Annotated in this window: 58 protein-coding genes and 1 tRNA gene (1 of these 59 cut by a window edge); 49 read left to right on the top strand and 10 right to left on the bottom strand. The window is 69.0% G+C overall.

Annotation, left to right across the window (positions count from 1 at the left end):
• Window positions 1–233, bottom strand: the 5' end (the start) of a protein-coding gene (locus IRT45_RS03735; protein WP_194804477.1) for a zinc-binding dehydrogenase. The gene continues 763 nt to the left of window position 1, outside the view; the window shows 233 of its 996 coding nt (coding positions 1–233); its start codon is at window positions 231–233; its stop codon lies off the left edge, out of view.
• A gap of 54 nt (window positions 234–287) precedes the next feature.
• Here IRT45_RS03735 and IRT45_RS03730 point away from each other — a divergent pair, with 54 nt between their 5' ends.
• The 10 genes from IRT45_RS03730 to IRT45_RS03685 all read left to right on the top strand — a co-directional run bounded on the left by IRT45_RS03730 (window position 288) and on the right by IRT45_RS03685 (window position 9309).
• Window positions 288–1097, top strand: coding sequence for a helix-turn-helix domain-containing protein (locus IRT45_RS03730; RefSeq protein WP_194804476.1), 810 nt, complete (start codon window positions 288–290; stop codon window positions 1095–1097).
• 45 nt (window positions 1098–1142) lie between these two features.
• Window positions 1143–2345, top strand: a complete 1203-nt coding sequence (hemW, locus tag IRT45_RS03725) for a radical SAM family heme chaperone HemW (RefSeq protein WP_194804475.1) — start codon at window positions 1143–1145, stop codon at window positions 2343–2345.
• A 194-nt stretch (window positions 2346–2539) separates the two neighbouring features.
• On the top strand, window positions 2540–3106 hold the full coding sequence (locus tag IRT45_RS03720) for a DUF3558 domain-containing protein (RefSeq protein WP_194804474.1): 567 nt from the start codon (window positions 2540–2542) through the stop codon (window positions 3104–3106).
• 52 nt (window positions 3107–3158) lie between these two features.
• The gene (locus IRT45_RS03715; protein ID WP_194804473.1) at window positions 3159–3677 is read left to right on the top strand and encodes a hypothetical protein; all 519 of its coding nucleotides are present in this window, start codon (window positions 3159–3161) and stop codon (window positions 3675–3677) included.
• The gene (locus IRT45_RS37630) at window positions 3677–4843 is read left to right on the top strand and encodes a WXG100 family type VII secretion target (RefSeq protein ID WP_194804472.1); all 1167 of its coding nucleotides are present in this window, start codon (window positions 3677–3679) and stop codon (window positions 4841–4843) included. Before IRT45_RS03715 ends, IRT45_RS37630 begins: the two co-directional genes overlap by 1 nt.
• A gap of 111 nt (window positions 4844–4954) precedes the next feature.
• Window positions 4955–5710 carry an ESX secretion-associated protein EspG gene (locus IRT45_RS03705; protein WP_194804471.1) on the top strand — a complete coding sequence of 252 codons (756 nt, stop codon included), beginning with the start codon at window positions 4955–4957 and terminating at the stop codon, window positions 5708–5710.
• A 96-nt stretch (window positions 5711–5806) separates the two neighbouring features.
• Complete coding sequence (locus tag IRT45_RS03700) at window positions 5807–6016, top strand: hypothetical protein (protein ID WP_039777824.1); 210 nt, start codon at window positions 5807–5809, stop codon at window positions 6014–6016.
• Window positions 6017–6249: 233 nt separating this feature from the next.
• Window positions 6250–7281 carry a heat-inducible transcriptional repressor HrcA gene (gene hrcA, locus IRT45_RS03695; RefSeq protein ID WP_194804470.1) on the top strand — a complete coding sequence of 344 codons (1032 nt, stop codon included), beginning with the start codon at window positions 6250–6252 and terminating at the stop codon, window positions 7279–7281.
• 131 nt (window positions 7282–7412) lie between these two features.
• Window positions 7413–8561 carry a molecular chaperone DnaJ gene (dnaJ, locus tag IRT45_RS03690; protein WP_036499695.1) on the top strand — a complete coding sequence of 383 codons (1149 nt, stop codon included), beginning with the start codon at window positions 7413–7415 and terminating at the stop codon, window positions 8559–8561.
• Between the two features lie 7 nt (window positions 8562–8568).
• Window positions 8569–9309 carry a 16S rRNA (uracil(1498)-N(3))-methyltransferase gene (locus tag IRT45_RS03685; protein WP_194804469.1) on the top strand — a complete coding sequence of 247 codons (741 nt, stop codon included), beginning with the start codon at window positions 8569–8571 and terminating at the stop codon, window positions 9307–9309.
• Between the two features lie 68 nt (window positions 9310–9377).
• Here IRT45_RS03685 and IRT45_RS03680 read toward each other — a convergent pair whose 3' ends face one another.
• Complete coding sequence (locus IRT45_RS03680) at window positions 9378–10637, bottom strand: MFS transporter (RefSeq protein WP_194804468.1); 1260 nt, start codon at window positions 10635–10637, stop codon at window positions 9378–9380.
• 101 nt (window positions 10638–10738) lie between these two features.
• Between IRT45_RS03680 and IRT45_RS03675 the strand changes: the two genes are divergently transcribed.
• From IRT45_RS03675 to recO, 8 genes are all read left to right on the top strand, one after another.
• Window positions 10739–11635 (top strand): LysR family transcriptional regulator, encoded by an 897-nt coding sequence (locus IRT45_RS03675; RefSeq protein ID WP_194804467.1) that lies wholly within the window; start codon window positions 10739–10741, stop codon window positions 11633–11635.
• A 196-nt stretch (window positions 11636–11831) separates the two neighbouring features.
• Entirely contained in the window at window positions 11832–12908 is a 1077-nt protein-coding gene (locus IRT45_RS03670) for a PhoH family protein (protein ID WP_039777863.1), read from the top strand.
• A gap of 116 nt (window positions 12909–13024) precedes the next feature.
• Window positions 13025–13579 carry an rRNA maturation RNase YbeY gene (gene ybeY / locus IRT45_RS03665; RefSeq protein ID WP_030512859.1) on the top strand — a complete coding sequence of 185 codons (555 nt, stop codon included), beginning with the start codon at window positions 13025–13027 and terminating at the stop codon, window positions 13577–13579.
• Between the two features lie 70 nt (window positions 13580–13649).
• Window positions 13650–15008 carry a hemolysin family protein gene (locus IRT45_RS03660; RefSeq protein WP_194804466.1) on the top strand — a complete coding sequence of 453 codons (1359 nt, stop codon included), beginning with the start codon at window positions 13650–13652 and terminating at the stop codon, window positions 15006–15008.
• On the top strand, window positions 14989–15360 hold the full coding sequence (locus tag IRT45_RS03655) for a cytidine deaminase (protein ID WP_194804465.1): 372 nt from the start codon (window positions 14989–14991) through the stop codon (window positions 15358–15360). The genes IRT45_RS03660 and IRT45_RS03655 overlap by 20 nt, the downstream gene beginning before the upstream one ends.
• The gene (gene era / locus IRT45_RS03650; protein ID WP_194804464.1) at window positions 15357–16277 is read left to right on the top strand and encodes a GTPase Era; all 921 of its coding nucleotides are present in this window, start codon (window positions 15357–15359) and stop codon (window positions 16275–16277) included. The genes IRT45_RS03655 and era overlap by 4 nt, the downstream gene beginning before the upstream one ends.
• A gap of 200 nt (window positions 16278–16477) precedes the next feature.
• Window positions 16478–16891, top strand: a complete 414-nt coding sequence (locus tag IRT45_RS03645; protein WP_194804463.1) for a hypothetical protein — start codon at window positions 16478–16480, stop codon at window positions 16889–16891.
• A gap of 128 nt (window positions 16892–17019) precedes the next feature.
• The gene (gene recO / locus IRT45_RS03640) at window positions 17020–17793 is read left to right on the top strand and encodes a DNA repair protein RecO (protein ID WP_194804462.1); all 774 of its coding nucleotides are present in this window, start codon (window positions 17020–17022) and stop codon (window positions 17791–17793) included.
• A gap of 9 nt (window positions 17794–17802) precedes the next feature.
• On the opposite strand, the gene IRT45_RS03635 is transcribed toward recO, so the two are convergent.
• The gene (locus IRT45_RS03635; protein WP_194804461.1) at window positions 17803–18678 is read right to left on the bottom strand and encodes an LLM class F420-dependent oxidoreductase; all 876 of its coding nucleotides are present in this window, start codon (window positions 18676–18678) and stop codon (window positions 17803–17805) included.
• Between the two features lie 155 nt (window positions 18679–18833).
• Here IRT45_RS03635 and IRT45_RS03630 point away from each other — a divergent pair, with 155 nt between their 5' ends.
• The 3 genes from IRT45_RS03630 to IRT45_RS03620 are packed head-to-tail and all read left to right on the top strand — an operon-like array spanning window position 18834 to window position 20899.
• On the top strand, window positions 18834–19652 hold the full coding sequence (locus IRT45_RS03630; protein ID WP_194804460.1) for an SAM-dependent methyltransferase: 819 nt from the start codon (window positions 18834–18836) through the stop codon (window positions 19650–19652).
• 51 nt (window positions 19653–19703) lie between these two features.
• Window positions 19704–20492, top strand: a complete 789-nt coding sequence (locus IRT45_RS03625; RefSeq protein WP_375540056.1) for an isoprenyl transferase — start codon at window positions 19704–19706, stop codon at window positions 20490–20492.
• Window positions 20493–20500: 8 nt separating this feature from the next.
• On the top strand, window positions 20501–20899 hold the full coding sequence (locus IRT45_RS03620) for a hypothetical protein (protein WP_036499762.1): 399 nt from the start codon (window positions 20501–20503) through the stop codon (window positions 20897–20899).
• A gap of 25 nt (window positions 20900–20924) precedes the next feature.
• On the opposite strand, the gene IRT45_RS03615 is transcribed toward IRT45_RS03620, so the two are convergent.
• Entirely contained in the window at window positions 20925–21356 is a 432-nt protein-coding gene (locus IRT45_RS03615) for a Fur family transcriptional regulator (RefSeq protein ID WP_194804458.1), read from the bottom strand.
• Window positions 21353–21748, bottom strand: coding sequence for a helix-turn-helix transcriptional regulator (locus tag IRT45_RS03610; protein ID WP_228533522.1), 396 nt, complete (start codon window positions 21746–21748; stop codon window positions 21353–21355). The genes IRT45_RS03615 and IRT45_RS03610 overlap by 4 nt, the downstream gene beginning before the upstream one ends.
• A gap of 286 nt (window positions 21749–22034) precedes the next feature.
• On the opposite strand from IRT45_RS03610, the gene IRT45_RS03605 reads away from it, so the two are divergent.
• From IRT45_RS03605 to IRT45_RS03575, 7 genes are all read left to right on the top strand, one after another.
• On the top strand, window positions 22035–23426 hold the full coding sequence (locus tag IRT45_RS03605; protein WP_194804457.1) for a glycine--tRNA ligase: 1392 nt from the start codon (window positions 22035–22037) through the stop codon (window positions 23424–23426).
• A gap of 203 nt (window positions 23427–23629) precedes the next feature.
• Window positions 23630–24550 carry an NADP-dependent oxidoreductase gene (locus IRT45_RS03600; protein ID WP_194804456.1) on the top strand — a complete coding sequence of 307 codons (921 nt, stop codon included), beginning with the start codon at window positions 23630–23632 and terminating at the stop codon, window positions 24548–24550.
• 68 nt (window positions 24551–24618) lie between these two features.
• Window positions 24619–25554: an ABC transporter ATP-binding protein gene (locus IRT45_RS03595; protein WP_194804455.1), complete on the top strand. Its 936-nt coding sequence runs from the start codon at window positions 24619–24621 to the stop codon at window positions 25552–25554.
• Between the two features lies 1 nt (window position 25555).
• A complete protein-coding gene (locus IRT45_RS03590) occupies window positions 25556–26332 on the top strand; it encodes an ABC transporter permease (RefSeq protein WP_194804454.1) in 777 nt (258 codons plus the stop codon).
• Window positions 26316–27611 (top strand): sensor histidine kinase, encoded by a 1296-nt coding sequence (locus IRT45_RS03585; protein WP_309240783.1) that lies wholly within the window; start codon window positions 26316–26318, stop codon window positions 27609–27611. Before IRT45_RS03590 ends, IRT45_RS03585 begins: the two co-directional genes overlap by 17 nt.
• A gap of 211 nt (window positions 27612–27822) precedes the next feature.
• Window positions 27823–28428 (top strand): response regulator transcription factor, encoded by a 606-nt coding sequence (locus IRT45_RS03580; protein ID WP_194804453.1) that lies wholly within the window; start codon window positions 27823–27825, stop codon window positions 28426–28428.
• Between the two features lie 35 nt (window positions 28429–28463).
• Window positions 28464–28922, top strand: coding sequence for a VOC family protein (locus IRT45_RS03575; protein WP_194804452.1), 459 nt, complete (start codon window positions 28464–28466; stop codon window positions 28920–28922).
• A 10-nt stretch (window positions 28923–28932) separates the two neighbouring features.
• Here the strand turns inward: IRT45_RS03575 and IRT45_RS03570 are convergent, their stop codons facing one another.
• Complete coding sequence (locus IRT45_RS03570; RefSeq protein WP_228533521.1) at window positions 28933–30930, bottom strand: TPM domain-containing protein; 1998 nt, start codon at window positions 30928–30930, stop codon at window positions 28933–28935.
• A 64-nt stretch (window positions 30931–30994) separates the two neighbouring features.
• Between IRT45_RS03570 and IRT45_RS03565 the strand changes: the two genes are divergently transcribed.
• The 5 genes from IRT45_RS03565 to IRT45_RS03545 all read left to right on the top strand — a co-directional run bounded on the left by IRT45_RS03565 (window position 30995) and on the right by IRT45_RS03545 (window position 36545).
• Window positions 30995–31690, top strand: coding sequence for an MBL fold metallo-hydrolase (locus IRT45_RS03565; protein WP_194804451.1), 696 nt, complete (start codon window positions 30995–30997; stop codon window positions 31688–31690).
• 78 nt (window positions 31691–31768) lie between these two features.
• The gene (locus IRT45_RS03560; protein ID WP_194804450.1) at window positions 31769–32461 is read left to right on the top strand and encodes a YdcF family protein; all 693 of its coding nucleotides are present in this window, start codon (window positions 31769–31771) and stop codon (window positions 32459–32461) included.
• A gap of 24 nt (window positions 32462–32485) precedes the next feature.
• Window positions 32486–33748, top strand: coding sequence for a deoxyguanosinetriphosphate triphosphohydrolase (locus IRT45_RS03555; RefSeq protein WP_228533519.1), 1263 nt, complete (start codon window positions 32486–32488; stop codon window positions 33746–33748).
• Window positions 33749–33795: 47 nt separating this feature from the next.
• A complete protein-coding gene (dnaG, locus tag IRT45_RS03550; RefSeq protein WP_194804449.1) occupies window positions 33796–35706 on the top strand; it encodes a DNA primase in 1911 nt (636 codons plus the stop codon).
• 14 nt (window positions 35707–35720) lie between these two features.
• A complete protein-coding gene (locus IRT45_RS03545; protein WP_194804448.1) occupies window positions 35721–36545 on the top strand; it encodes an alpha/beta fold hydrolase in 825 nt (274 codons plus the stop codon).
• Here the strand turns inward: IRT45_RS03545 and IRT45_RS03540 are convergent.
• The 3 genes from IRT45_RS03540 to IRT45_RS03530 form a co-directional block, all read right to left on the bottom strand.
• Window positions 36530–36775 (bottom strand): hypothetical protein, encoded by a 246-nt coding sequence (locus tag IRT45_RS03540; RefSeq protein WP_036499775.1) that lies wholly within the window; start codon window positions 36773–36775, stop codon window positions 36530–36532. The genes IRT45_RS03545 and IRT45_RS03540 overlap by 16 nt on opposite strands.
• Window positions 36776–37002: 227 nt before the next feature.
• Window positions 37003–37075 (bottom strand) — tRNA-Asn (locus IRT45_RS03535).
• A 296-nt stretch (window positions 37076–37371) separates the two neighbouring features.
• Entirely contained in the window at window positions 37372–38040 is a 669-nt protein-coding gene (locus IRT45_RS03530) for a hypothetical protein (RefSeq protein WP_194804447.1), read from the bottom strand.
• A gap of 159 nt (window positions 38041–38199) precedes the next feature.
• Here IRT45_RS03530 and IRT45_RS03525 point away from each other — a divergent pair, with 159 nt between their 5' ends.
• The 10 genes from IRT45_RS03525 to rfaE2 all read left to right on the top strand — a co-directional run bounded on the left by IRT45_RS03525 (window position 38200) and on the right by rfaE2 (window position 49117).
• Window positions 38200–38445, top strand: coding sequence for a hypothetical protein (locus IRT45_RS03525; protein ID WP_036508828.1), 246 nt, complete (start codon window positions 38200–38202; stop codon window positions 38443–38445).
• 228 nt (window positions 38446–38673) lie between these two features.
• Window positions 38674–40743 (top strand): catalase, encoded by a 2070-nt coding sequence (locus IRT45_RS03520; RefSeq protein WP_194804446.1) that lies wholly within the window; start codon window positions 38674–38676, stop codon window positions 40741–40743.
• 2 nt (window positions 40744–40745) lie between these two features.
• The gene (locus IRT45_RS03515; RefSeq protein WP_194804445.1) at window positions 40746–41729 is read left to right on the top strand and encodes an NAD-dependent epimerase/dehydratase family protein; all 984 of its coding nucleotides are present in this window, start codon (window positions 40746–40748) and stop codon (window positions 41727–41729) included.
• Window positions 41730–41770: 41 nt separating this feature from the next.
• A complete protein-coding gene (locus IRT45_RS03510; RefSeq protein WP_194804444.1) occupies window positions 41771–43405 on the top strand; it encodes a carbamoyltransferase C-terminal domain-containing protein in 1635 nt (544 codons plus the stop codon).
• Window positions 43406–43410: 5 nt separating this feature from the next.
• The gene (locus IRT45_RS03505; RefSeq protein ID WP_309240782.1) at window positions 43411–44469 is read left to right on the top strand and encodes a glycosyltransferase; all 1059 of its coding nucleotides are present in this window, start codon (window positions 43411–43413) and stop codon (window positions 44467–44469) included.
• A complete protein-coding gene (locus IRT45_RS03500) occupies window positions 44462–45763 on the top strand; it encodes a UDP-glucose/GDP-mannose dehydrogenase family protein (protein ID WP_194804442.1) in 1302 nt (433 codons plus the stop codon). Before IRT45_RS03505 ends, IRT45_RS03500 begins: the two co-directional genes overlap by 8 nt.
• Window positions 45760–46635, top strand: coding sequence for a glycosyltransferase family 2 protein (locus IRT45_RS03495; RefSeq protein WP_194804441.1), 876 nt, complete (start codon window positions 45760–45762; stop codon window positions 46633–46635). The genes IRT45_RS03500 and IRT45_RS03495 overlap by 4 nt, the downstream gene beginning before the upstream one ends.
• 86 nt (window positions 46636–46721) lie before the next feature.
• Window positions 46722–47138: a ChaB family protein gene (locus IRT45_RS03490; RefSeq protein WP_194804440.1), complete on the top strand. Its 417-nt coding sequence runs from the start codon at window positions 46722–46724 to the stop codon at window positions 47136–47138.
• 29 nt (window positions 47139–47167) lie between these two features.
• On the top strand, window positions 47168–47590 hold the full coding sequence (locus IRT45_RS03485) for a four-helix bundle copper-binding protein (RefSeq protein ID WP_194804439.1): 423 nt from the start codon (window positions 47168–47170) through the stop codon (window positions 47588–47590).
• 33 nt (window positions 47591–47623) lie between these two features.
• Entirely contained in the window at window positions 47624–49117 is a 1494-nt protein-coding gene (gene rfaE2, locus IRT45_RS03480) for a D-glycero-beta-D-manno-heptose 1-phosphate adenylyltransferase (RefSeq protein WP_194804438.1), read from the top strand.
• 63 nt (window positions 49118–49180) lie between these two features.
• On the opposite strand, the gene IRT45_RS03475 is transcribed toward rfaE2, so the two are convergent.
• On the bottom strand, window positions 49181–50344 hold the full coding sequence (locus IRT45_RS03475; protein ID WP_194804437.1) for a glycosyltransferase family 9 protein: 1164 nt from the start codon (window positions 50342–50344) through the stop codon (window positions 49181–49183).
• 236 nt (window positions 50345–50580) lie between these two features.
• On the opposite strand from IRT45_RS03475, the gene IRT45_RS03470 reads away from it, so the two are divergent.
• Genes IRT45_RS03470 through IRT45_RS03440 form a run of 6 tightly spaced genes read left to right on the top strand, consistent with a single transcriptional unit; the run spans window position 50581 to window position 56724 of the window.
• Window positions 50581–51792 carry a glycosyltransferase gene (locus IRT45_RS03470; protein ID WP_194804436.1) on the top strand — a complete coding sequence of 404 codons (1212 nt, stop codon included), beginning with the start codon at window positions 50581–50583 and terminating at the stop codon, window positions 51790–51792.
• Between the two features lie 19 nt (window positions 51793–51811).
• The gene (locus tag IRT45_RS03465) at window positions 51812–52513 is read left to right on the top strand and encodes an SDR family oxidoreductase (RefSeq protein ID WP_194804435.1); all 702 of its coding nucleotides are present in this window, start codon (window positions 51812–51814) and stop codon (window positions 52511–52513) included.
• Complete coding sequence (locus tag IRT45_RS03460) at window positions 52510–53529, top strand: glycosyltransferase family 4 protein (RefSeq protein ID WP_228533517.1); 1020 nt, start codon at window positions 52510–52512, stop codon at window positions 53527–53529. Before IRT45_RS03465 ends, IRT45_RS03460 begins: the two co-directional genes overlap by 4 nt.
• On the top strand, window positions 53526–55106 hold the full coding sequence (locus IRT45_RS37685; protein ID WP_309240781.1) for an HAD-IIIA family hydrolase: 1581 nt from the start codon (window positions 53526–53528) through the stop codon (window positions 55104–55106). Before IRT45_RS03460 ends, IRT45_RS37685 begins: the two co-directional genes overlap by 4 nt.
• On the top strand, window positions 55103–55723 hold the full coding sequence (locus IRT45_RS03445; RefSeq protein WP_194804434.1) for an SIS domain-containing protein: 621 nt from the start codon (window positions 55103–55105) through the stop codon (window positions 55721–55723). Before IRT45_RS37685 ends, IRT45_RS03445 begins: the two co-directional genes overlap by 4 nt.
• Window positions 55720–56724: a PfkB family carbohydrate kinase gene (locus IRT45_RS03440; RefSeq protein ID WP_194804433.1), complete on the top strand. Its 1005-nt coding sequence runs from the start codon at window positions 55720–55722 to the stop codon at window positions 56722–56724. The genes IRT45_RS03445 and IRT45_RS03440 overlap by 4 nt, the downstream gene beginning before the upstream one ends.
• Window positions 56725–56872: the final 148 nt, after the last annotated feature.

Genomic DNA, 56872 nt, shown 5'->3' with positions numbered 1-56872 from the left:
TCGGTCGAGGCCACCACGTCGCCCACGCATTCGATACCGAGTACGCGCGGGAACCCGACCGCCGGGGAATGGCCCTGCCGGGTCCGCAGTTCCGAGCGGTTCACCCCCGCTCCGCGCACCCGCACCAGGCTCCATCCCGGCCTGACCTGGGGAATCGGGCGCTCTGCGATCTCCAGCACCTCAGGTCCGCCGGCTCGCACACAAACCACCGCACGCATCGTCGTCTCGCTCATGCGTTCACTGTCGTGGACCAGGGGGGCGGCCGACCACCGATAGAATGCCACGTTATGCCCGTTCGCCGCCACGTCGCCGAAACGGGTCCGACGTCGCGTCTGTGGCCGTCCGGGGGCGTGCACCAGTGGGCTTCGGGAGCGTCGAGTTCGGTCCACGCCCATGCGCGCGGGCATCTGGTGTACGCCGCCCGCGGTGTGCTCTCGGTGCACACCGATCGCGGGACGTCGATCGTGCCGGCCAACCGAATCGGCTGGACCCCAGCCGGATTCACGCATCAGCATCGCGCGCACGGACGCACCGACATGCGGATCGTCTTTCTCCCCGCGGCGCCGGCCCGGCGGCTACCGGATCGCCCCGCGGTATTCGGGGCCACCGATCTGGCCCGCGAGGTCTTCCTCAGTCTCACCGGGCCCCGCGACCACGACCGCGGCGCGCGCGCCCGGCTGCACCGCGTCCTCGTCGACGAACTCCGCGAAGCGCACGAGCAGCCGCTGCAACTGCCGCAACCCCGCGACGACCGGTTGCAGGCCGTCGCGCGGATCCTGTACGACAACCCCGCCGACACCACCCCGCTGGCCGAACTCGGGCGGGCGGTCGGCGCGGGCGCGCGCACGCTGAGCCGGCTCTTCCACGACGAGCTCGGCATGACCTTCTACGAATGGCGCACCCAGCTGCGCATCTCGCACGCCCTCGTGCTGCTCGCCGAGGGCCACGACGCGACATATGCCGCGCACGCCTGCGGGTGGGCGAACCCGAGCGGTTTCATCGCGGCCTTCACCGAGATCGTCGGCACCACCCCCGGCAGATACGCCCGCTCGCATCGGACCGATCGCGGGCAACCGGCGCCGGAAGCGGTCGACTAACCGGTGTGCCGCCGGTCACTGCGCCGCACCGGGCACACTGGTGGGGTGACCGCATCCGCTCCCGAACAGACCGCCGACGCGCCGACGCTGCGCGATTTCGGCGGCGGGCCGTTCGGGATCTACGTGCACGTCCCGTTCTGTGCGACGCGCTGCGGTTACTGCGATTTCAACACCTATACGGCGGGCGAGCTGGGGTCCAGCGCCTCGCCGGAGTCGTGGCTCGAGGCGCTGCGCGGGGAAGTGGCCGCGGCGGCAGCGGCTTTCGCGGAACTGCCGAGCCCGCAACCGCCGGTCTCGACGGTGTTCGTCGGCGGCGGCACCCCGTCGCTGCTGGGCGGTGACGGCCTGGCCGACGTCCTCGCCGCCATCCGCGCCGAATTCTCCCTCGCCGCCGATGCGGAGGTGACCACGGAATCCAACCCGGAGTCCACCTCGCCGCAATTCTTCGAGCACATCCGAACCGCCGGGTACACCCGCGTCTCGCTCGGCATGCAATCGGCCGCGAGCCACGTCCTGCGCATCCTGGACCGCACTCACACGCCCGGCCGCGCCGTGGCCGCCGCTCGCGAGGCGCGAGCCGCCGGTTTCGACCACGTCAATCTCGACCTGATCTACGGCACGCCCGGTGAATCCGATGCCGACCTCGACGCCAGCCTCGACGCGGTCCTCTCCGCCGGGGTCGACCACGTCTCCGCCTATTCCCTGATCGTCGAGGACGGCACCGCCATGGCCCGCAAGGTCCGCCGCGGCGAACTCCCCGCACCCGACGAAGACACCCTCGCCGCCCGCTACGAACGCATAGATGCCCGCCTCACCGCCGCCGGCTTCGGCTGGTACGAGGTATCCAACTGGGCCACAACATCTTCCGCCCGCTGCCGGCACAACCTGGGCTACTGGGACGGCGGCGATTGGCTCGGCGCCGGCCCCGGCGCGCACAGCCACCTCGGCGGGGTGCGCTGGTGGAATGTCAAGCATCCGGGCCGCTACGCCGAGCGCATCGCCTCCGGCGCCGGACTACCCGCCGCCGGATGGGAGGCACTGACCGACGCCGAGCAGTACACCGAACGGGTGATGCTGCGCGTGCGCTTGCGGTCCGGACTTCCGGTCGAGGAATTGGACGCCGGCGGGCGTGCGGCGCTCGAGAATGTGGTCGCCGAAGGATTGGCCCGGGTGGCCGATGACCGGCTCGTCCTGACCGATCGAGGACGCCTGCTCGCCGATGGAGTGGTTCGCGATCTGCTGAGCTGACGGTTGCCGTCTCCCGGGGCGATGCGACGGTATGCGCGCAGTGTTTCCGAATATCCCTGCGATGCTTCGCAGTTCCGGCAAGTCGTTACCTTTGCACACCACTGGTTCGGCCGGTACCGTCTAACGAGCTTGACGGGGGCGGGTGAGCCGGTCCGGCCCCGAGCGATGCGGCACCGGCAGACGTGAGGGGCGAGATGGCCAGCTGGGGGAAGGTGACGCGGGGGATCGCGCTCGGTCTGGGCGTCGTTGCGTTTGCAGCTGGGTGCAACTCGGGCGGGGAATCGCCGAACGTAACGAAGAGCGTATCGGCAACTGCCACTGTGGCCGCGGATGTACCGGCTGGATTCGACGCATGCAACATTCCGCAGTCGGTCGTTCAGTCGGAGCAGCTGAAGAACAAGGGCGTTGATTCCCAGGATGGCGCAGGGGGCATCAAATGGCGCGGCTGTCGGTGGATTCAGCCCGATGGCTACAGCGCGACGATCGACACGACGAACATCACACTGGCCATGGTTCGTTCGAACAAAGACTTCTCCGTCGATGAAGAGGTCACCGTGGCTGGTCGTCCCGCGCTCACTTCGCATGTGGCTGGGCAAGACCCCCACGCCGACTGCGTAATCAACGTCGAGATAAAGGGTGGGAGCATCGAGATCAGCATCGATAACCCGCCGACAAGGCGAAAGTCGGGCGACCAAAACTCATGCGAGATCGCGAAGCGGCTGGCGGGTGAAATTGCCCCGGCAATTCCGGCAAGCCTGTAGTTTCGAATGATCGACATCGGTTGTCACCGAATGTCAATGGGGAGGAATCGCGATGACTGACCGCGCTACCGCACCACAGGGCCCGCTGGCGAGTTCACTGACCGACGCGAACGATGGCAAGCTCACTGTCGCTTTCAGTGACAAGATTCGGGTGAATGCCGACGAGTTCGTCTATATTGAGCGCGATTGCCAGGCCTTCAAGGAAGAGATTCAAGATCTCCAGCAGATGGCGCAGACTATCTCTCGACGCGAGCATTGGGGGCTGGGTGAAACAACCGAGGGTCTGGAATCGGCCAAAGTCTTGGTAGGTTGGTTCCGCGGTAAGGCTAAAATCGTCGACTCTACCCGCGATACCTCTAATAACGTATATGACATTCTGCAACAGCATTACGACATAGTTGACCAAATCCAGCAACTCCATCGCACAATCGCCCAGAAGTACGTCGAAACCGATCAAGAATTCGCCGCCGAATACAACGCGCTGATGGCGAACACTCCCGCGAGCCCCATCGGGAAGGTGCAGATACAACCCGGCATCGTTCCCCAGAGCCCCGCGGTGGGGGCCCCGTAATGGCCACGGGTAACGAAAACCCCAGGATCACCAATGGCGGTGAGAACCCCGACAGTTGGACCCATCAGAAGATCTATGACTCCTTCGTCGGGTTGAACACGACCGAGGCGAATCACGGGTGCGGTGAATACGAGGAGATCGCCCGGCGGTGGAATTCGGCGGCGGAGCTGTTCGCGGCCCGCATTCACAACTCCAGTTCGGCGGCCTGGGAGGGGCCGGCGGCGACGTCGACGCGCGACGCGATCAATAGATATGCGCAACGGGCGTTGGATCTGGTAACTCCGTTGAATCAACTCGCGCAACGGGTTTCGTCGACGGTCGACGGTGTGGACAAGACGAGGACCATCGTCGACAAACCGCCGGCGCACGCGTCGGGGTGGAATCCGACCAGTTGGCAGATGCTCGGTATGCACGGTCCCAGTTCGCCGTCGGTCCGGGGCGATTGCGAGAACGCTGCCCGGGAGGCCATGCGGGATCACTATGTGAAGCAGTTCGTCGCCGCCGACGGGCAGATCCCGGTGCTGCCGGTACCGGACAATCCGGCCGATCCGTTGTACAAGCCGCCGGGGACGTCTGTCGCTCCGCCTCCGACCGGGCCCGGCCCTGGCCCCGGCCCGGGACCCGCGACTCCCGGTCCCGGGCAGCCGGGGAGCCCGACCGACAACACCCCGTCGACGAATCCGTCGTCCACCGCTCCGTTGTCGACGACGCCCTCCGGTCTCGGTTCGCCGGCGAATTCTCCGACCACCCCCAGTGCCGTGGACCCGTCCGGATTGGGTGCGTCCACGATGCCCAGCGGCTTGTCGGCTGGAGCGGGCGGCCTGTCCGGTGGCGGTTATCCCGGTGGCGGTCTCGGCGGCCTGCCCGGCGGGTCGACACCGGGCGGTCCGGGGCGCAGCGTCCCGGGTGGCCCGGCCGGCACCGCGGCGAACGCGGCCGCCACCGGCGGCGCGCTCGGCGGCAAGACGGGGACTTCGGGTATGCCCGGTATGGGTGGTCTGGGTGGTGGCAAAGGGAAGTCCGAGGGTGAGGAGAAGACCCACGACCTGCCCGAGTGGCTGCGGAACATGGAGAACACCGAGGAGTTGCTCGGTCCCGCACCGCGGACCATTCCGGGCGGAGTGATCGGCGGCGACTATGCCGAGCCGCCGGCCGGGTCCGGCTGATCGCACCGGGCTCGGCTCGCCCCTGTCAATCGAATCCTTCCGTCTCGCTGCCGTTCTCGTGCTCATCGAGTCCGGCGGTGTCGACTCGCATGATCGGAGCGTTTCACCACCATGGCCGAATGGAGTTGGGACCCGGACGATTTCGCGGTCCTGTGGTACAGCGATGCCAACGACCGGATACCGGTTCCGCTGCGCTACACCAGCAAGCTGGCCACCAACGACGAGGTCACCGCACACCGGGCCGCCGTGCGCGCCCGATACGGCACCGACGAGTTCGAGCAGATGAAACTGGCACTGCACACGCTCACCGCGTCCGAACTCCGCATCGAAATCCACGGCGAATCCGCGGTTCTCGGCAAGGGCAGGCCGCGCGAGTACCGCGTGATCGGCGCGCGCACCCCCTACCACGCCGTGATGCTCACCCAGACCGCCGACGGCGACGTCGACGGTCCCATCCGCTGCCGACTGTTCCCCACCGACCAGCTCGCCGGCCGCCTGGCCGCCATCGTGCCCGGATTCCCGCCGGGGAACGGGAAGCCGGACACCTTCCACATCGAGGACCTGCGCGCCCCGGACGACGGCTATACCCGTAATTCCGCGCGCGACCGTTTCCACCGCCTCACCGCCCGGCCCCTCGACGGCACCGGTATGGCGGGCCTGCTGGCCGGTTATCTGCACAGCCGCCCCGAGCCCTGGAACATCCTGGGATGGTTCGACGTCACCGGCGACGGGCGCTATCTGCGAGAGCAGTCCCGCGAGCACATCGGCATTCGCCCGGCGGCGAGCCGAGATCTGGCCGCGCACTTCGAGACCTGGATCGACCGAGCCGTCCGCCGCCTGCGCGAGGAGCAGCCCGCCACCTGGTAGCGATCCGGTGGATCGGCCGATTTCGCCCCGAATTCGGCGCTGCCGCCCGGACGTGGGCCCGGACAGCGTAGGGTTCGAGACAACTTGAGGAGATCCATGTCACAGGCACGCCACATCACACTTGTCCACGAGCAGAGCGAGTTCGCCGAAACGCGTGCCGCGGAGAAAGCCGAGGCCGCACGGCGCAGCGCGCTCGCCGCGCGAGCGGTGGCCAGTCATTCGACCGGAGTCGACGACTGCCAGGCGCTGCTGACGATGCTCGGATTGGATGCGGCGGCAGGCAAACTCGTCGCCGAATCGGACTGAGTTCGCGCATCGGGCGAAGATCGGACGTCGTCGCCCGCGCCTCCTGTGATTCCACCTCGTTCCGCCGCGCGATCGGGTGCCCGGCGCCGGTCCGGTATCACTGTGCGACCTCACACGCGGGAACTTGTCCGCACAGGAACTAAACTGGTGTCGGATCAACCGGGAATCCGCGTGGTCGATGCTGCCCGTGTGCGGCCGTGTGGACCCCGAAGGCGAGCGAGGAGGTGGGGCCGATGTCGAGCACCGAGAAGCGGCGGCTGGAGGTCCTGCGCGCGATCGTCGCGGACTACATCGCGACCAAGGAGCCGATCGGGTCGAAAACGCTGGTGGACAAGCACAATCTGGGTGTCTCCAGCGCGACCGTGCGCAACGATATGGCGGTCCTCGAGGCCGAGGGCTACATCACCCAGCCGCACACGAGTTCCGGTCGCATTCCGACCGACAAGGGCTATCGCCAGTTCGTGGACAACATCGCCGAAGTCAAGCCGCTGTCGAATGCCGAGCGCCGCGCGATCATGGAGTTCCTCGAAAGCGGCGTGGACCTCGACGACGTCCTGCGCCGCGGGGTGCGGTTGCTGGCGCAGCTGACCCGGCAGGTCGCGATGGTGCAGTACCCGACGGTCTCGGCGTCGACGGTGCGCCACCTGGAGGTCGTGGCCCTCAATCCGGCCCGGCTGCTGCTGGTCGTGATCACCGACACCGGGCGGGTCGATCAGCGGCTCGTCGACCTGGGGGCGGTGATCGACGACGAGGATCTCGCCGCCTTGCGCGGCATGCTCGGTAAGGCGATGGACGGTAAGCGTCTGTCCGCTGCCTCGAGCGCTGTCGCGGCGTTGCCGGAGAACGCACCCGCCCGGCTGCGCGATGTGCTGGTCCGGGTGTCGACCGTGCTGGTCGAAACCCTGGTGGAACATCCGGAGGAACGGCTGGTGCTGGGCGGCACGGCCAACCTCACCCGCAACGTCGGCGATTTCGGTTTCCCGGGCTCGCTGCGGGCCGTACTCGAGGCGCTCGAGGAGCAGGTGGTGGTGTTGAAGCTGCTGGCCGCCGCGCAGCAGCCCGGCACGGTGACGGTGCAGATCGGCGAGGAGACCCGGGTCGAGCAGATGCGTGGCACCTCCGTGGTATCCACCGGGTACGGTATGCCGGGTACCGTGCTGGGAGGTATGGGAGTGGTCGGCCCGACCCGGATGGACTATCCCGGCACGATCGCCTCGGTCGCCGCGGTCGCCCGTTATATCGGTGAGGTGCTCGCGGAACGATGAGCCCGCCCCGGTAACCGGGATCCGCGCCGACCGGCAACCGCGTTCGCCGGTCGGCCACAGTGAACATGGCAGCATCGGCTGTGAGCAGGGATGCTGGACGACACCCATTCGGAACAGGACTAGAGACTCAAGTGGCACGGGACTACTACGGAATCCTCGGCGTCGGGCGCAATGCGTCCGACCAGGAGATCAAACGCGCCTACCGCAAGCTGGCCCGGGAACTGCACCCCGACGTCAACCCGGATCCGGACGCGCAGGAGCGGTTCCGCGAGGTATCCACCGCTTACGAGGTTCTCACCGACTCCGAGAAGCGCCGCATCGTCGATATGGGCGGCGACCCGATGGAATCGGCGGGTGCGGGCGGTGGCTTCTCCGGCGCCGGCTTCGGTGGTCTGGGCGATGTGTTCGAGGCCTTCTTCGGCGGTATGAACGCGACCAGTTCGCGCAAACCGCGCGGACGGGTGCAACCGGGCGCGGATTCGCTGCTGCGGACCCGGCTGTCGCTGGCCGAATGCGCGGTCGGCGTCACCAAGCACCTCACCGTCGACACCGCGGTGCTCTGCGATCTGTGCCAGGGCTCGGGCACCAACGGCAATTCCAAGCCGGTGCGCTGTGAGACCTGTGGCGGCGCGGGGGAGGTACAGACCGTCCAGCGTTCTTTCCTGGGGCAGGTGATGACCTCGCGGCCGTGTCCGACCTGTCGCGGCACCGGCGAGACCATCCCCGATCCCTGCCGCAAGTGCGGTGGCGACGGCCGGGTGCGTGCCCGCCGCGAGATCGCCGCGCCGATTCCGGCCGGTGTGGCCAACGGCATGCGGGTGCGACTGGCCGCGCAGGGCGAGATCGGCCCCGGCGGCGGACCGGCCGGCGACCTCTACGTCGAGATCGTGGAGCAGCCGCACGACACCTTCGTCCGCGACGGCGACGATCTGCACTGCACGATCCGGGTGCCGATGGTCGATGCCGCACTCGGCACCACGGTCGTCATCGACACCATCCTGGACGGGCCCACCGAACTGACCATCCCGCCGGGCACCCAGCCGGGTGAGGTGTCGGTGCTGCGCGCCCACGGCATGCCGAAGCTGCGCTCCAGCTCGCGTGGCGATCTGGTCGCGCACCTGGATATCGTGATCCCGACCAAACTGGACAACAAGCAGTTCGATCTGCTGCGCAAGTATCAGGCGATGCGCAACGGCGAACACACCGAGGTGCTCTCGGCCCAGTCCGAACACAACAGCGGATTGTTCGCGCGGTTGCGCGCCTCGTTCAGCGGCCGCTGAAAACGCCGTGGCCGCAACGGTTTTCTACCTCGACGAGATACCGCCGGTCGGCGCGGTCGCGGTGCTCGACGGCCCCGAGGGACGGCACGCCGCGACCGTGCGCCGTATCCGGGTCGGCGAGCCGATCACGCTTTCCGACGGTGCGGGACTGCTCGCCGAATCCGAGGTCGTGGCCACCGGGCGGGACCGACTGGACCTGAAGGTGCTCGACCGGATGGTCGCCCCGCCCGTGTCGCCCGCGGTGACGGTGGTGCAGGCGCTGCCCAAATCGGATCGCTCGGAACTCGCGGTCGAATTGATGACCGAGGCGGGCGCCGACGTGATCGTGCCGTGGCAGGCCGCCCGGAGTGTCGCGAACTGGGAAGCCAAGGCGCGCAAGGGCGTCGACAAATGGCGCGCGGCGGCCCGGGCAGCGGCCCGGCAGTCGAGGCGCGCCTACATTCCCGAGGTCGCCGATCTGCACCGCACCGCGGATGTGGCCGAGCTGGTCCGGAAAACGGTCGCGGACAACGGGACAGCGATCGCGCTGCACGAATCCGCGACCGCACGATTCGCCGAGCTGCCGTTCCCGCAGACCGCGCCCATCGTGTTGATCGTGGGCCCCGAGGGCGGTCTGGACGACTCGGAGCTGGATGCGCTCACCGCGGCGGGGGCCACCGTCGCGCTCCTGGGGCCGACGGTGCTGCGCACCTCCACCGCCGCGGCGGTCGCGCTCGGTGCGCTGGGAGCATTGACTCCGCGCTGGTAGTTCGCGGAGCCGGCCCACATCCAACGTGCGCCGGTCACTTCGGCGCCGCCGAGAAGGTGGCGACGCGGTCACTCCGGTGTCGGTGAGCCCGAGGTGGCCCCGGGCAGGGAGCGGGAGTTCTCGGATCGCCGCTGGATTCCGAGGGCGGCCACCAGGCCCGCCGCCACGACGATCAGCACGCCCACGTACAGCGCCAATCCGGCCCAGCCGTGCCAGCTGTAGGCCAGCCCGGCCGACGCGCCGACGATCGAACTGCCCACGTAGTAGGCGAACAGATACAGCGAGGACGCGGCCGCGCGATTACCGGTCGCGGTGGCACCGACCCACGCGCTGGCCACCGCATGTGCGCCGAAGAAGCCCGCGGTGAACAACAGCAGACCCGGCAACAGGATCGCCAGATGATCCGGAATGGTCAGCAGCAGGCCGACGCCCATCGTCGCGATGGAGATCGCCACCACCGGGAAACGGCCGAGCCGATCGGCGAGCCGGCCCGCCGCGGTGGACGAGACCGTGCCCGACAGATACATCAGGAAGACCGCACCCGCGGTGGCCGCGGACAAACCGAACGGCGACTGGATCAGTCGGTAGCCGAGGAAGTTGTACACCGAGACGAATCCGCCCATCAGCAGGAAGGCCAACCCGAACAGCGGCAGCAGCGCGCGGTTGCGCAGATGTGCGGTGAGGTCGCTCAGCAGCGCGCCGACGCCGAGAGGCCGTGCGACGAAGTAGCGCGAGGGTGGCAGCATCCGCACGAACCACACCGTGCACAGCGCGGCGCCCACCGCGAAAATCGTTGCGCCCCAACGCCAAGATGCCACCTCCAGGGTGAAGGCGGGAATCAGCCGGCCGGCCAGACCGCCGATGGTGGTGCCCGAGACATAGATGCCCATCGCCGCGCCCAATCCGGCCGAACCGATCTCCTCCGCGAGATAGGCCATCGCCACCGCGGGGACGCCGGCGACGGCGATGCCCTGCACCGCCCGCCCTGCCAGCATCACGTCCAGATTCGGGCTGAACGGCAGCAGCAGGCCGATGACGCTGGTCGCCACCGCGGACGCGATCATCACGCGGGTGCGGCCGAACCGCCCCGACAGCACGCTCACCGGCACGATCGCCACCGCGAGCAGGCCCGTCGTCAGCGAGACCGCCAGTGCGGCGTGCGCGGGCGTCGCGCCGAAGGCCGTCGACAGGCTCGGCAGCAGCGCCTGCGCGCTGTACATCGACCCGAAGGTGGTGAGTCCGGCCGCGAAGAGTGCGAGGGTGATGCGTCGTTCGTGACGCGCGTCCTCGGCCGTCCGGGCGGGAGTGGTCACGGTCGCGCTGGTCATTCCTCCACCGTGACTCCGCGCGGCTGGAAAAGGAAATGCATAATGATCGGTAAGTTGATGCAATTGCCGCATTAGGTGAGCTGAGCGCGGGGAGCCTTCCGATGGCGAGTGACGATTTGCACTGGTTTCTGACCCTCGCCGAACTCGAGCGCGTGGGCGCGGCGGCCGACCGGCTGCATCTGGCCCAGCCCACACTGTCGCGCATGCTCGCCCGGCTCGAACAGCGCCTCGGCACGCAATTGTTCGACCGGCACGGTAAGCGGCTGACGCTCAACGAATCCGGGCGCATCTTCTACGAACACGCCCGCCGCGCCCAGGCCGAATTGGACGCGGCGGGCCGGGCGCTCGCGGATCTGGCGAATCCGGCGCGCGGATCGGTGCGGCTGGCATTCGTTCATTCCTTCGGCGGCCGGGTGGTGCCGGAGTTGATCGCCGGCTTCCGGCGGGTGTCGGGGCGGATCACATTCCGGCTCGACCAGGGGCCCGCGAACGTGGTGGCCGCCGAGGTCCTCGACGGCACGGCGGACCTGGGCCTGACCTCGCCCGAACCCGCGCTGCGGGGACTGGGCTGGCGCACGCTGTTCCGGCAGCGCCTCGCCCTGGGCGTGCCGGTCGACCACCGGCTGGCGGGACGGCGGCAGATCCGGCTGGCGGAGGCCGCCGAGGCCGAATTCATCGCCATGCCGACCGGATACGGAATGCGCAGAATTCTCGACGAGCTTTGTGCCGCAGCGGATTTCCGCCCGCGGATCGCATTGGAATCCAGTGATCTGGTGACCGTGTCGGGTCTGGTGGCGGCGGGACTCGGCGTGGCGTTGCTGCCGTGGGAGGAGCCGACGATGCGGGGCCCGCAGCCCGGGCCGGTGCTGGTTCCGCTGGCGGATCCGGGCGCCGCCCGCGCGGTCGGGCTGATCTGGTCGGCCGACGCGGTGCCCGGCGAGGCGGTGCGCACCTTCCGTGACTTCGCCGTCGAATGGGCGCACCGCAGCGGTCGGTGAACGGACGGTGACGATCGCTCATCTTCCGGGTGAGCGGCCTCTGAGCTGGGGCTGGAGATCAAATAAGTGGGCGGTGTCGGTGCCGCGCGATAGACTTTGAGGAAAGGAGAGGATCCGTTCGAGACCGGAAAGCAGGCCATAGCCCCTTTTGCGAACATCAGGCGATATCGGCGACCCGACAACACCCACGACCGGCATCGGAGCCGGTGCCCCCGGCAATGGTAACGGTTCGGGTCCAGCGGCCCGGACGGTGCGTTCCAGCATCGAACTGGCCCCCGAGTCCGTGTTCGGATTCCTCGGTTCCGCCGACGCGAACCTGCGTGAACTCGAAGGTTTGCTCGACGCCGACATCCACGTGCGCGGGAATTCGGTCACCCTCACCGGTAAGGCCGCCGATGTGGCGCTGGCCGAGCGGGTGGTCGAGCAGCTCGTGGCGCTGACGGCGCACAATCGCGTCGTCACCCCGGAAGCGGTCCGGCATACGGTCTCCATGCTGACCGAGGGATCCTCCGATTCTCCGGCCGAGGTGCTGAGTCTGGACATCATCGCCCGGCGCGGCAAGACCATCCGCCCGAAGACGCTGAACCAGAAGCGCTACGTCGACGCCATCGACGAGCACACCATCGTCTTCGGCATCGGCCCGGCCGGTACCGGTAAGACCTATCTGGCGGTCGCCAAGGCCGTGCAGGCGCTGCAGAGCAAGCAGGTCACCCGCATCATCCTCACCCGTCCGGCGGTGGAGGCCGGGGAGCGGCTGGGCTTCCTGCCGGGCACGCTGAACGAGAAGATCGACCCGTATCTGCGCCCGCTCTACGACGCCCTGCACGACATGATGGACCCCGAGGCGATTCCGAAGCTGATGGCCTCCGGCGTGATCGAGGTCGCGCCGCTGGCGTACATGCGCGGACGCAGCCTCAACGATTCGTTCATCATCCTGGACGAGGCGCAGAACACCACGCCGGAACAGATGAAGATGTTTTTGACCCGGCTCGGCTTCGGCTCGAAGATCGTCGTCACCGGCGACGTCACCCAGGTCGACCTGCCCGGCGGGACCAGGTCCGGGCTGCGGGTGGTCAGCGACATCCTCACCGATGTGGACGACATCCATTTCGCGGAGCTCACCTCCAGTGACGTGGTGCGCCACCGGCTGGTTTCGGAGATCGTCGACGCCTACGAGCGCTACGAGTCCGATGCCCGCCCGCAGGTGGCGCGGCACTACCCGGGCGGCAACCGCGCCCAGCGCCGCGCGGCCGACAAGGCGGCTCGCCGCTGAGTCTGCCCGAGCGGCTCGCCGCTGAGTCTGCCTGAGCGGCTCGCCGCTGAGTTACCGCAGCGGCTCGCCGCTGATGTGGTGGTGAGCCGCTGCACGGCCCCCATTAGGCTGGCAGGGTGAGTATCGAGATCGCCAACGAGTCGGGCATCGACGTATCGGAACCGGATCTGGTCAGCGTCGCGCGGTTCGCGATCGAACGGATGGACGTACATCCGGCGGCCGAATTGTCGATGGTGCTCGTCGATCTCGATACCATGGCCGACCTGCACATGCGGTGGATGGATCTACCGGGTCCCACCGATGTGATGTCGTTCCCGATGGACGAACTCGAACCCGGTGGCCGCCCCGACGGCGCCGAACCGGGCCCCTCGATGCTCGGCGATATCGTGCTCTGCCCGGAATTCGCCGCCGCCCAGGCCGGTAAGGCCGGCCATTCCCTCGACCACGAACTCGCGCTGCTCACCGTTCATGGAGTGCTGCATCTGCTCGGCTACGACCACGCCGAGCCGGAGGAGGAGAAGGTGATGTTCGGCCTGCAGAACCGTCTGCTCGCCGAATGGTACGAAAGCCTGCGCGAGGCCGCCCGCCGCGCCGAATTGGCCGAGCGCGACCGCCGCCTGCTGGGCAAGACCGGATTCACCGCCCCGGGCGACCCCCTGGATCCGGCATGAGCGGTCAGGGCCGGAGGCGGCAGCGCAGCCTCACCACGCGGGCCCGAGCTCATGCGGCCGAGGGCAGAGCGTGAATGCGCTGATCCCGCTGCTGCTGGCGATTCTGCTGGTGCCCGTCGGCGGTATCTTCGCGGCGATCGATTCCGCGCTGATGACGGTCTCGGCGGCGCGGGTGGAGGATCTGGTCCGCGCCGACCGGCCGGGCGCTCGCCGGCTGGCCCGGATCACGATCGACCGGCCGCGCTATGTGAACCTCATGGTGTTGCTGCGCCTGACCTGCGAGATCGCGGCGACGGTTCTGCTGGTGGCGGCTCTCGGCGAGGTACTCAGCTGGGGGTGGGCGCTGGCCGTGACCGCGGTGATCATGGTCGTGATCGATTATGTCGTCATCGGTGTCGGCCCGCGCACGCTGGGACGCCAGCACGCGTATTCGATCTCGCTGGCGGCCGCGCTGCCGGTGCAGGCGATCGGAGCGCTGCTCGGACCGGTGAGCCGGTTGCTGATCATGATCGGTAACGCGATCACCCCGGGTCGCGGATTTCGCAACGGCCCCTTCGCTTCCGAAGTGGAACTGCGCGAGATCGTCGACATGGCGCAGCAGAGCGGTGTGGTGGACTCCGAGGAGCGCCGCATGATCCAGTCGGTGTTCGAACTCGGCGACACCGCGGCCCGCGCGGTGATGGTGCCGCGCACCGAGATGGTGTGGATCGAGGCGGACAAGGCGGTGGCGCAGGCGATGTCGCTGGCCGTGCGGTCCGGGCATTCGCGCATTCCCGTGGTCGGCGAGAACGTCGACGACATCCTCGGCGTGGTCTATTTGAAAGATCTTGTGCCATATGCGGATCGGGGCCGCAGTGTGCAGGTGCGGGCGGTGATGCGGCCGGCCGTGTTCGTGCCCGACTCGAAACCGCTCGACGCTCTGCTCGACGAGATGCAGCGTCGCCGCAACCATATGGCGCTGCTGGTGGACGAATACGGCGGGATCGCCGGGCTGGTCACCATCGAGGATGTGCTCGAGGAGATCGTCGGCGAGATCGCCGACGAATACGACACCGACGAGATCGCGCCGGTGGAGGAGCTGGGCGAGGGGGTCTACCGCGTCTCCACCCGGTTGCCGGTCGGGGATCTGGGCGAGCTGTTCGGCCTGGAGATCGAGGAGGAGGACGTCGACACGGTCGGCGGCATGCTGGCCCATACGCTGGGCCGGGTGCCGCTACCGGGGTCGGAGGTCGTCGCGCACGGGCTGCTGCTGCAGGGCGAGGGCGGCGCTGATACCAGGGGGCGGGTGCGCGTGCACACCGTCGTCGCGCGCCGGGCGGGGGAGCCGGGCGAACTGTCGGGCGCGCTCGCGGATGCGGTGCGCGCCGACCGTCAGGGGCGGGAAGAGACGTCGAGATACGAGAACGGAGATGGCGATGACCGAGGGTGAAACCGCCGAATTGAGCGCCGAGGACGGCAAACTGCTGGTGCTGGCCCGCGGTGCGATGGGACGCACCGGCGGGGTGGCGGGCGCGGCGATCCGCGATACGGACGGCCGCACCTACGCGGCCGGCACGGTGGACCTGAACGCGTTGTCGCTGTCGGCGCTGCAGGCGGCGGTCGCGGCGGCGATCTCCAGCGGTGCGGAGGGGTTCGAGGCGGCGGTGCTGGTCGGCGGGCAGGATGGCGACCCGGGTGTGGCCGCGGTGCGCGAGGTGAGCGCGTCGGCCGCGGTCATCGTCACCGATCGCAAGGGTGCGACCTACCGCACCGTCGAGGCCGGAACCGAGACGGCACGATGAGCGTCGAGCAGCCCGGTGAGGGCGAATTCCGTTCCGGCTTCGTCTGTTTCGTCGGCCGGCCGAATACGGGTAAATCCACGTTGACCAATGCCATGGTCGGCCAGAAGATCGCGATCACGTCCTCGCGGCCGCAGACCACCCGCCACACCATCCGCGGCATCGTGCATCGCGACCACGCTCAACTGATCCTGGTCGACACTCCGGGACTGCACCGGCCGCGCACGCTGCTGGGGCAGCGCCTCAACGATCTGGTGCGCGACACCTACTCCGAGGTCGACGTGATCGCGCTGTGCATTCCGGCCGACGAGAAGATCGGACCGGGTGACCGCTGGATCGTGCAGCAGGTCAAGCAGATGGCGCCGAAGACGACCCTGATCGGCGTGGTCACCAAGATCGACAAGGTGGACAAGCCGCAGGTCGCCGAGCAACTGCTCGCGGTCTCGCAACTGCTGGGTCCCGAGGCCGAGGTGGTTCCGGTCTCGGCGGCCAAGGGCGAACAGGTCGAAGTGCTCGTCGATGTGATCGCGTCCAAGATGCCGGAGGGCCCGGCGTTCTACCCCGATGGTGAGCTGACCGACGAGCCGGAGGAAACCCTCATGGCCGAGCTCATCCGCGAGGCGGCGCTGGAGGGGGTGCGCGACGAACTGCCGCATTCGCTGGCGGTGGTGATCGAGGAGATCATGCCGCGCGAGGAACACGAGGACATGCTCGACGTGCACGCCCTGCTGTACGTGGAGCGGCCGAGTCAGAAGGCGATCATCATCGGCAGACGCGGAGCCCGGCTCAAGGAGGTCGGCACCGCGGCGCGCAAGCAGATCGAGCACATCCTGGGCACCCGCATCTATCTGCATCTGCACGTGAAGGTGGCCAAGGACTGGCAGCGCGATCCCAAGCAGCTGCGCAAGCTGGGCTTCTGACCGGGTCTCGTCTCGATGCCGTCGTCAACTGTGATCTCCGTCTCGGGCCGCGAGTGAATCGCGGCGCGAATCCGGTCACCCGTTCATATCGGAGTCGCAGGTTGGCCGTAGTCGAATTGTGATGTGCGATTCCGGCATTTCCGCAGGAGCGCGCGAACTGTGTGCGCACGCACATTGTGAGACGGGCCTACGATCCTGGCGTGAAGTGGATGTCCCGGGCGTTCGGCTCGAAAGAGCTGCCGCCACAAGTGCGTTCGGATCTGGAATCGGAAGGGATCGTCGTATTCGGCCCGGTGAGTGGATCGCTGGCCAGACGCAATTATCGGACGCCACTGCACTACGGTTCCTCCAGTTGGGAGAACATCGTCGGCGGAACCATCGGGATGAGCAGAAAACGCCTGGTCATCTGGGGTAATCAGGAGGCGTTGGTCGACGTCTGGCTGGGTCATCCCGCCGTCACCATGGAACTGCAGGGACCCGAACGCATGCTCGTCGAGGCCGACCGCGGCGCGATCGACCCGATCCGCACCGGCTGGACCACGTTGCTGCTGCGCACAATTCACGCACCCCGCATCGCGCAGCTGTATGCCGAGGGACTGCCGCGCAGCGTGTAGAGGCCACGAAGGCCCGGCGCACCCGAGGGAGCGGAGGTCCGGCGACTCGGTGGCCGGGTCGAGTACGTGACGCCCGATCAGTGGCGTGGGGTCGCGGGCACGTCGGGGTGGCGTGGGAGACTGTGAACGTGTTGTTGTATCGGGACCAGGCGATTGTGCTGCGCCAGCACAAGCTGGGGGAGGCCGATCGCATCGTCACGCTGCTCACCCGTCAGCACGGGCTGGTGCGGGCGGTGGCGAAAGGGGTGCGCCGCACCCGGTCGAAATTCGGCGCGCGGCTGGAACCGTTCGCCTATATCGACGTGCAGCTGTATCCCGGACGCAACCTCGACACCGTGACACAGGTATCGACCGTGGAGGCGTTCGCCGCCGATATCGTCGCCGACTACGGTCGCTACACCACCGCCTGCGCGGTGCTGGAGACCGCCGAACGTCTCGCCGGTGAGGAGCGCGCCCCGGCGCCCCGCCTGCACACCCTGACCGCCGGCGCCCTGCGCGCGATCGCCGCCGGCCGGCGCCCGCACGAACTGATCCTCGACGCATTCCTGTTGCGCGCCATGGGTTTCGCGGGCTGGGCGCCCGCTCTGGACGAATGTGCCCGGTGTGCCACCCCCGGCCCGCACCGCGCCTTCCACGTGGCCGCCGGGGGAGCGGTCTGCGTGCACTGCCGCCCGCCCGGCGCGGCCACGCCCGCGGTGGGGGTCCTGGAATTGATGAGTGCGCTCAATCGCGGAGACTGGACCGGACTCGACGTGGTTGCCGAGTCCGTCCGCCGCCAGGCCAGCGGGCTCACCGCCGCCCATCTGCAATGGCATCTGGAACGGCAGTTGCGGACGTTGCCGTTGATCGAGCGCTCTCGTCCGCACGAGGCGGCGGAGTCGCCGGCGTCGCGGGTGGGATAGACCCGCCGGCTACCCGAGGTCGGCCAGCTGCGGGACCGCCGGCGCCATGCCCTCGATCCACGCGGCGGGTGAGCCCGTGGTCGGGGTGATCAGCACCGCGTCGATGCCCAATTTCGCGTAATCGGCCATGCTGCGGACGAATTCGTCGCGGACGTCCGGATTCGGGCGCGGATTGTTGGCCATGATCGTGGTGCGGATGGTGTCGAAATCGCGACCGACGTCGTCGCAGTGGCGGCGCAGCACGTCCAGTTTGTGGGCGACGTCCTCCGGCGACGTGCCGAACAGATTGCAGGCGTCGCCGTACTGTGCGACCAGCCGCAGCGTCTTCTTCTCGCCGCCGCCGCCGATCAGGACGTTCGGCCGATGGATCGGCTGCGGTGAGCACAGCGTCTCGGCCAGCTGGTAGTACTTGCCCTCGAACGGCCCGTTGTTCTGCGGATCCCACATCTGCGCGCAGATCCGCAGCGTCTCCTCCAGCCGCTCGAACCGCTCGGCCAGTGGCGGGAACTCGACCCCGAGCCCGCGATGCTCGCGCTCGAACCAGGCGGCCCCGATCCCCAGCGTGGCCCGTCCGCCCGACAGCACGTCGAGGGTGGTGACGATCTTGGCGAGCAGGCCCGGATGCCGATAGGTCACGCCGGTGACCAGCAGCCCGAGATCGATCGAGGTGGTATGTGCCGCAAGGTATCCCAGCGTGGTGTATCCCTCCAGCATATTCGCCTCGGCCGGTAGCCCGGTCGGCTCGATCTGGAAGTAGTGATCCATGAACGACAACCAGGTGGCGCCCGCCGCCTCGGCGGCCTGTCCCACGCGCGCCAGCTCTCCCGCGATCGCGGGGGTGCCGCCGTCGATATCGAAGATAGGAATGTGAAATCCGAGCTCCATGGAGTTCTCCTCGTCAGTGACTGACTTCCCGGTGAGAACGCTATGCCCTGGAGCGCACTCCAGGTCAAGAGGTTTCCGGGAATGCGGGCCCTGCGTGCGGCTCGGGCGGGGTACTTTCACTTGAAGGTCCCACCAACCTTACGGAGAAAGCTTCGATGTCTCACGAGCTTGTCGAGTTCGATACGGAGAAGGCGCATTCGGCGCGGATGTACGACTACTACCTCGGCGGCAAGGACAACTATCCGGCCGATCGCGAGGCCGCGTCGAAGGTGATGGAGGCGTTTCCCGAGACGGCGCAGGCCGCGCGGGCGAATCGCGAATTCGTCCATCGGGCGGCACGCTTCGCGGCGCGCAACGGAGTGCGGCAGTTTCTCGACATCGGCACCGGAATTCCGACCGAACCGAATCTGCACAACGCCGTGCAGGCCGTCGATCCGCACTGCCGCGTGGTGTACGTCGACCACGACCCCCTGGTGCTGGCGCATGCCCGCGCGCTGATGATCGGCTCGGAGGAGGGGCGTACCGAATACATTCCCTCGGATGTGCGCGATCCGGACGTGATCCTGGGCTCCGAGCAGTTCCGCGCGGTGATCGATCTGTCCCGGCCGGTGGCGCTCAATTTGGCCGCGATCATGCATTTCGTTACCGACGAAGAGGGCGCCTACGACATCGTGCGCACCTATATGGACGCGTTCGCGCCCGGGTCGTACCTCAGCATCACCCATGCCTCCAGCGATGTGAATCCGGTACGGCTCGCGAAGGTGGCAGCGGTCTACGCCCAGGCCGGAATGACGGTCGCGCTGCGCAACAAGGCCGAGGTCACCCGCTTCTTCGACGGGCTGGAGATCGTCGAGCCCGGCGTGGTTCCGATGCACCGCTGGCACCCGAATCCGGACTTCTACATCCCGGAGGAGCGGCTCGCGTGGGCCGACGAGGCGTTCGGCATCTGGGCCGCGGTCGGCGTCAAGCGCTGAATTCCCACGGCCCCGGTCACGGGCGGCGCGCGGTGATGCAGGATAGGTGGCGTGATCGGTAACCGCTCCCAGACCACCCGCACGATTCGTCCGCCGTCACCGCACCCGTCGGGCGCCACCCCGCCCGCGCTGCCGCAGGAATTCGTGCCCAGGCATGTGGCGCTGGTGATGGACGGCAACGGCCGGTGGGCCCAGGATCGGGGGCTGCCGCGCACCGCCGGGCACGAGCGCGGCGAAGCGGTGCTGATGGACACCGTCGAGGGGTGCATCGAGATCGGCGTGAAATGGCTTTCCGCCTATGCCTTTTCGACCGAGAACTGGCGGCGCAGCCCGGACGAGGTCAAATTCCTCATGGGCTTCAACCGCGACGTGATCCGGCGCCGCCGCGACGAGATGCACGAGATGGGCGTGCGGGTGCGCTGGGCGGGCCGGCGACCGCGCCTGTGGCGCAGTGTGATCAAGGAATTGGAGATCGCCGAGGAGCTCACCAAGGACAACACCGTGATGACGCTGACCATGTGCGTCAACTACGGAGGCCGCGCCGAAATCGCCGACGCGGCACGGGAAATCGCACGGAGGGTGGCGGCCGGACAGCTGGATCCGGAGAAGGTCACCGAATCGACCTTCGCGAAGTATCTCGACGAACCGGATATGCCGGATGTGGACCTGTTCCTGCGCCCCTCCGGTGAGTTGCGCAGTTCGAACTTCCTGATCTGGCAGTCCGCCTATGCGGAGTTCGTCTTCCAGCACACCTTGTTCCCCGATTTCGACCGTCGCGACCTGTGGGAGGCCTGTGTGGAGTACGCCAAGCGCGATCGCCGGTTCGGTGGCGTGAAGTGAGCAACGAGCTGACCGTCGCCCGGGAACTGCAGGCCCAAGCCGCCGCCTGCCTGCGTAGATGCGATATCGCCGTGCGGGAGGAGGACGGTGACGCCCTCGGCTTCGAATACGAGGGCGCGCTGTGCTCGCTGCGCGGCGTCACGCTCGCGCCCGGCCTGGACGTTCTCACGCTGACCTGCGTGCTCGCCTGGGATCGTCCCTTGAAGCCGCAACTGCACAAGCGGGTCGCCGATCGCAACAACGCCCTGCAGTTCGGCTCGTTGACGATCATCGCCCACGAAAAGCTGGCCGACGTCCTGCTGCGCTACACCTTCCCGGCGGCGGGCCTCGACGACGACGCCCTGGCGACGATGTTGCTGCTCGTCCTGTCCGGCGCGGGCCGCGCCCGCCAGGGACTGGTGCCCTGACCGGAACGCTGTGCGGCTGATCGAATCAGCCGCCGATGTGGGCGCAGTCGCGGCAGGTGCCGAACACCTCCATGGTGTGGCTGATGTCGGTGAAGCCGTGCTCGCCGGCGATCGCTGCCGCCCAGGCCTCGACGGTGGGGCCCTCGACCTCGACGGTGCGTCCGCACTGGCGGCAGACCAGGTGGTGATGGTGGCCCTTGGAGCACTGCCGGTACACGGATTCGCCTGTGTCCGTGCGCAAGACGTCGACCTTGCCGGCGTCGGCGAGGGACTGCAGGGTGCGGTAGACGGTGGTCAGGCCGATGCCCTCACCGCGGCGGCGTAGTTCGTCGTGCAACTCCTGGGCCGAACGGAATTCCTCGATATCGCCCAGCAGCGCGGTGATCGCGCTGCGCTGGCGGGTGCTGCGAATTCCGACAGTCTTCTCGGCGGTGCCCGTATTCTCCGGCACGGTCATCCTTCCTCGGCGTGTGCGACGGCGTCGACGACGATGCGTGCCAGATGGTCGTCGACCAATTCGTAGATCACCTCACGGCCGGTGCGTTCACCGCGCACCACGCCCGCTGACTTGAGAATGCGCAGGTGCTGGCTGACCAGGGGCTGCGTGACGCCCAGCGTATCGACCAATTCGTGCACGCAGCGCGGCGATTCGCGCAGTTGCAGCACGATCGCGATGCGTACCGGCGCGGCCAGCGCGCGCAGCAGTTCGCCCGCGTTGTCGAGCGTGGTGCGAGCGGGGACCGCGGGGGCGGACGGAGCGCGATAGGGATACGGGTCGTGCGGGATCGGCGTGGGCGCCTCGACGGCGACGCGGCTTCGACGCGCGGGGACACCGCTGTCGGCGGTCATCGAACCAACTCCTTATTGGAAACCGATGCCATTATTGATATGCACACGTGCGCATGTCAAGGAAGCTGTGCCGCCTCTCCGCGTCTTCAGCGTGTCGTGGGTGCTCCAAGATTTTCGTGTCGGGCCGGCGGTATGTGTCGGGCCGGGTTTTGGGCGTGCCCGATGAGTTACCCATGTGCGCGCGAAATCAGTCGTTGCGGGCCGATACTGCCTCGCGGTGTTCTATCTGGTGTCGCTAGGCTGGGGCGAATCGTTCCACCCATCATCCAGAGGGAGAGCTCGTACCGTGGCACCCAAGTCGAAGATCGACACCGTCGCGAATCTCGCCAAGCGCCGGGGTCTGGTATACCCCAGCGGCGAGATCTACGGAGGGACCCGGTCGGCGTGGGATTACGGTCCGCTGGGTGTGGAGCTCAAGGAGAACATCAAGAAGCAGTGGTGGCGGGCCATGGTCACCAGCCGCGACGATGTGGTCGGCCTGGATTCCGCGATCATCCTGCCGCGGCCGGTGTGGGTGGCCTCGGGGCACGTCAGCGTCTTCAACGACCCGCTGGTCGAATGCCTGAACTGCCACAAGCGGCACCGGCAGGACCATTTGCAGGAGGCGTACGCCGAGAAGCACAAGATCGACGATCCGGACAGCGTGTCCATGGAGCTGATCGGCTGCCCGGACTGCGGCACCGTCGGTAAGTGGACCGAACCGCGCGATTTCAACATGATGCTCAAGACCTACCTCGGGCCGATCGAGTCCGAGGAGGGCCTGCACTATCTGCGCCCGGAGACCGCGCAGGGCATCTTCGTGAACTTCGCGAACGTCATGACCACCGCGCGCAAGAAGCCGCCGTTCGGTATCGCGCAGATCGGCAAGAGCTTCCGCAACGAGATCACCCCCGGCAACTTCATTTTCCGCACCCGTGAATTCGAGCAGATGGAGATGGAGTTCTTCGTCAAGCCGGGTGAGGACGAGCAGTGGCACCAGTACTGGATCGACACCCGCCTGGCCTGGTACACCGACCTCGGCATCGACCCGGAGAATCTGCGGCTCTACGAGCACCCGAAGGAGAAGCTCTCGCACTATTCGACCCGCACGGTCGATATCGAGTACCGCTTCCACTTCCAGGGCAGCGAATGGGGTGAGCTCGAAGGTGTCGCCAACCGCACCGATTTCGACCTGTCGACCCACTCCAAGCATTCCGGCACCGATCTGAGCTTCTTCGACCAGAACACCAACGAGCGCTACACGCCGTACGTGATCGAGCCCGCGGCCGGCCTGACCCGCTCGCTGATGGCCTTCCTGATCGACGCCTACACCGAGGACGAGGCGCCGAACGCCAAGGGCGTCATGGAGAAGCGGACCGTACTGCGCCTGGACCGCCGCCTCGCGCCGGTGAAGGCCGCCGTCCTTCCGTTGTCGCGCAACGCCGACCTGTCGCCGAAGGCGAAAGACCTTGCCGCGCAACTGCGGAGGAACTGGAACGTCGACTTCGACGACGCCGGCGCGATCGGCCGCCGCTACCGCCGCCAGGACGAGATCGGCACCCCGTTCTGCATCACCGTCGACTTCGACACCCTCGAGGACCAGGCCGTCACCGTGCGCGAGCGGGACTCGATGACGCAGGAGCGGATCGCGCTCGACCAGGTGGAGGGCTACCTGGCGCAGCGCCTGCTCGGCGCCTGAGTTCACCGCGGCGCGGACGGGTATTCCGCATTCGGAATCGGACATAACCGAATACCCGGGCGTCTTCGGGGCGAATCGCGCGGAAATGTGGCATCGGCGGAAATATCGCGGTGGTCCGAGTCGTTCCGGGCACTGAGAATCCGGGATCCGGCGGGCTCCGGCCCGCCGGGGCCGGTCCACAGGTGCGACGAAAGGTCCTGATCATGGCGCAGGCGGTCACGTTCGATCGTTACGGCGATATCGATGTACTGGAGGTTCGCGAAGTACCGGATCCGCAGCCCGGGCCCGGACAGGTCGCGGTCGAGGTCGTCGCGGCGGGGATCAACCCGGGTGAGGCCAAGATCCGCAACGGCTCGCTGCACGAGCGGTGGCCCGCCACCTTCCCCGAGGGTGAAGGCACCGATTTCGCCGGGCGTATCGTCGCACTGGGCGAAGGGGTGAGCGGGATCGCCGTCGGCGACGAGGTGCTCGGGTTCAGCGATAAGCGCTCCAGCCACGCCACCCGCGTGGTGGTGCCGGCCCAGCAGGTCACCCCCAAGCCGGTGGGCCTGTCCTGGGAGGTCGCCGGATCGCTGTACGTCGCGGGCACCACCGCCTTCGCCGCCGTGCGGGCGGTGAGCCCGGAGGCCGGTGACACCATCGCGGTGTCCGGCGCGGCCGGTGGCGTCGGATCCATTGTGGTGCAACTGCTTCGGGCTCGTGAGGTGACGGTGATCGGCATCGCGGGCCCGGACAATCAGGACTATCTGCGCGAGCTGGGGGCGGTCGCGGTGGAGTACGGCGACGGTCTCGCCGAGCGCCTGCGGGAGGCGGCGCCCGGCGGTATCGACGCCTTCATCGATACGCACGGCAACGGCTACGTCGAACTCGCCCTCGATCTCGGCGTGAAGCGCGAACGCATCGATACGATCATCGATTTCGCGGCGGTGGAGAAGTACGGCGTCAAGGCGGAGGGCAACGCGGCCGCCGACACCATCGACGTGCTCGCCCAGCTGGCCGAATTGGCCGCCGCGGGGGCCGTCCGGATTCCGATCGCCGCCACCTATCCGCTCGGCGAGGTGCGCGCGGCATTCACCGAACTCGAGCGCGGCCACACCCGGGGCAAGATCGTCCTGCTGCCATGACATTCGTCATGGCACAGTCGTGACGCTCGGGCCAGGTACGATGCTCGGCTTCCCGCGACAGTGGAACCATGACATCAGCAATGACATCCGGTTCGGCGGAACGGGTCGCCGCCGCACCGGTGATCGAGCTTCGCGGACTGACCAAGACCTTCCGCAGCTCCGCCGGGCCCGTCCGCGCGGTCGACGGACTCGATCTGACCGTCACCGCGGGTGAGGTGGTGGCCTTTCTCGGACCCAACGGTGCCGGGAAGTCCACCAGCATCGACATGATGCTCGGCCTGCTGCGCCCCGACGCCGGCACCGCCCGCATTCTCGGCGGGAGGCCGGCGGAAGCGGTTGCGGCGGGCCGGGTCTCGGCGGTCCTGCAATCGGGCGGCCTGCTCCCGGATCTCACCGTCGGCGAAACGGTGCGGGTCGTCGCGTCCCTGCACGGCCATCCGCGCCCCGCGCGGGAGGTGCTCGTCCGCGCCGGAATCGACGGCATCGCCGACCGCATGGTGGGCAAGTGCTCCGGTGGTCAGCAGCAGCGCCTGCGCTTCGCCCTCGCGCTGCTGCCCGATCCGGACCTGCTGATCCTCGACGAGCCGACCACCGGCATGGACGTGGAGGGCCGCCGCGATTTCTGGAACGCCATCCGCGCCGACGCCGGGCTCGGACGCACCGTCGTCTTCGCCACCCACTACCTCGACGAGGCCGACGCCTACGCCGACCGCATCGTGCTGGTGCGGGGCGGGCGGGTCGTGGCCGACGGCAGTGCCGCGTCGGTGAAGAATCTGGCCTCCGGCCGCACGGTCTCGGCGACGCTGCCCGACGCCGATCCGGCGAGCCTGCTCGCCCTCGCCGGCGTGGACCGCGTCGAGCAGCGCGGTGATCGAGTGCTGGTGCACGGCAACGATTCCGACGCGGTCGCCCGCTATCTGCTGACCAGGACACCGGCCGTCGACATCGAAATCACCGGCCGCAATCTCGAAGACGCCTTCCTCGCACTGACCGGAGACAACTGAGATGACCACATCGACCGTGCCCCGCGCCATCCGTCCGAGCGCCGACGGATTCAGCTGGGGATTCCTGCTGCTCGAACTGCGCCGCATGCTGCGCAACCGGCGCACCGTCATCTTCGCGCTGGTGATGCCGGTGGTGTTCTTCGTGATCTTCGGCGCCCAGAACTCCTCGCGCACCGAGACCTACGGATCGGCGAACGTCACCGCCTACGTGATGGTGTCGATGGCCGTCTACGGGGCGATGCTGGCCACCACCAGCGGCGGCGCCATGGTGGCGGTGGAACGCGCCGCCGGTTGGGTACGCCAGCTCCGGCTCACGCCGCTGAGCCCGGCCGCCTACGTCGCCACCAAAGTGGCCGTCGCGATGGTGCTCGGATTGTGTTCGGTCGCAGTCGTTTTCGTCGCCGGTGCGGTGACCGGCGCGCATCTGACCACCGCCGCGTGGGTGGGCTGCTTCCTGATCGCGTGGCTGACCTCGGTGGTCTTCGCGGCATTCGGACTGTTCATGGGATATGTGCTGCCCTCGGAGAACGTGATGCAGATCCTCGGCCCGGTGCTGGCACTGCTGTCGTTCGCCGGTGGCTTGTTCATGCCGCTGCACGGCTGGTTCGAGACGGTGTCGAAGGTCTTCCCGACCAACGGCGTCGCGACCCTGGCCCGGTTGCCGCTCGGCGACACCACTGCCGGTTCCGCCGCATGGGCGGTGCTGAACATCGTGGTCTGGGCCTCGGTATTCGCCCTCGGAGCCGCGCTTCTGTTCCGGCGTGACACCGCTCGCTGACCGCCGCACCGCACCGTCCGCCGAGGTGGACGGTGCGGTAGCGTCGGAATCCGGCGGCGGCCAGGGCAGCAGACGGAGGGTGACGATGCGGATACCTCCGGTCGATCGGCCGATATCCGGAGCGCTGGATCGGATCGCCCGCACCATGGACCGCGATCCCGCCCCGCAGACCGCCATCCAGCATCGACGACTGTTCTTCGGCGCGGTGCTGGCTTTGATCTGGCTGCTCTATCTGATCGCGCCGATCGCCTCCCAGTGGCAGGACGGGCACCGGATGCGAGCCGTCGCGGCGGCGGTATGCCTCGCGGTCTTCTGGGTACTGACGGCCTCGTGCTTCGGTCCGTTCCGGCAACCGGACTGGGACCAGGGACACGCACAGGCGGTGCTGCCCGTCTCGTACGAGTGGCCGCGATGGCTCGTGGTGGGTGCGCTGGCGGCGCTCGCCGCCGCGATGACCGTACTGCTGGGTACCACCGGTCTGGGCACCGCGATCTACGTCGCCGCCGCGGCCGCCTTCGTACTTCCGACCGCGAAATCCGGTGTGGTGGTGGCGGGTACGGCCGTGCTGCTGATCGGCCTGTCGCTGCGTTACGGCAGCGCCCCGCTGTATTTCGCCTTCATTCCGGTGGTGATGTGGACCGGTCGCGAAATCGGCCGGCGGCGCGGCCAGTTGCGGGAACTGACTCGCCGCCAGCAGGGCGAGCTCGCGATCGTGGAGGAACGCAACCGGGTGGCCCGCGACGTGCACGACATTCTGGGCCACTCGCTCACCGTCATCACCGTCAAAACCGAATTGGCACAACGGCTACTCGACACCGATCCCACCCGCGCCCGCCAGGAGATGGCCGATGTGGAGCGACTTGCCCGCGAGGCGCTGGCCGGGGTGCGCGATACGGTCGGCGGCCTGCGCGAGGTGTCGCTCGCGAGTGAACTCGTCAACGCGCGCACGGCGCTGCGCGCGGCCGGTATCGAGGCGGAGCTTCCGGACCCGGCCGAACTCCCCGAGCGATATGCGGTGATCTTCGGGTGGGTCCTGCGCGAGGCGGTGACGAACGTGGTGCGCCACAGCGGCGCCCGCCACTGCCGGGTGCGGGTGAGCGAATCGCGGATCGACATCTTCGACGACGGAAAAGGGCTGTCCGGCAGCGTCTTCGGCTCCGGACTGACCGGCTTACGCGACCGGGTGCGCGCCGAGGGCGGTGTGTTCACGGTCGACACACCCCCCAGCGGGGGAACCTTGATCGCCGTGGACTTCACCACGGCGGACGAGCAACGCTGAGTGAAGCATTCACCGGTATCTTCCTCACCCGGGCACAATGCCGGGCACAGTCACCACTGTGGCCCGGTATCGAGCGAGGCACAGGCAGCGGACGGCCGGGTGCCGCGCCGAGGTTCGACCGGTCGGGCGGCGGCGAGCCCGTCGTCCGGATTAGGGTCGCAGGTGTGCGATGGATGATGTCGGTCGGTGAATCACGGCGGGGGCGACGGCGGTGATCCGGTTGCTGCTCGCCGACGATCAGGCGCTGGTGCGCGGCGCGCTGGCGGCGCTGCTCGGGCTGGAGGCCGACCTCGAGGTGGTGGCCGAGGTGGGGCGGGGTGACGAGGTTCTCGACGCGGTGCGGCGCACCACCCCGGATGTGGTGCTGCTCGATGTGGAAATGCCCGGAATGGACGGGATTTCGGTGGCGGCGCAACTCCATGTGGAATTCCCGCGAACCCGGATTCTGATGGTGACCACCTTCGGCCGCCCCGGCTACTTGCGCCGCGCCATCGACGCCGGAGCCGGCGGATTCGTCGTGAAGGACACGCCGGCACGGGAATTGGCGGATGCGGTGCGGCGCGTACACATGGGCCTGCGCGTGGTGGATCCGGCGCTGGCCACCGAGACCCTCACCGCCGGAACCTCTCCGCTCACCGCACGCGAGCGCGAGGTGCTCGCCGCCGCGGCCGACGGGTCGACGGCGGGGGTCATCGCGAAGCGGCTGCATCTGTCCGAGGGAACCGTCCGCAACCATCTCTCGGCCGCGATCGGCAAGACCGGCACCCGCACTCGTGCCGAAGCCGTCCGCGCGGCCGAACGTCTCGGCTGGTTGTGAGCGACCCGCATCGCCGCGAGCGTAGATTCGCCGATGTGCATCTGACGCAGATCCGCTTGATCGTGTCCGAATTCGACCGCTGCGTGGCGTTCTATCGCGACGTTCTCGGACTCACACCGCAAACAGACGACCCGCGCCCGCCCTACGCGGCGTTCAAACCCGCACTGGGCAGCACGCTCGCGCTGCACGAGCGCGCGAATCTGGCGGCGGCGCTGGGGGATACCTTGCGGTCCGGGATCGACCCTCGCTCGTCGTCGGACGGCGACGTGGCGCCGGTCCCGCCCGCCGACGCCGCGATGGTGTCGCTGCGGGTCGACGACCTGGACGACTATCTCGCCGCGATCACCGCCCGCGGCGCCGAAATCTCGGGTGAGCCCGTCGAATACGACGGACGCCTGCGCTGCGCCTATCTGCGCGACCCCGAGGGCAACCTGATCGAACTCCAGCAGTGGCTCGCGACGCGCACCGGCGAAGCCGTACCACCGGCGCGGTGAGACGAGCAGATCAGAATCGCCCGCCGCGGCTGATCCGGCGGGAACTGTCGGAGCCGCCGAAAGAGGCCGGACCCCATCCGGATCCGCCCATCGAACGGCCGCGATAACCGCTCCCCGCGCCGCGCAGCAGGCTGTCGATCAGGATTCCGCCCAGAACCGCACCGGCCTGTGACGTCCCGGAAGCCGGGCGACGGGCCTGCCACTCCCGCACATCGGCCTCGGCGGCGTGCAGTGCGCGGGTGGCCAGATCGGCGGCCTGCTCCGCACTGCTCAGTGCGGCCTGCGGGTCGATGGCCGAAAGCTCCTGCGCCCGATCGAGATTGCGCTGCGCTTCGGCCAGGCGAGTGCGGGGCGCGGCGTCGATACCGCCGCGGCGGGTGTCGATGAAATCGGCGGCCGCGCGGACCTGGCTCTGCGCGGCGATCACGGCCTGGTCCAGGCGGCGCCGCAACTGCTCGGCGGCGAGTTTGCGCTCACCGGCCGCCGCTACCGCGCGATCCAGTGCGGTATCGGCCGCGACCGCGCGGTGGAACGTGCCGAGCGGATCGTGGTCTCCGGTGGTCCGGGCCGCCTCCCACGCGGTGCGGGCGCCCGACATCGCCGCCGCCAGTTCCGGGCCGCCGTGCTCGGTCAAACCCTCCGCGGTCTCGAGGTCGCGGCCCAGTTCATCGATTGCCGCGGGCAGGCCGGCCCGCGCCTGGGTGATATCGGTTTCGGCGGTGTCCACGGCGTCGAGCAGGGCGCGGGCGGCGGTCACCGCGGCCTCCGCACCGCGAATCGCCGCGACCACCCCGCCCTGACGACCGACCGGCTCGGCCGCGGCCCGGCGGCCCTGCTCGATCGTGTTCTCGGCGAATCCGATTCGCTCCCGTGCCATCGCCACGTTGTCGCGCACCGGCGCGGTGACCGATTCCGGTTGTGCGGACAGCAACTGCCGCAGGGTCTCCTCCGAGCGCGGCAGCCGCACGGTGAGATCGACCACATCGCGAGTCAGCGTGTCCAGCCGTTGCGGCGCATCGATCAGCAGATTGCGCATCGCGTCGAATTCGGCCACCTTGTCGTCGAGTTCGGCGTCGGCCCGCCCGCAGGTGGCGATCAGCTCGACCAGCAGATCGCGGCGCTGATCAGCGGTTTCGGGGATATCGTCATCGAGCCGCTGGCGGATCGAAAAGGCATGTGCCATCGCCCGTTTCGCCGACTCCAGCGCGGCGGCGAACGGTGCGGTCGCGGTGGCGCCGAATTCGTCGGTGGCCAGCCGCAGTTCCTCGGCACTGGCCCGGATCGCGTTGTCGGTGTCGACCAGCACCTGCGCCGAGCGGGACTCGAGCAGATCCGGGCGGAGCCCAGCCAGCGCGGTGGTGTCGGTCGGGTCGACCGCGCGGGCGGCCTCGGCCTCGGCGCGGCCCCGGGCCCGCCGGCGCAACTGCGAATAACCCAGCACCACACCGATCACTCCCAGCACGATCAGGGTGATCACGATCAGCGGCCAGATCCCGACACCACCGGAATCGCCCATGGCCGTGGACAATCCGTCGGCCGCGGCCACCGCGGCCTCGGCCCACTGACCGTTGTGCAGTCGCGGCTCGACCTGATCGGTGAGCAGCGAATTCAGTTCCGCGTCGCTCACCGACGGCGGGAGCGCGCCGGTGAAGGAATAGGAGCGGTCGCTGGTCGCGATCGACAGCAGCACATCGCGGTCGCCGAATCCGGACGCGGTCGCGGTGCGCTGACCCCAGGTCTGCGGGTCCACGCCGCCGAAATCGCGGACGTAGACCACCCACAGCCGCTCCCGATGCGCGGTGTAGAGCGCGTCCACCGACGCGCGCACGGTGTCGCGCTGCGGACCGTCGAGAACCTGGGCGGAATCGGTGACGTATTCGTTGAGCCGCATCGGTTCGTCGGCGACGGCCGGGCCGCAGCAGCCGAGCACGAACCCGAAGACGATCGACAGCAGCATCGCGAGCAGCGTCGGCGGCTGTGATCGGCGAGGACGCGCGTGCGGCGGCATAGCACGAATGTATCCGCCGACACGGCGCGAGGGGCGTTGATCCGGCCGACCCGTGTCGGAACCGATGATTACGATCGGCAGGGTGATCACGCTGGATATCCCCTATACGGGCCACGTCACGCCGGGCACGAATCCGCAGCAGCGCGACGTGCCGGGCGCCCGGATCGTCAAGATGTCGGTCGGCGGTATGGACAACAACGTCTATCTGGTGCAGGACGCCGCCACCGGCGACGCGGTGCTGATCGACGCCGCCAACGAATCCGAACGCATCCAGGCCCTGCTGGACCAGGAGGTGCCGGGGCGGCTGCGGCTGATCGTCACCACCCATCAGCATTTCGACCATTGGCAGGCCCTGAGTGCCGTGGTCGCAGACACCGGCGTACCGACCGCCGCGCACGCCCTGGACGCCGAACCGCTTCCGGTGCGGCCGGATCGGCTGCTCGCCGACGGTGACACCGTCTCGATCGGCGACCTGCGGTTCGACGTCATCCACCTGCGCGGACACACCCCGGGCTCCGTCGCGCTGGCGCTCACCGACGGTTCCGGCCGCACCCATCTGTTCACCGGCGACTGCCTGTTTCCGGGTGGTGTCGGCCGCACCACCTCCCCGGAGGATTTCGATTCCCTCTACAGCGACGTCACCGGCAAGGTGTTCGACCGCTTCGGCGACGATACGGTCGTCTACCCGGGCCACGGCGACGACACCACGCTGGGTGCCGAGCGGCCGCAGCTCGCGCAGTGGCGGCAACGCGGTTGGTGAGCGGTTCCGGTGCCCGGCGACCGTGACGATCCGGCGCTCCGCAATCGTGGCGTGACCGAGCACTGGCACACTCGGGGAATGCCCTCGGCCCTGACCCATCCCGCACCGACCCGCCCGCCCGTCGCGCCGCGCCGTCCGCGCGGATCGGCGGTCGTGCGGTGGGTGCGCCGGGTGATCGTCGGCACCGTCCTCATCGGGGTCGTCCTCGTCGGTGGTACCGCCTTCCGGGTCTGGCAGGTGGCGCGGATCGACGACTACAGCCGTGCCGACGCGATCGTGGTGCTGGGCGCCGCGCAATACGACGGCACGCCGTCCTCGGTGTTCGAGGCCCGGCTCGGCCAGGCCTACCACCTGTACACCAAAGGTGTTGCGCCGCTGGTGATCACGGTCGGCGGCAAACAGGTGGGCGACAACTACACCGAGGCCGCCTCCGGTAAGAACTATCTGAAGAATCGAGGCGTCCCCGCCGACCGCGTGCTGGCCGTGGAGACCGGATCCGACACGCTGCAGAGTATCGAGGCGGTCGCCTCCGCGATGCGGGCCCGCGATCTGTCGTCGGCGGTGCTGGTCAGCGATCCGTGGCATTCGCTGCGCACCCGCACCATGGCCCGCGACGCCGGTCTGGACGCGTGGACCGCGCCCACCCGCACCGGCCCGGCGGTCTACACCCGGGAGTCCCAATTCCACGGCATCGCCCGCGAAACCGGCGCCCTGCTGTGGTATCAGCTCACCCACTTCTCCGCGGATTTCAAATACACCGCGGAGCAGTGAGAAACGTACCAGGCGGTATCCCTCATGAGTTTCGACGCGATGCCCGAATGCCCGTATGTCGACAGCGATCACGAGCGCATGGTGTCGGAGACCTCGCCCACGGCGGGGTTGCGATGGTCGCCGTCGCCCGCCCGCCGCAGTGACTTCGCGCGGGACCGGGCCCGGGTGCTGCATTCGGCGGCACTGCGGCGACTTGCCGACAAAACCCAGGTGATGGGGCCGCGCGACGGTGACACGCCGCGCACCCGGCTCACCCATTCGCTGGAGGTCGCCCAGATCGGGCGCAGCATCGCCGAGGGGCTGGGTTGCGATGCGGACCTGGTCGATCTGGCCGGGCTGGCCCACGACATCGGCCATCCGCCCTACGGTCACAACGGCGAACGCGCCCTCGACGAATTCGCCGACGCCTACGGCGGGTTCGAGGGCAACGCCCAGAACCTGCGGATTCTGACCCGGTTGGAGCCGAAGGTCTTCGATACGGCGGGGGAGAGTTACGGCCTCAACCTGACCCGCGCCGCTCTCGACGCCACCGTCAAATACCCTTGGGGCAGAACGGGTTCCGGTGCGAAGTTCGGCGCCTACGACGCCGACCTGGACCGGCTGGACTGGGTCCGCAAGGGGGCGCCCGAACGTCGGCAGTCGCTGGAATCGCAGGTCATGGACTGGTCCGACGACGTGGCGTACTCGGTGCACGACGTGGAGGACGGGGTGATCGCGGGCCGGATCGATCTGCGAGCGCTCGCCGATCCGGATGAACAGGCCGCCCTCGCCGAACTGGGCCAGCGCCGGCACGGCGACCTGTCCGCCGACGATCTGATCGCGGCCGGTCAACGGCTGTCGCAATTGCAGGTGATCGCCGAGGCCGCCGGCTACGACGGCACCCTGCGCGCTTCGGTCGCCCTCAAACGGCTGACCAGCGATCTGGTCGGCCGGTTCGCGACCGCGGCCGTGGAGGCGACCCGCGCGGCGTGGAGCGGGCAGTCGCTGTGCCGCTACGCCGCCGACCTCGAGGTACCGGCCGTGGTGGCCGCCGAGGTCGCGCTGTTGAAAACGGTCGCGTTGCGATACGTGATGTCCGACCCCCGGCATCACGAACGCCAGGCCGAACAGCGCGAGCGCATCCGATACGTGGCAGACCGCCTGCTGGCCGACGCCCCCCAGGGCCTCGACCCGATCCTGCTCCCGTGGTGGGAGGCGGCCACCGACGACACCGCCCGGGTACGCGTGATCGTCGACCAGATCGCCTCCTACACCGAGAGCAGATTGGAGCGGATCGCGGCCCGATGACCCCGGTCGTCGGCGTGGGCCGACCGGCACGCGGCTAGACTCGGGCCGTGGCAGGTCGACTTCCGGATCGCGATATCGCGGCAATACGTGAACGCGTACGCATCGAGGATGTCGTCGGTGAATATGTGTCGCTCAAGCGTGCCGGTCCCGATTCGCTGAAGGGGCTGTGCCCGTTCCACGACGAGAAGTCGCCGTCGTTCCATGTGCGGCCGAACCACAGCCACTTCCACTGCTTCGGCTGCGGGGAGAGCGGCGATGTGTTCGCCTTCCTGCAGAAGATCGACCACGTCGGATTCGTCGAGGCGGTCGAGCAGCTGGCCGACCGGATCGGCTACACCATCAACTACGAGGGCGGCGGGACCTCGGTGCAGCGCGACCGCGGCACCCGCTCCCGGCTGGTCGCCGCCAACGCGGCCGCGCACGAGTTCTATCAGGCGCAACTGCGGGAACCGGGTGCGGAGGTGGCGCGCGCCTACCTCACCGACCGCAATTTCGATGCCAACGCGGCGCGGCAGTTCGGCTGCGGCTACGCCCCGGCAGGGTGGGACACGCTGACGAAATACCTGCTGCGCAAGGGTTTCGACATCAAGGAGCTGGAGGCGGCGGGGCTGTCCAAGCCCGGCCGGCACGGTCCCATCGACCGGTTCCACCGGCGGCTGCTGTGGCCGATCCGGAATCTGAGCGGCGACGTCATCGGTTTCGGCGCGCGGCGCCTGTTCGACGACGACCAGATGACCGCCAAGTACATCAATACGCCGGAAACGGTGCTGTACAAGAAGTCCCAGGTGCTGTTCGGTCTCGACCACGCCAAGCGGGAGATCGCCAAGAGCCATCAGGCGGTGGTGGTCGAGGGCTACACCGATGTGATGGCCATGCACCTGGCGGGTGTGACGACCGCGGTCGCCTCGTGTGGCACCGCCTTCGGTGACGAACACCTGTCGATGTTGCGCCGGTTGCTGATGGACGACAATTTCTGGCGCGGCGAGATCATCTACACCTTCGACGGTGATGCCGCCGGTCAGGCCGCGGCGCTGAAGGCCTTCTCCGGTGACCAGAAACTGGCCGGGCAGACGTATATCGCGGTCGCGCCCGACGGGCAGGATCCGTGTGAATTGCGTCAGCGTTCCGGCGACGGAGCGGTCCGCGATCTGGTGGCCCGGCGAGTACCCTTGTACGAGTTCGTGATTCGCGGTCTGCTCGCCGACCACAACCTCGACACCCCCGAGGGGCAGGTGGAGGCGCTGCGCCGTGCGGTTCCCGTGGTGGCGCAGATCAAGGACAACGCGCTGCGCAAGGCGTATGCCACGAAGCTCGCCGGATGGGTCGGCTGGGACGACATCCAGCTGGTGGTGCGCCGGGTCGGCGATCACGCCCGCCGCGGCAAGCCGGTGAAGGGTGTGCCCGGCCGGGAAGCGGCCACCGAGACAGCGGTCGCGGAGTCGGCCGCCGCCCGGCCGAATCCGGGTGACCCGGTCCTGCTGCCGCAGCGGCAGGTGCTCGCCGCCGCCCTGCAGTATCCGGCGACCGCGGGCCCGATCTTCGACAGCCTCGAGCCCGAAGCGTTCACCCACCCCGCCTACACCGCCGTGCGCGCCGCCCTGGCCGCCGCCGGTGGCACCGCGGCGGGACTCGGTGGCGCGGAATGGGTTTCGCGCGTCGCCGACCACACCGACGATCTGATGCTGCGCGCACTGGTCTCCGAACTGGCCGCCGAGCCGCTCCCGGTGAAGTCGATGGACGACATCCCCCGATTCATCTCCGGCGTGCTGGCGCGAGTGCAGGAGGCATGGGTCGGGCGTCAGGTCGCCGCGCTCAAGTCGAAATTGCAGCGGGTCTCGTCGACCGAACAGCCGGACGACTACATGGCCCTGTTCGGCGATCTGGTCGCCCTCGAGCAGTACCGCAAGAGCCTGCTCACCCAGGCCATGGGCAACTCGGATGATTTCAACGTGGCCTGATCGTTCCACACGGAATGAGATCGACGTCTTTCCATCGTTCCGGAACGCAACTGACCGCTGAGATCGTCGACGGTGACGGCCCGCCGCTGGTGATCGTTCCGGGGGTCATGTCCGACGCCGCAACCTGGCGGCCCGTGGTGGAGCGGCTCGGACTGCCCAATCCGGTGGTGACGATCAATCGCCGTGGGCGGGTGCCGAGCGGTCCGCTGGGGCCGGACTACTCCGTACGAACCGAAATCGACGACCTGCACCACATCCTCGACACTCTCGGCGGTGCGGTGGAGCTGTTCGGGTGGAGCTACGGCGGGCTGATCGCCCTGGAGGCGGCGTGTGAGCGGTCGGATCTGCGCTCGCTGATCGCCTACGAACCGGTATCGGCGCCCTTCGCCCCCGCCGCGATCCTCCCGGTGCGCGCCGCCGTCGACCGCGGCGATCTGGATGCCGCCGTCCGGTTGGTCAACACCGGCGTCTCGGGCTTCTCCGCGGAATATGTTGCCGCGCTGCGGGAATCGCCGGCATGGGCGGTGCTGCGGCCGCTGGCCGCGCCACTGCCGACGGAACTCGCGGCCATCGACACCTACCCGGTGGACCTCCCGCGGTATCGCGCCCTGACCGTTCCCGTCACCCTCCTGCTGGGCGAACTCAACGCGAACGCCGAACCCTACGGCACCGCCTTCGACCGCATCGCCGAGGCACTGCCGCAGGCCCGCATCGACCTGCTGCCGGGGCAGGGACATCTGGCTCACGCCCAGGCGCCGCACCTGCTCGCCCGGCACATCGCCGCCGCGGTGGGCGCGCGGCCGCGAGCCACCGGGCTCGCGGCTCAGCGCCGGAGCTGATCCTGGGGGACGAGGACAGTGGTGCGCTCGTCGATCGGCTCCATGGGTTCGAGCCGCGGCTGGGTATTGAGTCGATCCGACAGCTTCTGGCGGCTGGCCTGAACCAGCTTGCGGGTGACCGGGCTGGCGGCGACAGCACGGGTGGTCTTGCTGATCTGCTCGTAGCGAGCCCGCCCCGCCTTGGCCCCCAGCACATAACCGGCTGCGACGCCGATGATCAACCGCAGCATTCTTTCGGGCTCCTCCCAGTAGCTGTCCGCGCCGTACATCCTGCCCGACACCGGGCCGGACTGTCGATCCGGCACCACCTTGCCAGACCCCACCGACAATTTCCGTCGAGCGCCCCCGCCGTGAACATCCCGAAGCACACGGTGGCCGGCGTTCGTGCGGACCGGCCCATGGAACGAATCCAGCCCCTGGTCCGTGATACATTCTCACAGGCCAGGGGCTGTTTCTGCTCCCCCATCTGGACTCGAACCAGAAACCTGCCGATTAACAGTCGGCTGCTCTGCCAATTGAGCTATAGGGGATTGCTCCGGCCGGCCCGTGCGGGCTGGCCGAGCACAAACTTTAGCTTATGTCCGGTCCGCTCCCCAAATCGGCCCGGGAGCTGGGGAAATGCGGAACGCCGTGGGGGTCGGCCGCGGCCGACAACCGGCTGTGCGGGTGGCGAATTCGCGGGATACCTGGAGGCGGTCGGGGTCGTCCTCACATCGGGGCGCACGCTGACCGTGTGCAGGCTAGAGGTATTCGGTGTCCGTGACGATCGGCGAGCCCTCATCGCGACCGGCCGGCAGACGGTGATCTGCCTGAGCGGCATCTCGGATCAGCCGAGTCGGAAGCCGTAGCCGGCGATGCCGGGCCGGGAGTTGATCTCGGCCAGCACGCCCTCGATGCCGGAGAACCAGAACGGGCCGGCCGGTGTCGTGGGATTGATCTGCGAATCGATGCCCACCAGGCCGGTGCCCTGGTATGCGGGGGCGCCACTGTCGCCGTTCAGTCCCGGAACGGAGGTGTGGATCACATTGTCGACGACCGAATCGACCCGGCCGCTGGTGGACCGGGTGGTGCTGCCATATTTGTCGATGCGGCTGCCGGGGGCGGGGGCCGCGCCGAAGTGGTCGATCACCGCGCCGTTCGGGGCCACCGTCGAGATGCCGAGGCCGGGCCGGAGCGCGATGACGGCCCAGTCGCTGGTCGAATCCGATTGCAGCAGAGCCCATTTGGTGGTCCAGCTGGCGTAGTGCCCGATTCTGCCGATGCCGGGTGCGACCACGCTCTGGCCGGGGCTGAACATGCAGTGACCGGCGGTCAGGGCTACCGCGTTGCCTGCCGCGTCGTGCCCGGCCGCGGTGATCGTGCAGAGACCGAGGGAGGTGCCGGGCCCCACCATCCGGGCGGTGGGAGCGGCGGGAGCCACCGCCGGCGTTGCCAGGAGGGCCGCGCCGGCCAACAGTGCGGTCGCGATGATCGATCTCTTCGTCTGCTCGGGCATGGCGCCTCGGCCTCCCTGCCGCCTGCGATGTTGCTGCCTTGTCTATCGGCCGGTGTCCGCCGTCGGTAGGGACTTCGGTCACCTGCCGAGGAATAGTCGCGATCGACTCGGGTAGTGCGCGTGATGGGGAGGGAAATGCGTCCGACGAGGAGGATCACGATGGGTAAGGAACAGGAAACCGGGCAGTTCACGGGCACCTTGGACAAAGACTACAACCTGGTCTGGTTCACCGAACAGTGTATGAGCAACGCGCTGCGGATGGAGGTCTACAGCCGCGATGCCGAACGAGCCGGCGACGCCGAACTCGCCGACTTCTTCCGGCGGGCGCAGGCCGACAGCCGCAAGGGCGCGGATATGGGGAAGGAACTCCTGGCGCAGCGGCTCGCCGGAGCGGGCGCGCACTGAGCGCCGACCGCGTCGTGCCGGTAGCGGGACGGGGGCGGCCGGCCGACGAAGATCATCGGGGACAGTCAGGGCCGCAACGGGTTTCGATTGATTTCGCGAGTCGAACCGTTCGATGCCGGAGTTCGGCTCGCGGCCCTTTCTGTAGCCGTACGAACGTTTGCCGCCGTGGCGGCCGGGTATCGGCTCGGTGACCGAACGGTTCGGCGTACAGCGGCAGGAGGTCGGGAGATGACGGACAATGTGGCAGGTCGGCCGGGCAACGGCGGCGAAACCCACCAGGAGGCATCCGGAGACGACGTGCGGCTGACCACCCAGCAGGGTGTGGTGGTCGGAGACGATCAGAACACATTGCGGGCGGGGGAACGCGGGCCCGCGCTGCTGGAGGACTTCCACTTTCGCGAGAAGATCTTCCACTTCGACCACGAGCGGATTCCGGAGCGCGTGGTCCATGCCCGCGGTTTCGGCGTGCACGGCTATTTCGAGAACTACGATTCGCTGTCCGATCTGACCCGGGCCGATCCCTTTCAGGAGGCCGGTCGCCGGACCGAGGCATTCGTCCGGTTCTCCACGGTCGCCGGGAACAAGGGATCGTTCGATCTCGCCCGCGACGTCCGCGGATTCGCGGTGAAACTGTATACGCGAGAGGGTAACTGGGATCTGGTCGGAAACAATATCCCGGTCTTCTTCATCCAGGATCCCATCAAGTTCCCGGATATGGTCCATGCCGCCAAGCAGGAGCCCGACCGCGGTTTTCCGCAGGCCCAGACCGCGCACGACAATTTCTGGGACTTCGTCTCGCTCACTCCCGAATCGACCCACATGCTGCTGTGGATCATGTCCGACCGGGCCATCCCGCGCTCGTTCCGGTTCATGGAGGGATTCGGTGTCCACACCTTCCGGCTGGTGAATGCCGAGGGCCGTTCGACGTTCGTGAAATTCCATTGGAAGCCGAAGCAGGGACTGCAGTCGGTGGTGTGGAACGAGGCCCTGAAGATCAACGGCGCCGATCCCGATTTCCATCGTCGCGATCTCTGGGATGCCATTCAGTCCGGCGACTATCCGGAATGGGAACTGGGCATGCAGCTGTTCGACGACGACTTCGCCGACCGCTTCGCCTTCGACGTCCTGGATCCGACGAAGATCATTCCGGAAGAGGAAGTGCCGGTGCGCCCGGTCGGCAAGCTGGTGTTGAACCGGGTCGTCGACAATTTCTTCGCCGAAACCGAGCAGGTGGCGTTCTGCACGCAGAACATCGTCCCGGGCATCGATTTCACGAACGACCCACTGCTGCAGGGCCGGAACTTCTCGTATCTCGACACCCAGCTCAAGCGGCTCGGCAGTCCCAACTTCACGCACCTGCCGGTGAACGCGCCGAAGTGCCCGTTCGCGACGTTCCAGCAGGACGGCCATATGGCCCTGGTCAATCCGAAGGGCCGGGCCAATTACGAGCCCAATTCCTGGCCAGACGAGATCAAGGGCCCGCGCGAGGATCCCGAACGCGGATTCACGACCTATCCCGAGACGATTTCGGGTCCCGAACGCCGGCTGCGGGCGGAGAGTTTCGCCGACCATTACAGCCAGGCCCGTCAGTTCTTCGTGAGCCAGACGAGTATCGAGCAGCAGCACATCGTCGACGCGTTCGTGTTCGAGCTGAGCAAATGCGATCGAGTCGAGATCCGCGCTCGGGTCGTCGCCGCGCTGCGCAACGTCCACGAGGATCTGGCCACGGCGGTCGCCGACGGCCTCGGCCTCGCGGAGCTGCCCGAGCCGGCCCGCTGTGCGCGCGAGCCGATCACCGATCTGCCGCCCTCGCCGGCTCTGAGTATCGTGCGCAACGGTCCCGACAGCGTCGCGGGACGCAAGATCGGTGTGCTGGTCACCGACGGCGTCGACGCGAAGGCATTCGCCGAGGTGCGCGACGCGGTACAGGCGGAGCAGGCGATTCTCGAGGTCGTCGCGCCGAAAGTCGGTGGTGTCACGACCGGCGACGGCGGACGCATCGAAGCGGACCAGAAGATCGACGGCGGACCGTCGGTGCTCTACGACGCGGTGGTGATCCTCGCGACCGAAGCGGGGGCCGCGGAACTGGCCACCGTGCCGCCCGCGCGCGACTTCGTCAGCGACGCCTACGCGCACGGCAAATTCATCGCCCACCGCAACGCGGGCCGGCTGTTCGCGGCCGCGGGGCTGACCGGCGAACTCGATGCCGGGGTCATGGATCTCGCGGCGGGCGCATCGGTAGCCGACTTCCTCGGCCGGTGCCGGGAAGTCCGGTACTGGGCCCGGTTCGAGAGCTGACGATGACGAGCGCGCCACGTTTTCGCCGCGCAGCCGTGACCGGGTGTGCCGGATTCATCGGCGCGCACCTGTGCACGGCCCTGCTCGAACGAGGCACGGCGGTCGTGGGCGTGGACAACTTCTCCACCGGAGATCCGGACAACATCGCGAAATTGGAGAAGTATCCGGGTTTCCGATTCCTCGCCCACGACGTCACGCAGGGATTGCCCGATATCGGGCCTGTCGGCCTGGTCGCACATCTCGCCTCGCCCGCGTCGCCGATCCACTACGCCAGGCTCGGAGTGCAGACGCTGCGAGCCGGCGCGGACGGCACCGCGGTGGCGCTCGACCTGGCGGATCGCCGCGGAGCGCGGCTGCTGCTGGCCTCGACCAGCGAGGTCTACGGTGACCCGGCCGAACATCCGCAGCGCGAAACCTATTGGGGCAACGTCAATCCCGTCGGCCCGCGAAGTGTGTACGACGAGGCGAAGCGGTACGCCGAGGCTTTGGTGACCGCCTATCACCGCGACCGCGGGACCGATGTGGCGATCGCCCGCATCTTCAACACCTACGGGCCGGGCATGCGGGCCGACGACGGCCGGATGGTGCCGGCCTTCATCGAGCAGGTGCTGGCCGGGGAACCGCTCACCATCGCCGGCGACGGTGAGCAGACGCGCTCGATCTGCTACGTCGACGACACCGTGCGCGGGCTGCTCGCGCTGGCGGAGTCCGGGCATCGCGGTCCGGTGAACATCGGGAATCCGCAGGAGATGACGGTCAACGAGATCGCGGCGCTGATTCAGCGGCTCGGTGGCGGTCACTCGCCGATCCGGTCGATCGACATGCCCGTCGACGATCCGCGACGGCGGTGTCCCGATATCGGTTCGGCCCGAGCGTTGCTCGGCTGGGAACCCACCGTCTCGCCGGAGGAGGGTTTGCGCCGGACACTGGCGTGGTTCGCGCAGCGGCGGGCGCGGACGCGGTTTATGCCCTCACACGCCGGGTAGTTCGCCGGCACAAGCCTTGCGACACCTGTGGGAGGTGTTCGATGCGCGTTCTCGGAATCAATGCGATATTTCACGATTCGGCGGCGGCACTGGTCGTGGACGGCACCATAGTCGCGGCCGCCGAAGAGGAACGGTTCAGCAGACGTAAGCACGGCAAGCGGCCGGTGCCCTTCTCCGCCTGGGAACAGCCCGCACAGGCCGCGGCCTGGTGTCTCGCCCAGGCGGGTCTCACGGCGGCGGATCTCGACGCCGTGGGCTACTCCTACGATCCGGCACAGGTGGACGACAGTCTCGACGGCCTCGACCCGAGCTGGGAACCGTTGCGCACCCGATACGCCGAGCGAGCGCCCTACCTGCTGGCGACCGAGCTTCCTGGCCTCGACCCCGACAAGGTGCGTTTCGTACGGCATCACGTCGCGCACGCGGCGTCGTGCGGACTCGCCGCGCCGTTCGGAGACGCCGCCGTGCTGACGCTGGACGGCCGCGGCGAGTCCACGTCGATGCTCGCGGGCGAATACCGCAATGGCAAGCTCGATGTCCTTGCCACCCAACAGCTTCCGCATTCGCTCGGGTTGATGTACGAAGAACTGACCGCTCACCTCGGATTTTCGCGTTCCAGCGACGAGTACAAGGTGATGGCGTTGGCCTCCTACGGGCAACCGCGATTCGTGGACTGGTTGCGCGACAAGGTTTTCAGCACCGGCGACGGTGGATTTCGCACTCGGCCGATCAACTGGGACGCCTACGCCCCGAAGCGCGCCCCGAAGCGCGCCCCGAACGAGCCGATGCGGCCCGAACACGCCGACCTCGCCGCCTCGGTGCAGCAGGTCCTGCAGGAGGTGATGCTGGACCTGTGCCGGTGGTTGCATGCGGCCACCGGAGCGGACAAACTCACGATGGCGGGGGGCATCGCGCTGAACTGCGTGGCGAATACCGTGCTGTTCGATCAGGGCCCGTTCGACGACATCTGGGTGCAACCGGCGGCGGGTGATTCGGGCACCGCGCTCGGCGCGGCCCTGGCGATCGCTGCCGAAGCCGGACCGCCTCCCGAACCGATGACGACCGCCGCTCTGGGCCGCGGATTCTCCGACGCCGACATCGAACAGACGTTGCGCGAGGCCCACATCCGCTACGAGCGACCGGCCGATCTGGCCGGCACCGTCGCACAGGCGTTGGCCGGCAACGAGATCGTCGCCTGGTTCCAGGGCCGGGCGGAATACGGGCCCCGCGCTCTCGGATATCGTTCCCTGCTGGCGCATCCCGGGTACGCCGCAAATCTGGAGCGGCTCAACGCCGTCAAGGGCCGGGAGCAGTTCCGTCCGGTGGCGCCGATGGTGCTCGCGGAGCGGGCGGCGGAGATCTTCACACGCGGGCCGCTGCCCAGTCCGTACATGCTTTTCGTCCACGATGTGGCCGAACCGTGGCGCAAGCGGCTGCCGGCGGTGACCCATGTGGACGGCACCGCGCGCATCCAGACCGTCGACGGCGCCGACCATCCGCTGCTGGCCGAGATGATCACCCGGTTCGACGCGGCGACCGGGTTGCCGGTGGTCGTGAACACGAGCCTCAATACCGCCGGTCGGCCCATGGTCGATTCGCCGCGGGACGCGCTCGAATGTTTCGGCTCCGCGCCGGTGGACCTGCTCGCGATCGGCCCGTTCGTCGTGCGGCGGTGATCGGCGTGCGCGACGCTGTGACTCCGGGCGGCACCGACGCGGAGAGCATCGACTACACCATCGTGATTCCCACCATCGGGCGAGCCGGTTTGGCGCATGTGCTGGCGGCGGTGAATCGGCCCGGAGGTGTCGCCCCGGCCGAAATCGTCGTCGTCGACGATCGGCCGCCGGCGGGCGGACCGGATGCGGCCGAGCCGTTGTCGTTGCCGCCCAGCGATATTCCGTTGCGCGTGGTGCGTTCGGGTGGTCGCGGACCGGCCGCGGCCCGCAATGCCGGATGGCGAGCGGCCGAGTCGGAATGGATCGCCTTTCTCGACGACGATGTGGTGCCGTCGCCGGAATGGCGAGCGCGCCTGGCCGAGGATCTGCGTGATCTGCCGGGCCACGTCGCCGGATCGCAGGCACGGTTGTGGGTGCCGCTGCCGTCCGGACGCCGGCCCACCGATGCCGAACGCGGCACGGCCGGCCTGGCCGGCGCGCGCTGGATCACCGCGGATATGGCCTACCGCCGCGCCGTCCTCGCCGAACTGGGCGGCTTCGACGAACGCTTCCGGCGCGCCTACCGGGAAGACTCCGACTTCGCGCTGCGCGTGGTGCGGACCGGCCGAGACATCACCTCGGGCAGCCGGGTCACCACCCATCCGCCGGCGAAAGGTTCGCTGCTGTCGTCGCTGCGCGCCCAAGCGGGTAATGCCGACAACGCGTTGATGCGCAGCAAATTCGGCCGCACCTGGCGCGAGGACATCGGCGAGAGCGGCGGCAGACTCGGCGCGCACGCGGCGGTCTCCGCGGCGGGGCTGGCGGCCGCGTTCTTCGCGCTGCGCCGTCGCCGCGTACCCGCGCTGGCGTGTGCGGGCCTCTGGCTGGCGGGTACGGCCGAATTCGCGGCGCGGCGTATCGGTCAGGGTCCCGCCACGGTCCGCGAGGTCGGCGCCATGACGCTGACCAGTGTGCTGATTCCACCGGCCGCGTGCTGGCATCGGTTGCGTGGCGAATGGCAGGTGGCGCGCGGGACCCGGCTGCCCCGGCCGGCGAGCGGCGGATCGGAGTCCGGCCATGAGTGAACGCATCGGTGTGGTGGGAGCCGGGTATGTCGGCACCACCACCGCGGCCGGCCTCGCGCATCTCGGGTTGCCGGTGACCGCGGTCGACGTCGACGCCGGCTGTGTCGAACGATTGCGGCAGGGGCGCAGCGACCTCCATGAACCGGACTTGGAACCGCTTCTGCGCCAAGGTATTCGCGCCGGTCTGCTGGAGTTCGACACCGATATCGAGCGGCTGGCGTCGGCGGAAGTGGTTTTCGTCTGCGTGCCGACGCCGGCCACCCCCTCGGGTGCGGCGGACGCCAGTGCCGTCCAAGACGTGCTGGCCGCGCTGTGCGATCTGCTGTCGCCCGGTGCGATCATCGTGCTGAAGTCCACCGTCCCGGTCGGTACGGCGCGCGCGGCCGACGAAGCGGCGGGCCGGTGCGGACTGCACGTGGTGAGCAATCCGGAATTCCTGCGCGAAAGTCATGCGGTCTACGACTTCCTGCACGCCGATCGCATCGTCATCGGTACCGCCGATACCGCGGTCGGGGAACGGATCGCGCGGCTGTATCAGGGTGTCGAGTCTCCGGCGGTGCAGATCGTCGACTTCGAAAGTGCCGAAGTGGCCAAATATGCCAGCAATGCCTTCCTCGCGACGAAGGTGTCGTTCGTGAACGAACTCGCCGAGCTGTGCGAAAAGGTCTGTGCCGATATCGAACTCGTCGGTGAATGCCTGGGATCCGATCCGCGTATCGGCGCCGCGTTCCTGCGGCCGGGGCCGGGCTGGGGCGGATCCTGTCTGCCGAAGGACACCGAGGCGCTGCTGCACATCGCCCACGACAAGCAGGTGAACCTGGGCGTGCTGGAGGCCGCCGTGGCGGCCAATCGCGCGCAGACCGACCGTACCGTCGCCACCGTCGCGCGGGTACTGGACCGGACCGGCGCCGACTTGCGGGGGGTGCGCGCCGCGCTGTTCGGCCTGACGTTCAAGGCCGGCACCGGCGATCTGCGCGACTCACCCGCCCGTCGATTGGCCGCCGCCCTGGCCGAACACGGCGCTCAGCTGTGCGTCTACGACCCCACCGTGGCGCCGGTGCGCGGCCGGGACCTGGGCCTGCCCGCCCGCGTGCACATCGCCGACGATGCCTACGACGCCGCGCGGGACGCGGACGCGGTGGTCGTGGCGACCGAATGGCCCGAATTCGCCAAACTCGACTGGCCGCGGCTGGGCACCCTGACACGGCGCCGGCTGATCGTCGACACCCGCAATCTGCTGGATGCCGAGGCTCTGCGGCGCGATGGGTTCACCGTGATCGGCAACGGCCGATGAGCGGGGAGCGCGGCAGAACCACCGTGGTCATCGCGACCCGCAATCGGGCCGACGAACTGGTCACCACGCTAGATCGCCTCGCCGAGCACGAGCCGCAGCCGCCGATCGTGGTGGTGGACAACGCTTCCGACGATCACACGGTGCCGGCGGCGCGGGCGCGGCACGGCCGGATCCGCGCGCTGGAGGTGGTCGAACTGCCGCGCAACGAGGGCGCGGTCGCCCGCAATCACGGCGCCCGATGCGCGACCACACCGTTCGTCGCGTTCTGTGACGACGATGCCTGGTGGGCGCCGGGCGCCTTGAATACGGCCGAGCAGTTGTTCGACCGCCACCCCGAGGTCGGGCTCCTCGCCGGCCGGACCCTGGTGGGTCCGGACGGGCGCGACGATCCGGTGAACCAGCTGATGCACCACAGTCCCCTGGGCACTGCTCGCCAGGCGCCCGGACCATCGGTCCTGGGCTTTCTCGCGGGGGCGGCGGTGGTGCGCCGCGATCCGTTCCTGGCGGCCGGCGGATTTTCCCCGGTACTGCATTTCGCCGGCGAGGAGACGCTGCTGGCCTACGATCTGGCCGCGGCGGGCTGGTTGCTGTGTTATTCGCCGCAGATCGTGAGCCGGCACATGCCCTCGCCGCACCGGATGGCGAATACGGCTCGCGCCCATCTCGAATCCCGCAACGCCGCGCTCACCGCGGTGATGCGCCGGCCCGTCGGCGCATGCCTGCGTGAGCTGGCCACCGTGGGCCGCACGGCGCTGCGGCATCCGAGCAGTGTGCCGGCGCTGCTGGGCCTGGTGACCCGGATGCCACACGCTCTGCGGGCACGCCGCCGCCTGCCCGGCCATGTCGAAGCACAGATCGCGCTGTTGCGGTGAATATGCCGGACCAGTCCGGGTAGTGCGTCGACAGGGGCGCCCGTTCGGCGTCCCGGGCAGTCGACCGTCGACGAAGGGAGCAGACGATGCCCAAGACCACTCGGCGCGGTGACCCGAAACTCTCCGAATTGCCCAGCACCATACGGAAATCCGATGAGCACGCGCAGCGTATGTTCGCCGAGGTTCACGATTCCGCGCTGCAGGAGTACCAGAGCGAGCAACGCGCGCATCGCGTCGCCTACGCCGCGCTCAAGCACAGTTACGAGAAGGTCGGCGACCATTGGGAGCCCAAGCAGCGCAAGGGTCCCTCCGACGAGCGCGCCCGGCACGGCGGACCGGAACCCGCGGGCAAGACCGCCGGCGGTGTGGATGCCAACGCGTCCAAACAGCATCTGCTGGATATCGCGAAGCGCCTCGACATCAGCGGCCGTTCCCGCATGACGAAGAAGGAATTGGTCGAATCGATCGAACGGTCGAACGAGCGCGCCCGCCGTAAGAACTGATTCACCGGCTCACACCCGGAGGAGGAGCCATGACGACGGTGCTCGACATGTTCGGCACACATCCCGGCGGGCCCGGAGGATCCGGCGCGCTGACCGCCGACGAAATCGCGCGATGCGTCGAGGAATGCGTGGCCTGTCAGACGGCCTGCACGATCTGTGCCGACTCCTGCCTGGCCGAACCGGATGTGGCCGCACTGCGTCAGTGCATCCGGGAGGATCTGGACTGCGCCGACGTCTGCGCGGCCACCGCACGGGTGCTGGCGCGACGCACGGCGTTCGTGCCGTTCGTGGCCGCCGCGCTGGTGCGTGCCTGCGCGGCGGCATGTGCCTCGTGCGCCGAGGAATGCGCGTCGCACACCGGAATGACCCACTGCGAGCAGTGTGCGCAGGCGTGCCACCGCTGTGAGCGCGCCTGCCAGGACGTGCTGGAGAAATTGCTGCCGCCGCAGTGACCCACCCGAAGAACGCCGCTTCGAGGAGGACGTATGAATCGTGAGACGGGCTCACCGGTTTCGCGGAGTCTGGTTCCGGAGATCGCCGACCGCCTCGCTCGCCAGCACGCCACGGTGGTCGTCCTCGGCGACGCGGTGCTCGACGTGTGGATGTGGGGCCGTTCGGAGCGGCTGTGCCGGGAAGCGCCGGTGCCCGTCGTCGACGTGCACACGACGAGCTACCTGCCGGGCGGTGCCGCCAATACCGCCGCCAATATCGCGGCGCTGGGCGCCGAGGTGCGTCTGGTGGCGCTGGCGGGAGCCGACGAGCACGGCGACCGGTTGCGTGACTCGTTGCGACGCTGCGGAGTGGACACGACGTACGTGAGCGCGGCCGATGCGGAGACCGTGGCGAAATGCCGGGTGGTCGCCGGAGATCAGATCGTGGTCCGCTTCGACCGGAGCACGACCGCGCCGGCGACCGCAGAGGACGTCGACCGCGTGATCGACACGCTGCCCGAGGCGCTCGCCCGGGCGGACGCCCTCGTGGTCTGTGACTACGACGGTGTGCTCGGTGAGCGGGTCCGGGAGGCGCTCGCCGCGCGCCGGGCCGAGCTGCCGCTGCTGATCGTCGACACCCACCATCCCGCCCGCTGGGCGGACCTGCGTCCCGATCTGGTCACCCCGAACGCCGACGAGGCCGCGCGGGTGCTGGGGATGCCGGCGGCGATGCCGGGCCGGTCCCGGGTGGAATGGTTCGACCGGCACCGCGACCGGCTCTTCGAACTCACCGGTGCGGGTGCGGTCGTGGTGACCCTCGACCGTGACGGGGCGGTGCTGTTGCAGGGCGACCGCCCGCTGCACCGCACCTGGGCCGAACCCGTGCCGGAAAGCCAATCGCCCGGCGCCGGAGACACTTTCGTCGCCGCGCTGACCCTGGCGCTGCTCGACCGGATGCCCTCGACCGCCGCGGTGGAGGTGGCGCAAGCGGCCGCGGACGTGGTGGTGCACCGTACCGGGACCTCGATGTGTTCGACCTCCGAACTCCGCGATCGGCTCGCGCGCAGTGCGGGGGCGGTGTTGCCGGCGCGGGATCTGGCCACGGTGCTGGCGCATCAGCGCTCGGCCGGTAAACGGATCGTGTTCACCAACGGGTGTTTCGACGTTCTGCACGCCGGGCACATCGCCTATCTCAACGAGGCGAAGCGGCTCGGTGACGTGCTGGTGGTCGCGGTCAATTCGGACCGCAGTGTGCGCGCGTTGAAGGGGCCGGACCGGCCGGTGAATCCGGACCACGAGCGTGCGGCGGTACTGGCGGCGCTGAGCTGCGTGGATCACGTGACCATCTTCGATGAGGACACCCCCGCCGCGCTGCTGCGCGCGACCACGCCCGACCTCTACGTCAAGGGTGGCGACTACCGCCCGGACATGTTGCCGGAGGCGCCGATCGTCAACGGTTACGGCGGTGAGGTGCGGGTGCTGAGTTATCTTGCCGATCACTCGACATCGCAAGTGATCGCCCGCATCCGCTCCGGCGCCGCGCCCTAGGCCCTCGCGGCCGGGGATCACGGCCCGCCGGGGACCACTGCCCGCCGGGCAACTCGGCTGGGTTCAGTCCCAGCCGAGCAGCTCGTCCACGTCCCCGCGCACCGCCGCCACGGGCACCGTGGACACGAGCGAATCACCGTGCGGGCAGCGGGGCAGACGCTCGTCGGTGGCGTCGCTGCCGCAGACCGGGCAGTGGGTCTGCCAGGAGATGAGCACGCGGTCGCTGCCGCGGCTCAGGGGCCCGGCGCTGATGACGTTGCCGATCCAGAACACCCCCACGGTGGGTGTGCCGACGGCTCGCGCGAGATGGCGCGGGCCGCTGTCGTTGCCGACCAGGACCGCGGCGCGGGCGAGCACGCCACACAGCGTCGACATATCCGAACCGACCAGGGTGCGCAGCCGATCCGCGCGGGCATCGCCGGCGGCCGGTATGCGAGAACGGAGGTCGGTGACCAGTGCGTGATCCGAGGGGCCGCCGATGATCAGCACCGTCGCGCCGCGGTCCAGACAGTGGGTGGCGATCTCGGCGAACGCGGCTGCGGGCCAGCGCCGCCGGGAATCGTTCGCACCCGGATGCACGACGACCAGCGGGCCGGTCACCGTGCCGAGCACCGCGTCGGCCGCGGCCACATCCTGGGGCGTGAGCTCCACGCGCGGCTCCATCACGACCGGTGGCGCCCCGGCCAGCCCGGCCACCTCGAGCGCCCGCAACACCTCGTTCTGATAGAAGCGATAGGCGAGGTTGCGGTCCAGCGGCGGTGCGCCCGCGGCGCGGGAACCGACGCTGACCCGCGGATTCAGCTGCCGCAGAAAGGGATTGGACCACGCGCCGCCGCCGTGCAGCTGCACGGCCAGATCCACCGGCCGGGTGCGGAGGCGGTCGACGAATTCGACCTCCGCCGGTTGCGCGGGCTGGTTCCAGTCGGTGCGGGTGACAGGCAGTACCTCCACCTCGTCGACCGGCCCCGGCCGTCCCCGCAGCAGGTCGGCATGCAGCGCCGAGCCGAGCAGCGTGATCTCGGCGGCGGGGTAGGCCGCGGCCAATGCGTACAGGGCAGGCACCGCGTAGAGCAGGTCGCCGAGTGCTCCACCCCGCAGGACCACGATCCGCCGCACCTGCGGCACGATGTCGGCGATCGGGCCGATACTCGGCCGCTCCGTCGCCGGAACAGGATCGAGCAGGGGCTGCCCGGCCGTCACGGCCGGGGCTGTCGTCGTCTCGGACATACCGCAGCCCTACCCGTGCGGGCGCGACTCAGTCCTGGCGGATTCGCCGCACGCCGGTCGTCGAACAGTTCTGCTCCCGTCCGTTTGCGTCCGGTCTGCGCGGGCATGTCGACCACGAACCGGTTCAGAAGTCGAACGATCGAGTCGGTCGCATACATCCATGGCACGGTTTCCGCCAGCTATGGCGCAGTTCGAGAGCGCGAGGTCCACCGGCGGCGACGCGGATCGGAGGAAGCGTGAAGATTGCGATGGTGTCCGAGCACGCGAGCCCCTTGGCGCCCCTGGGTGGCGTGGACGCGGGCGGTCAGAACGTGCATGTGGCCGAACTCGCCGCGGGACTGGCGCGGTTGGGGCACGACGTGCGGGTCTACACCCGCCGAGACGACCCCGGCATCCCCGCCGAGGTGCTGGTGGGGGCGGGATATCGCGTGATCCACGTTCCGGCCGGCCCGCCCCGGCACATTCCGAAGGATGACATTCTGCCGTTCCTCGCCGAATTCGCCGCCTTTCTGCGCCGGCAGTGGAGTGCCGATACCCCCGATGTCGTGCACGCGCATTTCTGGATGTCGGGCATCGCCGCCGAACGCGCCGCGCGCGATCTCGCCGTCCCGGTCGTTCTGACCTTCCACGCCCTGGGCACCGTGAAGCGGCGCTATCAGGGGCTGGCCGACACCAGCCCGCGCTCGCGCATCCAGTCCGAGCGCCGGGTGGCGGCGGGAGCGACCCATATCGTCGCGACCTGTTCCGACGAGGTCCGGGAGCTGGGCCGGATGGGTGTGCCGCGCGAGCGCACGTCGGTGGTGCCGTGTGGTGTCGACCTGTCGCTGTTCACTCCCGACGGTCCCGCCGAGGAACCGGATCTGCCGCGGCGGATCGTCTCGGTGGGCCGCATGGTGCGGCGCAAGGGGTTCGACTCCGCGATCGCGGCACTGTCGGAGGTGCCCGATACCGAACTGGTGATCGCGGGCGGTTCGCAGAGCGCCGAGGACGAGGCCGAGCAGGCGCGGTTGCGTGCCGTGGCCGCGGAATACGGTGTGTCGCAACGGGTCCGGTTGCGCGGGCCGGTCCCGCGGGCGGAGATGCCGATGCTGTTGCGCTCGGCCGACGCCGTGGTGTGCACGCCGTGGTACGAGCCGTTCGGCATCGTTCCGCTCGAGGCGATGTCGTGCGCGAAGCCAGTGGTCGCCACCGCGGTCGGCGGAATGCTCGACACCGTCCTCGACGGGGTGACCGGACGTCTGGTCCCCTCGGGCGACCCCGCGGTGCTGGCCGAGGTCGTGTCCGGCCTGCTCGACACCCGGCAGGCGCGCCGGGCGATGGGGGAAGCGGGTCTGCAACGTGCCCGCGGACGTTATTCGTGGGATCGGATCTCCAGAGATACCTCGGCGGCCTATCGACGGACCGCCGCCACGGCCGCCGCGGGCGACATCGCGTCGTCCGCTCGCTGACATCAGGAGGAACTCGCGGATGAATCAATCGACTCGCCCCTTGGGTACTGTCGTCATCACCGGTGGTGCGTCCGGCCTGGGCGCGGCGACGGTGCACGCGGTGCGCGCCGCCGGTGGCGTTCCGCTCGTCATCGATCGGAACCGGCCCGATACCGACGTCGACTGGGAGCAGGCCGATCTCGCGGATTCGGCGGCGGCCGAGGAGGCCACGCGAGCCCTGGCCGACCGGGCCGGTGGCCGCATCGACGGCGTGTTCACCGCCGCCGGGATCGACGCCTGCGGCCCACTGGAGAAGGTCGACGCGGCCGCCTGGGAACAGGTGGTGCGGGTGAATCTGCTCGGCACGGCCGCGGTGATCCGCGCCGCGCTGCCGGCTTTGCGCGCGTCTCACGGACACGTCGTCACCTGTGCGTCGACTCTGGGTATGCGGGCGCTGCCCGATGCCACGGCATACTGCGCGTCGAAATTCGGGGTCGTGGGATTCACCCGGGCACTGGCCGCCGAGACGGCCGGGGAGATCGGCGTGACGCTGCTGATTCCGGGCGGCATGGACACACACTTCTTCGACGACCGCCCGGAGCAGTACGTCCCCGGGCCCGACGTGCGCCTCGAACGACCCGAAAACGTCGCCGACGCAGTCGTTTTCGCCCTCACCCGGCCCGCCGGATCCGAGGTGCGGGAAATGCTGGTCTGCTCCTCCACCGAATCGTCGTGGCCATGAGCGTTGCCGCCGTACCGGGTTCGGATCCCCTGCGCGTGCTCGTATGGCATGTGCACGGGTCCTGGATGACCTCCTTCGTCCAGGGGCGTCATCGCTATCTGGTGCCGTCCGATCCCCGGCGGCGGCAGTGGGCACTGGGCCGGTGCGGGCGACCCTGGCCCGAATCCGCGGTCGAGGTCGCGCCGGCCGATCTGGCCGGCGAGTCGGTCGATGTGGTGGTCCTGCAACGTCCGGAGGAATTCGACCTGGTGCGTGACTGGCTCGGCCGGGTGCCCGGCCAGGAGGTGCCGGTGATCTACGTCGAGCACAACACTCCTCGCGAACACGCGGCCACCAGCCGGCATCCGATGGCGGACCGCAGCGATGTGACGCTGGTGCACGTCACCGGATTCAACCGGCTGATGTGGGACAACGGGCGCTGCCGGGCCGAGACGGTCCCGCACGGTGTGGTCGATCCGGGGTACCGGTACACCGGGGAGCTCGAGCGCGCGGCCTCGATCATCAACGAGCCGGTGCGCCGGTGGCGGATCACCGGGACCGATCTGCTCGGGGACCTGTCTCGGGCCGCGCCGATCGACGTCTTCGGCATCGACACCGCCGAGTTGCACAAGTGGGGGCACTGCCCCGCGACACAGATTCACGGTGCGGGTGACGTCGGACAGGAACGGCTGCACACCGAGATCGGCCGGCGGCGGGTGTTCGTGCACACCGCTCGCTGGACCTCGCTCGGTCTGTCGCTGCTCGAGGCCATGTTCGTGGGCATGCCCGTGGTGGCGGTCGGCGCCACCGAGGCACCCTGGGCGGTACCGCCGGAGGCGGGCGTCGTCTCCACCGACCTCGACGAGCTGGCCCGCGCGATCGGCCGCTACCTCGCCGATCCGGAACTGGCCCGGCGCACCGGACAGGCTGCCCGGGCCTGGGCCGCGAAGAACTTCGGCATCACCGAGTTCGCGCAGCGCTGGGACCGGCTGCTCGCCGATACGGTCGCCGAATTCCACAGCGGGAGGCGCGGATGAACGGCCACGTCCTGGTGGCCCGCCTGGACAGTGCGGGCGATGTCTTGCTGACGGGCCCGGCCGTGCGGGCGGTCGCCGCCCGCGCGCAGCGGGTGAGTTTTCTGGCGGGCCCGCGCGGGCGGGCCGCGGCGCAGCTGCTGCCCGGTGTGAGCCAGGTGCTCGAATTCCACGCCGGCTGGGTCGATTTCGATGCCCCGCCGGTGGATGCCGAATCGATTGCCGAGCTGGTGAAACTCGTCGACACCCAGCAGCCGGACGAGGCGATCATCTTCACCTCCTTCCATCAGTCGCCGCTGCCGCTGGCGCTGGTGCTGCGAATGGCGGGAGTCGGGCGGATCTCGGCGATCAGTCCCGACTATCCGGGATCGCTGCTCGATGTCCGCCATCAGCTGGACGACGATGTGCCCGAGGCGATTCGGGCGCTGTCACTGGCCGAGGCGGCGGGCTATCCGTCGGTGGGGCACCGGCTGCGGGTGCGCACCGATCTGCCGGATGTGTCCGCGCTGACCGGCGAGCCGGGCTATATCGTGCTGCACCCGGGGGCGGCCGTGCCCGCCCGCCGGATGTCGGCGCAGCGGTCGCGGGCGGTGGCCCGCGCCCTGGCCGAGGCGGGATACCGCGTGGTGGTGACCGGCGGCCCCGACGAGCGTGAGCTGACCGCCACCGTCGCCGGGACGCACGCCCGCGATCTGGGCGGAGCGACCGATCTGCCGCAGTTGGCGGCGGTCCTGCGCGGGGCCGATGTGGTCGTCGCGCCCAATACCGGTGCCGCGCATCTGGCGGCGGCCGTCGCGACCCCCGTGGTCTCGTTGTTCGCCCCGGTCGTTCCCGCGATCCGCTGGGCGCCGCACGGTGTTCCGTGCGTGGTGCTCGGCGACCAGTCGGCGGCCTGCGCCGGAACCCGGGCCCGGCAGTGCCCGATACCGGGTCATCCTTGTCTGAACCGGATCTCCGACGAACAGATCGTCGACGCGGTGGCACATCTGCGCGGTGAGAAGCCACGGCGCTCGACCACCGCGGAACGACACGGCGGCCCGCCCGCGGTGCTGTTCGACCGCGACGACACCCTGATCATCGATGTGCCGTATCTGTCCGATCCGCAGCTGGTGGAGCCCGTACCCGGCGCGGCCGCGGAGCTGGATCGGCTGCGCCGGGCCGGTGTTCGGATCGGAGTGGTGAGCAATCAGTCGGGGGTGGGAGCGGGCACCATCACCCCGGATCAGTTGGCGGCGGTGACCGCGAAGGTGGAGGATCTGCTCGGACCCGTCGACACCTGGCAGATCTGCCCGCATCGCCGCGACGACGGGTGCGAATGCCGCAAACCCCAACCGGGACTTGTCGTTTCGGCCGCCGAGGCACTCGGTACGACACCCGACCGATGTGTCGTGATCGGTGATATCGGCAGCGATGTCGAGGCCGCCGCCGCGGCCGGAGCGCGGGCGGTGCTCGTGCCCACGGCGAAGACGCGGCCCTCGGAGATCGCCTTCGCCGCGGTGGTCGCCCATGTCGCACCCGACCTGCGGACCGCAGTGTCGCTGGCACTGGCCGAACTCGACGGGAAGGACACACTGACATGACCACCCCCCGAGATGAATACCGGCGCCACGACCTCGCCGGTATCGGCACCGAACTCGAGGAGCACTTCGAACTCCTCGGTACGGCGCTGCGCCGCAATGTGCGCCCCTCCGTCGCCCACATCTGGGCCTGGGGGGAGCGATTGGCGTGCGTCTACCGCGACGGCGGCAGATTGTTCGCCTGCGGCAACGGCGGCAGCGCGGCGGAGGCACAGCATCTGACCGCCGAACTGACCGGGCGTTTCCGGGAGGAACGCCGACCGCTGTCGGCGGTCGCGCTGCACGCCGACACCTCGAGCGTGACGGCGATCGCCAACGACTACGGATTCGACGAGATGTTCGCCCGCCAGCTACGAGCGCACGGCCGGCCCGGGGACGTGCTGGTCGCGATGTCCACCAGCGGTTCCAGCGGCAATGTCGTCGCCGCGGCGAAGGCGGCCGCCGACATCGGCCTGACCAGTTGGGCGTTGACCGGACCGGCGCCGAATTCGCTGGCGTCGCTGTGCGACGACGCGGTGGCGGTGGAGGCGGAGTCGACGGCGACGGTGCAGGAAGTGCATCTGGTGCTGGTCCACGCGCTGTGCACGGCACTGGATTCCGCGCTGCGGGATCTGTCGTGATCGCACCGCTGGTCGTCGTCGGAGATGTGCTGCTGGACAGCGATATCGAGGGCCGCGCCGACCGTCGCAGTCCCGACGCGGGTGTTCCGGTGGTCGACGTCCGCGCCGGAATCTGGCGTCCGGGCGGGGCGGGACTGGCAGCTCTGCTGGCCACCGCGGACGCCGGCGAGGTGGTGCTGGTCGGCGGATTCGGCGACGACGAGGCCGGTCACCGGCTGCGCCGGCTGCTGGCCGGGCGCGTGCGGGTGGCGCCGCTGCCGATGCGGGGAACGACGGTGTGCAAACAGCGGATCCGGGCCGTCGGCCCGTGTGCTCCGGCCGCCGCGGACGGTGCGGCCGATCGCCCGGTTTCCGTGGTCCGGGTCGACTCGGGCGACGGCCGTATCGGCGCGGGCCCGCTACCGGCCGATGTCGAGGCCGTATTCGAGTGCGCGCGGGGCATTCTCGTCGCCGACTACGGTCACGGCGTCGCCGCCCATCCCGGAATTCGCGCCCTGCTGGCCCGGCGCCTGCGCGACATTCCCGTGGTGTGGGATCCGCATCCGCGCGGTCCGGCGCCGGTGACCGGCGCGACTCTGGTGACACCGAATCGTGACGAGGCCGCGAGCCTGGTGGCCGGAGACGGTGACTTCGGGGATCGGGCCCGTGAGCTGAGCCGGCGATGGTCGGCGCGGGCGGTGGCGGTCACGCTCGGCGCCGAGGGGGCGGTGCTCTATCGGCACGGTACGAAAGGCACTGTGGCCGTGGGGATATCGCCGGACCTCCGATGCGGTCCGGGGTATGACGTGTGCGGTGCCGGAGACCGATTCGCCGCGGCGGCCACCGCGGCGCTGGCGTCCGGCGATTCGGTGACCAACGCGGTCCGCTCGGCCGTCGATGTCGCGGCGCGGTTCGTTCGCGACGGTGCGGTGTCGTCGCCGGCGATGGGCGAGACACGATCGGATCGCGCCGTCGTGACCGCGGCGCCGAGCCGCGCGGCGGTTCCACCGTCATGGGCGTGACGCTGGTCCTGCGGGCGCTGGGGCTGGGTGATCTGCTGACCGCCGTGCCGGCACTGCGGGCGTTGCGGGCCGCGCGCGGCGACGACCACCTGGTGCTGGCGGCTCCCCGATGGCTGGCGCCGATGGCCGACCTCGCCGACTGTGTCGA

Source organism: Nocardia sp. BSTN01, assembly GCF_015354405.1.
Classification (GTDB): domain Bacteria; phylum Actinomycetota; class Actinomycetes; order Mycobacteriales; family Mycobacteriaceae; genus Nocardia.
The sequence above is the reverse complement of the archived record's forward strand: the minus strand, read 5'-3'. Positions and strand labels throughout refer to the sequence as shown.

Coding starts and splice junctions, on each gene's coding strand:
- IRT45_RS03515 (WP_194804445.1), top strand. CDS start 40,746: ATGACGAGCGCGCCACGTTTTCGCCGCGCAGCCGTGACCGGGTGTGCC.
- IRT45_RS03540 (WP_036499775.1), bottom strand. CDS start 36,775: ATGCTGCGGTTGATCATCGGCGTCGCAGCCGGTTATGTGCTGGGGGCC.
- IRT45_RS03520 (WP_194804446.1), top strand. CDS start 38,674: ATGACGGACAATGTGGCAGGTCGGCCGGGCAACGGCGGCGAAACCCAC.
- IRT45_RS03495 (WP_194804441.1), top strand. CDS start 45,760: ATGAGCGGGGAGCGCGGCAGAACCACCGTGGTCATCGCGACCCGCAAT.
- IRT45_RS03485 (WP_194804439.1), top strand. CDS start 47,168: ATGACGACGGTGCTCGACATGTTCGGCACACATCCCGGCGGGCCCGGA.
- IRT45_RS03530 (WP_194804447.1), bottom strand. CDS start 38,040: ATGCCCGAGCAGACGAAGAGATCGATCATCGCGACCGCACTGTTGGCC.
- hrcA (WP_194804470.1), top strand. CDS start 6,250: ATGTCGAGCACCGAGAAGCGGCGGCTGGAGGTCCTGCGCGCGATCGTC.
- IRT45_RS03655 (WP_194804465.1), top strand. CDS start 14,989: ATGGCGATGACCGAGGGTGAAACCGCCGAATTGAGCGCCGAGGACGGC.
- IRT45_RS03465 (WP_194804435.1), top strand. CDS start 51,812: ATGAATCAATCGACTCGCCCCTTGGGTACTGTCGTCATCACCGGTGGT.
- IRT45_RS03720 (WP_194804474.1), top strand. CDS start 2,540: ATGGCCAGCTGGGGGAAGGTGACGCGGGGGATCGCGCTCGGTCTGGGC.
- IRT45_RS03715 (WP_194804473.1), top strand. CDS start 3,159: ATGACTGACCGCGCTACCGCACCACAGGGCCCGCTGGCGAGTTCACTG.
- IRT45_RS03705 (WP_194804471.1), top strand. CDS start 4,955: ATGGCCGAATGGAGTTGGGACCCGGACGATTTCGCGGTCCTGTGGTAC.
- IRT45_RS03635 (WP_194804461.1), bottom strand. CDS start 18,678: ATGGAGCTCGGATTTCACATTCCTATCTTCGATATCGACGGCGGCACC.
- IRT45_RS03615 (WP_194804458.1), bottom strand. CDS start 21,356: ATGACCGTGCCGGAGAATACGGGCACCGCCGAGAAGACTGTCGGAATT.
- IRT45_RS03630 (WP_194804460.1), top strand. CDS start 18,834: ATGTCTCACGAGCTTGTCGAGTTCGATACGGAGAAGGCGCATTCGGCG.
- rfaE2 (WP_194804438.1), top strand. CDS start 47,624: ATGAATCGTGAGACGGGCTCACCGGTTTCGCGGAGTCTGGTTCCGGAG.
- IRT45_RS03500 (WP_194804442.1), top strand. CDS start 44,462: ATGAGTGAACGCATCGGTGTGGTGGGAGCCGGGTATGTCGGCACCACC.
- IRT45_RS03590 (WP_194804454.1), top strand. CDS start 25,556: ATGACCACATCGACCGTGCCCCGCGCCATCCGTCCGAGCGCCGACGGA.
- IRT45_RS03460 (WP_228533517.1), top strand. CDS start 52,510: ATGAGCGTTGCCGCCGTACCGGGTTCGGATCCCCTGCGCGTGCTCGTA.
- IRT45_RS03570 (WP_228533521.1), bottom strand. CDS start 30,930: ATGCCGCCGCACGCGCGTCCTCGCCGATCACAGCCGCCGACGCTGCTC.
- IRT45_RS03675 (WP_194804467.1), top strand. CDS start 10,739: ATGGCGAGTGACGATTTGCACTGGTTTCTGACCCTCGCCGAACTCGAG.
- IRT45_RS03475 (WP_194804437.1), bottom strand. CDS start 50,344: ATGTCCGAGACGACGACAGCCCCGGCCGTGACGGCCGGGCAGCCCCTG.
- IRT45_RS03545 (WP_194804448.1), top strand. CDS start 35,721: ATGAGATCGACGTCTTTCCATCGTTCCGGAACGCAACTGACCGCTGAG.
- IRT45_RS03555 (WP_228533519.1), top strand. CDS start 32,486: ATGAGTTTCGACGCGATGCCCGAATGCCCGTATGTCGACAGCGATCAC.
- IRT45_RS03510 (WP_194804444.1), top strand. CDS start 41,771: ATGCGCGTTCTCGGAATCAATGCGATATTTCACGATTCGGCGGCGGCA.
- IRT45_RS03595 (WP_194804455.1), top strand. CDS start 24,619: ATGACATCAGCAATGACATCCGGTTCGGCGGAACGGGTCGCCGCCGCA.
- era (WP_194804464.1), top strand. CDS start 15,357: ATGAGCGTCGAGCAGCCCGGTGAGGGCGAATTCCGTTCCGGCTTCGTC.
- IRT45_RS03700 (WP_039777824.1), top strand. CDS start 5,807: ATGTCACAGGCACGCCACATCACACTTGTCCACGAGCAGAGCGAGTTC.
- IRT45_RS37685 (WP_309240781.1), top strand. CDS start 53,526: ATGAACGGCCACGTCCTGGTGGCCCGCCTGGACAGTGCGGGCGATGTC.
- IRT45_RS03600 (WP_194804456.1), top strand. CDS start 23,630: ATGGCGCAGGCGGTCACGTTCGATCGTTACGGCGATATCGATGTACTG.
- IRT45_RS03490 (WP_194804440.1), top strand. CDS start 46,722: ATGCCCAAGACCACTCGGCGCGGTGACCCGAAACTCTCCGAATTGCCC.
- IRT45_RS03565 (WP_194804451.1), top strand. CDS start 30,995: ATGATTACGATCGGCAGGGTGATCACGCTGGATATCCCCTATACGGGC.
- IRT45_RS03680 (WP_194804468.1), bottom strand. CDS start 10,637: ATGACCAGCGCGACCGTGACCACTCCCGCCCGGACGGCCGAGGACGCG.
- IRT45_RS03560 (WP_194804450.1), top strand. CDS start 31,769: ATGCCCTCGGCCCTGACCCATCCCGCACCGACCCGCCCGCCCGTCGCG.
- IRT45_RS03525 (WP_036508828.1), top strand. CDS start 38,200: ATGGGTAAGGAACAGGAAACCGGGCAGTTCACGGGCACCTTGGACAAA.
- IRT45_RS03730 (WP_194804476.1), top strand. CDS start 288: ATGCCCGTTCGCCGCCACGTCGCCGAAACGGGTCCGACGTCGCGTCTG.
- IRT45_RS37630 (WP_194804472.1), top strand. CDS start 3,677: ATGGCCACGGGTAACGAAAACCCCAGGATCACCAATGGCGGTGAGAAC.
- IRT45_RS03445 (WP_194804434.1), top strand. CDS start 55,103: ATGACCACCCCCCGAGATGAATACCGGCGCCACGACCTCGCCGGTATC.
- IRT45_RS03610 (WP_228533522.1), bottom strand. CDS start 21,748: ATGACCGCCGACAGCGGTGTCCCCGCGCGTCGAAGCCGCGTCGCCGTC.